Here is a 57,671-nt window from a genome sequence, read left to right on the forward strand (position 1 = left end):
TATCCAGCACGCGCTCGGCACGCTGAACCAGACAGGTCAAAAGCGCCTGTCGCAAAAAAACCGCTCCCCTTGCCTGGGCAAAATACCAATTGTGTTCGGTACTATCCAGGCTGCAGCACAGCTCGGCGCCGCGCGCCAAGGGGTGTAAAATAATCGCGCTTTTTTTCAAAGGCGAATCGCTGGTGATATGAAATTGCTTGCCATACTGATTAAACGAATTGCCTTCCCAGGCGATGGCATTTATATACACCACGTCGGCGTCGGGCAAAACATCGTCAAGACAGTCACTGGTTTGCAGATCTATACCAGCGTCGAGCAATTGGGTTGCCTGCCCTTCATCAAACATGGTCTCCATACTTTGGTCATTAACAATGGTGACCTGCCCAAAACACTCAGGAAACAGTGCCACTAATTTTAGTAAACTGCGTACCGTACGCATTTTTGACGGTAAACCAACCACGCACAAATTAATCTTTTCACTGCCTTCTTCAGTGATAAGAGAAGGTTTCCATTTGAAGATAGTGTAAAGATCGGCCATTGCCTGAGTGGGATGTTCATCAGTGCCGTTACCGGCATTGATGATCGGGATCCTCAGCGCACTCATCATTTCCCGTACCGAATTGGCGTTAGTGTCGCGCAGCACAACACAGTCACCGTAGTTGTTGAACATTTCACCTACATCCGCCAGGCTTTCGCCTTTTGCAATCCCTGTGGTGGAACGATCAGTAATCGACATAATGTCGCCGCCCAGTCGGTGCCAGGCACTTTCGAACGATAAGCGCGTACGCGTACTGGGTTCATAAAACGCAGAGATTAAAATTTTACCCTGTAAGGACGTGCCGAAACGATCCGGATTGGCTTCATATTTAGCGGCCAGACGAAACAGTTGAAACAGCGACTCGCGTTCAAACTGATCAATTGAATAGATGTGTCGACTGCTAAGTTTACTTAAGTGATCGCCGTCTTCCTGGATTGCCCGAAGCAGGTTTTTCGGATGCGCGTTGCCGTACACATCCGGCCGCTCCCGATTGAATTTAACCACCGCTTCTAAGTCGGCTTTTACCATAACGATTTACCTTTAATATCTTGGATAAGCCAATACAAAAGCAGTACTGGACTTACGCAACTTGTGATCAAACAAGCATAAACCAGCAAAGTGAGCACCGTTTCTGATAGATACATGCGCTACTCCTTAAGACTATGCCACGTAAAATAAGACTGGCTGCGAACTATGCCAATGCGACAAACTACCAGCGACACAGCGCATGAAATAATTGCAGCAACATAAAAGCCAATCATGAAGTACCCTATTAACCCGGCAACCGTGCCTGTAACCATTGCGATGGCCGCATAACCGCCACTCAGTTTTGGCTGATAAATACCGTAAACTATAGGCCAGATAGTAGCGGCTACGAAGGCGCCGGTGAAATTTAATAATGCTCCTAAGGTAGCGAGCTTGAGCGCGGCCACGCACCAGGTGGCGATACCCAGGCCGATAATAATGAGGCGATTCACCCGTAACAGTTTGTCAGAAGAGGCTTTTGGCATGAATACGCGTTTAGCGATATCCTGGGTAAGCAGGTCTGAGGTCGCTGCCAGTAACGAGTCCATGCTTGAGGCCAGCGCTGAGAAAACCACGATGAAAATAAATACCGCACCAATTTTGCCTAACAGCACCGCGGCTACCATTGGGCCGACCATGTCAGCGCTGGGTGGCGACAAATTTAAACTGCCTGCAGCCAGTGCAATAAAACCCGTTACGATGGGAATGGGCAACCATAAAAGGCCGGCAGTCAGGTAGGACTTTTTACCCACCGACGGTGCAAAGGCAAACGCCCTTGACCACCACACATTGGAATGAAAAATTTCGCCAATACCAAAAAACACATTATTAAAGAAAAACATAATGGCGGCTGGGAACAGCAGGTTTAATAATTCAGGCTGGCTTGTTGTCAGGTTAGTGTGAATAGTGCTAAAGCCTACTTCATCGATACACACCCAGGCGATGAACACCACCCCGCCGATGATGACAATAGACTGCACAAAATCGGTTGCGATAACCGCTTTGAGGCCGCCTAGTAAGGTGTATACCACACAGATCACTAAGATCGCCGTCATACCGGTGTAATAGTCAAGATCACTGAGTGACGATAGCAATAAACCGCCCGCCATGCCCAGGCTGACCAACCAGCCCAGTGCGTAACATAACGAGATCACCATAAACGCCATCCACGCTGCTTTGCCATAGCGCTGGTAGATAAAGTCGCCACTGGTGAAACCATTGGGAAGTAGTTGTTTTATTTTTGCCGCCAGCGGTGCGAACAGAATGAGGCCTAACGCCGCCATGCTGTACCCCAGCATGCCCCACACGCCAAACTGATAGGTAAGTTGCGGCGCAACCAGCGTTGTATTGCTGGTGATCCAGGTCGCCATGGCAGTGGCCGTCGCCATAGCAAAACCGACGTTTCTGCCAGCTAATGCATAATCATCGATGGTCCGATTATTTCTACCCAGGTACCAGCCCCACAAGATCCAGGCAATCCCAAATACGATTAAGATTGCCAGCGCGTTAGACGATGCCAGTGTAAAGTCAGTCATGGGACGAGGTGCTTCTCTGGTGTTTAAGTAAGGTAAAAATCAGATAGGCAAACATTAGTGCGCCAATGGCAAACAAAGTAAACGCACTTTGTAGCGAATAATGCTCAACCCTGATATTGCCAATCAGGCGCTCACTGTTTGCAGAAGATAACACAACGTCGTAGTTCCCGTTGGGCAAGCCACTGACTACCCAGCCCTGACCTGCGATCACGGGATAGGTTGACTGTTTGCTGCCTGTGGCATCAAGAATATGAAAGTGATTATAGGTGGCGTAGTCAGATTGCCAGGGAACGGTGATCACACCGTCATTACTTGAGTAGGCTTGCGAACGCTCAGCCGCGTGCGCGACCGTTGAAGACATAAGTATCCCAACAAGAAGAATAAAAACGTTGCGAGTAAGGCACAGATTGTCTGACTGCATTCGTATCCTTTTCCAATACTTTAAATTAGCCTACTAATTATTTGCACTGGAATCAAAGTCAATCTACCTTCAAAGGTATCCGATTATCGTTAATTTTTCCTGACGCGTGTTTTTGTTACTCTGAAATCTTCTATAGGATCAATATGTCATTACCTGCTATTAACCTTGAAAGACTTCGTTCGGACCTGCTCTCTTTATTTGAAATTGGCTATGACCCGCAAACAAAAGGCGTTACCCGTTTAGGTTTCACTCCTGCCGATAATGAGGCCAAACAATGGCTGATTAATCGATTTGAAAACGAAGGGTTCTGCGCACATGTCGACCATGCAGGTAATGTACGTGGTCGCCTGTCTGACGAACCTGTCAGACAGGTGGTGGCAACCGGTTCGCATATTGATACGGTAATTTCTGGCGGTATGTTTGACGGCACCCTGGGCGTGATTGCAGGTCTGGAAGTGCTGCGGGTGGTAAAGGAAAACAACATTCAATTACAAACGCCGCTAGAGGTTTTCGCTTTTGCCGAAGAAGAAGGCCGCTTTGGGGGTATGATGGGTGTGCAGGCACTGATTGGTGAACTCACACCTGAATGGATTTTAAAAGCCCATGACGTTAATGGTGTGATGCTGGAAGATGAGCTTAAAAACTCCGGGCTGGACCCATTAAGCGTGCTGGATGCCCGGGTCGACACGAACTATTTCAAAAGTTTTGTTGAGTTGCACATTGAACAGGGGCCCGTCCTGGATACGGTAAAAAAACCGATAGGGGTCGTTACTTCCATTTCAGGCGTTTACAAATGGATTGTTCGACTAATAGGTAAATCTAATCACGCTGGTACCGCTCCTATGAATATGCGCAGTGATGCGTTTATGGGCCTGGCTAATTTCGCCAATGAAATTCTCCGAATAATTGATGAAGAGGGCTCTGACAAAAGCCGTTTAACCGTAGGCAAGGTAGATTTAAAACCGGGCCACGCGCATACCGTACCCGGCGAAGTCGAATTCACTCTGGTGGGGCGTGATGTTGATGCCGATGTGATGCAGGCGTTAGCGGATAGTTGTCGTAAGGTGCTTTCTGCTATCGCCCGAAAACATAAACTGATGTTTGAATTTGAACAAATGAGCTGGCTGGACCCTCAACCGATGTCTGACAACATCATCAATTTGATTCAGGCAGAAGCCAAAGGGCTAGACTTACCTTTTGAGGTAATGCCCAGCGGGGCGGGTCATGATGCACAGCATATGGCAAAAGTGACCGATACGGGTATGATCTTTGTGCCTTCCATTGCCGGGGTAAGCCATGCCCCTGATGAATGGACACACTGGCAGGATATTGAAAAAGGTGCCAACCTGCTGTTGCGTACGCTATTAAAATTGGCCAGTTAATTTTTTTAGCCTATTAATGCTCTCCGTGTTTGGACACGGGTTTGGTTTCCTCTTCCACCTCGGCCAGATGACTGGCTGGCATGAAGGATTCTGCGCTGGCTTCTTTAACGTGAATGGCAAACGATTTGGGCACATTATCGCCAAGCAGGCTGCCTTTTCGGATAAGTGGAAAAATTTCGTCATAGCGTTTCACTGTGGATTGGTCAATCCGGCGGAAGATATGCGTACGATTAAGCTGATCAACTGACGGATGGCCGGTAGAAGAGAGAATATCCATGAGCGCATGCATTGTGCGTTGGTGAAATTGGTATACGCGCTCAAATTTATCTTCCACGTTTAACCCCTGCGCCAGCAGCGGATCCTGCGTGGCAACTCCGGAGGGGCAACGGTTAGTGTTGCACGATAATGAATGAATGCACCCCAGTGCCAACATCATGCCGCGAGCACTATTACAGAGATCAGCACCCAGGCTTAAATTTTTTACTATATCAAATGCGGTAATTATTTTACCCGATGCGATAAGTTTTATATCGTTGCGTAAGTTACATCCCACCAGGCAGTCCTCAACAAACGCCAGTGCTTCACGCAGCGGAAAGCCAATCGAATTGGTGTATTCCAGTGGCGCCGCCCCGGTTCCCCCTTCACCCCCGTCTACAGTAATAAAGTCGGGTTTAATGCCGGATTTATGCATGGCTTTGCAAATTGCAATGAACTCACTTTTACGCCCTAACGCGAGTTTAATTCCTATAGGCTTGCCGCCTGACAGTTGGCGTAACTTTTTAATAAAGTCTAACAGCTCTAGCGGCGTGGTGAATGCCGAATGGCGCGCGGGTGAATCTACCTGGGTAAAAGGCTGCACCCCTCTGATTCTGGCGATTTCCGGCGTGTTTTTGTTGGCGGGCAAAATGCCGCCATGACCCGGCTTAGCGCCTTGTGAAAGCTTTATTTCAATCATTTTGACAGCGGGTAGCCCGGCTTTTTCAGCGAACTGCTCTGCGCAAAACGTACCGTTGTCTTTTCGGCAGCCAAAATAGCCGGTACCTATCTGCCAGACTAAATCGCCCCCACCGCTTAAATGATAAGGTGATATGCCTCCTTCTCCGGTATTGTGAAAAAAGTTTCCTTTTTTGGCACCGCGATTTAGCGCCGAAATGGCATTTCTACTTAAACTGCCAAAGCTCATGGCTGAAATATTTAAGATGCTGGCACTGTAGGGTTGTGAGCATTCTGGCCCCCCTATGGTGACACGAGGATCTTTGTCCATTTCTTCCAACCCCATTGCTGAGAGAGAATGACCAATCCACTCATAACCATCACGATACGTGTCCATCTGTGTGCCGAAGGGGACAGTTTCCCGATCCTCCTTAGCGCGCTGGTAGACAATCGAGCGCATCATTCTGCTAATCGGTTTTCCAGAGGTATTATCTTCAATTAAATATTGCTGAACGTATGGTCGTAGTCCCTCAATTGTCCACCTTACCCGACCGATGAGAGGAAAGTTTCTTAAAACCGTGTGCTCTTTCTGAAAGCTATCAAAGGTGGCGGTAAGCAACAGGAACCCGGTCAGAAACAATAACATCCAGGCGGGTGGCCATAAGTAGCCAGCACCAATATTGACTACGACAAGTAAAATAAGAAAAGTGAGAATTCGTAATCGCACAGTTCATTCCCGTTAAACATTTTCAATCAGTATGGTACTAATTTCAGGTAAGATCAGCGCAATGCTGCCTGTCGTCACGCCAAATTTTCACCCTGCTTCCTCTGCACTGGCGCCCTTTCTCGTTACGCGTAACCTTTAAACGCACTGATATTTCAGCTTTTTGCGCGTTGTGGCGTACTTTTTAACCGAATAACGCTTAGTTTGAAAAAAGTAGTCTAAAGTGGTTTTACATTGGCCGCTAGTTGTCGCATTCTTGGTCCTTTATACTGACTCTTTTGATTACGGAACCTCATCATCCATGGAATATTCCTTTTTATTGTTTGCATTTGTTTGTGGTCTGACAGTAAAACTTATAGGTATTCCCCCCCTTGTTGGTTATCTGGCCGCCGGCTTTCTCTTAAATTTCGCTGGATACTCATTAACAGAGCCCCTTACGGCGATTGCCAATCTGGGCATTACTATTATGCTGTTTACCATTGGCCTGAAGCTCAATATCCGCGACCTGAGCCGCCGGGAAGTATGGGCAACCAGTGCAGCGCATACCTTATTGTGGTCCGCAATAATTGGCGTAATGCTCTTTTTCGTTAGTATTTTACTCACCGCCTATATTGGCGCCGTTGATTGGCAAAGTGCGGCTTTAATTGCATTTGCGCTGAGCTTTAGCAGCACCGTATGTGTTATTAAAGTGCTTGAAGAAAGCGGAGAAATGAAAACCCGACATGGCCGCCTGGCCGTTGGCGTATTGGTAATGCAGGATGTTTTTGCGGTAGTCTTTTTAGTGGTCGCCACCGGAAAAATTCCCTCGTTGTGGGCGCTGGCGTTATTAGCTGTGATCCCGGCTCTTCCCCTTTTGAGTAAAATTATTAATAAATCAGGCCATGGTGAATTACTTCCCCTGACGGGTTTCGTATTGGCTTTAGGGGGCTACCAGCTGTTCGAACTGGTTAACATTAAAGGCGACCTGGGCGCACTGATTGCGGGTTTGCTTATTGCTCAACATCCAAAAGCCACGGAGATGGCAAAATCATTATTAAGCTTTAAAGATTTATTTTTAATCGGCTTCTTTTTAACTATTGGCCTGACCGCATTACCTGACATGCCGATGTTGTTACTGGCCATTGGACTGTGTGTACTCATTCCGGTAAAAGCAGGGTTGTTTTTCTGGCTTTTCACCATCTTGAAACTACGCGCTAGAACAAGTTATCTGACCACACTCGTGCTGAGCAATTTCAGTGAGTTCGGTTTAATTGTCGGAGCTATGGCGGTATCGCTGAATATGTTGGCCGCTGAATGGCTGGTCATCATTGCGATCGCCGTCTCCATCTCCTTTGTTTTTACCAGCATCATGTATCGCTCCTCTCATTCGCAATACCACAGGTATAAAGAGTGGATAAAACGCTTTGAAAAAGATGAGCGGCTGGCAGCGGATATTTACCCGGTGATAGATGATGCGCGGTTTCTGGTAGTGGGTATGGGGCGCGTCGGCTCGGGTGCGTTTCAGTCGTTAGATAAACTCGTGCATGCCAATGTGGTAGGCATGGATTCTGATCGTGCCAAAGTAAACAAACTGCGCGAAGAGGGGATGAATGTCATCTGCGGCGACGGTGAAGATGTAGACTTGTGGGACAACCTGGATATCAGATCGGTTCGGTTAGTGTTACTCGCCCTGCCCTCAATAGAAGATGTAATTAATATTACGAAGCAGCTCAACAACGCCGGCTATAAGGGCAAAATTGCGGCTATCGCCCGCTACGAGGATGAAGTTGAATATCTCCTTGATCACGGCGTTGACAAAGTGTTTAACTTTTTCACCGAGGCCGGATTAGGTTTTGCTGAAGAAAGCCTTGCGTATATCGGTGAAGATGCCCGAGCGACGGCATAAAGCATGTTCGAAAACCGAATAGGAACAAAGGCTTGATTGATAACCATTTATGTTTGTATGTATATGTTTTTTAACAGTATTTTTGACATAGCAGCTTCCAGCTACTATACTCACGCTATTTTCACCAAATAGGATTATTATGAAAGGCGACAAAAAAGTGGTAGCCAGGCTCAACGAAGTGCTTACCAGTGAATTAACGTCTATAAACCAATATTTTCTGCACGCCCGCATGTTTAAAAGATGGGGCTTGGATGTGCTTAATGAAAAGAACTATAAAAAGTCGATTAAAGACATGAAACAGGCGGATGATTTGATCGAGCGTATATTGTTTCTTGAAGGCTTACCCAATTTGCAAGCATTGGGCAAGTTATATATCGGTGAAGAAACAGAAGAAATGCTTAAATGTGATGTTAAATTTCAATTGGAGCAGATCCCACAATTGAAAGAGGCCATCGCGCTGTGCGAGCAACAACAGGATTACGTTAGCCGCGACCTGCTCGAAGATATTCTCGAATATGAAGAAGCACATTTAGACTGGTTAGAAACGCAGGAATATCAAATCGAAAACATGGGGATCGAAAATTATCTGCATGCACAAGTATCAGGAGACGAATAATGAAAGGTAATAACAACATCATCAAAGCGTTAAATGAGTTGCTTGCGTATGAACTGGCAGCAATGGACCAGTACTTCATCCATTCGGAAATGTATGAAGACTGGGGGCTGAACAAACTCTATGAACGCATTAACCATGAATTTGATGACGAGCGTGAGCATGCAACCAAATTGATACGACGTATACTGTTTCTGGAAGGGACGCCAGACCTGCAGAACCGCACTGGCTTCAAAGTGGGCAAAGATGTGCCTGAGATGCTGGAAAGCGACTTACGGGTTGAGTATGAAGTAGACAAAAAGCTACGTGAAGTGATTGCGGTCTGTGAAACAGAAAACGATTATGTTACCCGCGATATGTTGGTGACCTTGCTGGATGACACTGAAATGGATCATGCTTACTGGCTGGAAAAACAGCTGGGTTTAATCAAACGAATTGGATTACCCAATTATCTGCAATCGCAAATTTAAAACGTTGTGGTAAACAGCAGTTGGGCTGGTTGAGGCTGGCCCTTAAATTTGATTGTCATTCGCCACTGCATCGTTGGCTCGCTGCACGCGCCCAGCATAAACCATCCACGCCACGTCATTTCTGCAACTGCCTCTTCCACCACGGGCAGTGTTCCCATATACATATTAACCCCCTCAATTACGGCTTGTTCAAGTTCGAAGGGGTTTTCTGAACTAATTACAACATCTATACGTTCTTCAATGGTAGGCGCGCGCGATAATGAGAAATTAATGGACTGACCATCAAGCTCTATCGCGCATTCTAAATTGACAAAATGGCAGTGATTTCCTAAACCGTTAGAGAGCGAATTATTTAACCCGGTTTGTTGTCGCTCCGACTGAATAAAAACGGTCAGGTTCACCGCGGCAAAAATGAGTACCACTATACTCGCTATTTGTAAGCGTTTTGTTAACTTAAGGTGTTTCATTGGGCTTTTTCGTAAATGGCTCGTTACACTTTACTTTTTAGAGTATCCACATGACTTTTAAGGTTTCTTTTTAGGGGCAAAAACTTTATCATCCGCGTTCCGATAAGTCCGTTAACGATGCTCTTTTTTTGGCCTGCGCATCAGGTTTTTGAGCGTTGATTTACTTTACACCAAACAACGTGACTTTACATTCGGAAACCATCTTATTGCTGAAGTGGAAGATTCATAAAAATGAGTGAAATTAGCCAAGCACAGCCAAACTACAATTATAAAGTGGTTAGGCAATTTACCATCATGACCATTGTATGGGGCATTGTTGGTATGAGCATTGGAGTGTTTATTGCTGCGCAATTATTTGCCCCTGTGCTTAACTTCGATACTCCATGGCTGACGTTTTCGCGTCTGCGTCCATTACACACAAACTCTGTGATTTTTGCGTTTGGTGGATGTGCCCTGTTTGCCACGTCTTACTATATCGTTCAACGTACCTGTCAGGTGCGGTTATTCAGTGACAAGCTGGCGGCGTTTACATTCTGGGGCTGGCAGGCGGTTATCGTATTAGCGATCTGCACACTTCCCTTCGGCATGACCTCATCAAAAGAATATGCTGAGCTTGAATGGCCTATTGATATTCTAATTGCCCTGGTCTGGCTGGCTTATGTAATTAACTTCTTCGGCACCTTAATTATTCGGAAAGTCTCGCACATCTACGTTGCTAATTGGTTCCTTGGTGCATTTATGCTTACCGTATTGGTGCTGCACATTGGTAACAGTATGGCGATTCCGGTATCGTTCACCAAATCCTATTCGTTGTACGCAGGTGCGGTAGATGCCATGATGCAATGGTGGTACGGGCACAATGCGGTTGGCTTTTTCTTAACCGCGGGCTTTCTGGGAATGATGTATTACTTTGTTCCTAAACAAGCCGGACGCCCGGTGTATTCTTACCGCTTATCAATCGTGCATTTCTGGGCACTGATCTCGTTATATATCTGGGCTGGCCCGCACCACTTACATTACACCGCCCTGCCCGACTGGACGCAGTCACTGGGTATGGTGATGTCTATCATTCTGTTTGTGCCCTCGTGGGGTGGCATGATTAACGGTATCATGACGCTCTCAGGTGCATGGCACAAATTGCGCACCGATCCTGTATTGCGTTTCCTGATTGTTTCACTGTCATTCTACGGCATGTCTACGTTCGAAGGCCCGATGATGGCGATCAAGACGGTTAATGCGCTTTCACATTACACAGACTGGACCATTGGTCACGTTCACTCTGGTGCACTGGGTTGGGTCGCGATGATTTCTATTGGTTCGGTTTACCACCTTATTCCCATTTTGTTTGGTCAACCCGGTATGTACAGCACCCGTCTGGTGAACGTGCACTTCTGGTTGGCAACCATCGGTGTAGTGCTCTATATCGTGGCTATGTGGATGTCAGGGGTTTTACAAGGTCTGATGTGGCGCGCCGTGAATGCTGATGGCACGCTGACCTACAGCTTTGTAGAGTCGCTTGAAGCGTCAATTCCATTCTACATTGTGCGCTTTATTGGTGGATGTTTTGTAGTAGCTGGCATGCTGGTCATGGCTTACAACACCTACAAAACAGTGCGTGCCCCTAAAGGTACGTTAGCCGCTGATCCTGCAACTCAAGCAGCATAAGGAGTCAGGACATGAAAAATACACACGAATTAATCGAAAAAAACGTAGGCCTGTTAACGGTATTGATTTTCGTTGCTATCAGTCTGGGCGCTATGGTGCAAATTACGCCACTGATGTTCCAGCAACAAACGATGGAGCCGGTGAAGGACCTGCGCCCTTACACGCCATTAGAGCTTGAAGGTCGCGACATTTACATTCGCGAAGGGTGTGTCGGTTGTCATAGCCAGATGATTCGTCCTTTCCGTGCAGAGACAGAGCGTTATGGCCACTACAGCGTGGCTGGTGAGTCTGTGTGGGAACACCCTTTCCTTTGGGGTTCTAAACGCACGGGCCCGGATTTAGCCCGCGTAGGCGGCCGCTACAGCGACCAATGGCATATTGTGCATTTACGTAATCCACGTGATGTGGTGCCAGAGTCAAACATGCCTGGCTTCCCGTGGTTAGAAGAGAATGAGCTTACCGGTGAACTGACTGCCAAGAAGATGGAAGTATTCAGAGGCTTTGGCGTACCGTACACCGACGAAGACATTGCCGGAGCCAAAGAAGCCGTTAAAGGTAAAACCGAGATGCAAGCTTTAGTTGCTTACTTACAGTCACTTGGGACGCATTTAAAATAATATGGATCAAGGTACTGTAGGCACAATTTTTACGTTGGTAGTTTTTGTTTGCTTTATTGGGGTAGTGCTATGGGCGTTCAGTAGTCGTAACAAGAAGAAGTACGATGAAGCCGCTAACCTGCCCTTTGCAGATGAAGAACAAGATAAGATAAAAAAAGATAATCGGGAGTCGTGAGCTCATGACCATGTTTTGGACAATCTGGATTTCAGTCATCACACTGGGTTCCATTATTGGTTGCTATGTATTACTGCGCTGGTGTTTAAAAAATAACGCCGGGGTACCAGAAGGCGAATCGATGGGCCATGAATTTGATGGTATCGAAGAGCTCAATAACCCGCTGCCAAAGTGGTGGACGTACTTGTTTTACGTTTGTATTGTGTGGAGTTTTTTCTACCTGGCATTATTCCCAGGTCTGGGTTCTTTCGGTAATCTACTCGGATGGAAAAGTTCTAACCAGAACATTCAGTCATTAGAAGAGTCGCGTCAGATGAGTGCGCAGGCCAAAGAAACAGGTGCGCTGGTTAAGTATGATCGCGAGATGCAATTCGCAGAAGAAAAATACAGCCCTATCTTCGAGGCCTATGCCAAAGTACCGGTAGAAGAATTAGCCAAAGATCCTAATGCGTTGAAAGTGGGTCAGCGTCTGTTCGCGCAGAATTGTTCTCAGTGCCACGGTTCTGACGCACGCGGCCAAAATGGCGGTTTCCCCAACCTGACAGATGACGATTGGTTGTATGGCGGTTCAGGTGAAAAAATTAAAGAGACTTTACTAAATGGACGTAAAGCGGCCATGCCAGCCTGGCTTGCTGCCATGGGCGAACAAGGTATTAAAGAGACAGTAGCATACGTACTGAGCTTGAGCGGCAGAGACACCAATATGGAGCTTCGTAAAGCGGGTAAAGCGCGCTATGCGGCCTGTGCTGCCTGTCATGGTCAGGATGGTAAAGGGAACCAGTTGCTGGGTGCACCTAACCTGACTGACAACATCTGGCTGTACGGTGGCAGTGAGCGTGCGGTAACGGAAACTTTAACCTATGGCAGAAATGGCGTTATGCCAGCGTTTAAAGACACCTTAGGCGAACACAAAATTCACGTGGTCGCCACCTACGTCTATAGCTTGTCTAATTAAACGAAATAGAATTTGTAAAAAGTAAAAAGTAAAAAGTAAAAAGTAAAAAGTAAAAAGTAAAAAGCCTCGTTACGGGGCTTTTTTTATATACAATATTGACGTGAGTTATTCTGGATAATTAGCATGCAAACCCCTTGGTATAAACAATTCTGGCCCTGGTTTTTGATCACCATTCCATTGGCGTCATTTGCAATGGGGTTTTTAATTTTACACCTGGCGACCAACACCACCGATAGCCTGGTGGTCGACGATTATTACAAAGAAGGTAAGGCAATCAATGCCCGTCTGGATAAAATTGAAGAAGCGCGCCGACAAAAAATCAGTACGAAACTGGTTATCCGTGACGGTTCAATTGCGTTGTCTTTTTTATCAGGCATGCCAAGAAGTGGTGAGGCGTTAAAACTTACTTTCTATCACGTCACCCTTAAAGCAAAAGACGTGTCGCTGTTATTAAGTCAGGATGCCAATGGCGTCTACCGGGGCTTTAGTGAATCCTCGTTAGACGGCAAGTGGAAAATAACACTGATGCCCATGGACGAAAGCTGGAAAATTCAGCAAACTATTACACTTCCCCATTCAGGCGAATTGACGTTTAACCCATAGGCCACTATGTCTTCAACCTGTTATCATTGCGGCCAGGCCAATCCGGCTGACACGCCCTTTACGATCACGCTGCTAGGCGAAACCCGGGAACTCTGTTGCCCTGGTTGCGAAGCCGTGGCCACAGCCATCAAGCAAAACGGGCTGGAAGACTACTACCAATTTCGTACTGAAAAAGCAGCCAAAGGTGATGAGCAAATTCTGCAGACTTTGGATGCACTTAGCGTATACGACGAGCCAGCCTTACAAGAAGATTTTGTTTATCAGACTGACAACAGCAAGCAAATTCAACTGACCGTTGAAGGTATCACGTGCGCAGCCTGTGGCTGGTTGATTGAAAAGCAACTTTCCCGTGTCGCTGGAATCAATCAAGTCGCGGTCAATATCGCTGAGCGCAGAGCATTGGTCAGCTGGAATGCGAGCACCATCACACTGAGTCAGATCTTAAAAACACTGCAAAAAATTGGTTACCGAGCACTGCCGTTTCAGCCTGATGAGCATGAAAAGTCATTTAAAGCGGAAAATAATCGATTCCTCAAGCGTCTTGGTTTAGCCGGCCTTATGACCATGCAGGTGATGATGCTGATGGCAGCCCTTTACTTTGACTGGTTTGGCAATATTGATCAGGAAACCAAACAGTATTTTTATTGGGTTTCGCTGGTACTGACCACACCAGTGGTGTTTTACTCTGGCAGCGTTTTTTATATCGGTGCACTTAAAGCACTGTCAGTACGCAGCGTTAATATGGACGTTCCCATTTCCATTGCGGTACTCGCTACATTTTTCGCCGGGCTCAAATCGACTCTTCTTGCAGAGGGTGAAGCGTACTTTGAATCAATATGTATGTTCATTTTTCTGCTGTTACTCAGTCGTTTCTTAGAGCACCGCAGCCGACACCGTGCCGCTACCATTTCGGCTAACATGCAACAATTTGTTCCGGTGACTGCAAACATTCTCGACGACGGTGATAAACCGACTCAAGGCCTGGCAAAATCACTCAAGGCGGGGCAACGGGTACTGGTGAAATCGGGTGAAACTATCCCCATTGACGGCACCATTTTAGAAGGCAGCGCCGATATTGATGAATCGATGCTAACCGGCGAATTTGAGCCAGTTCATAAGCAGGTTGGCGATCAGGTGTTTGGCGGATCCGTCAACCGGGTTGGCAGTATTGTGATACAGGTGGAGAAAGCACTCAAAGAAGCCTTGGTCAATCAAATTATCCGTATCCAAGATGCGGCGATGGCGGTTAAACCCAAAGCAGCCCAGATGGCTGATGTCTTCTCTCAATACTTCGTTGTCGCAGTATTACTTATCGCGTTAGGCAGTTATCTGTATTGGTCAGTTCAGGGCAGCGAACAAGCCTTTTGGATCGCCATCGCGGTGCTGGTGGCAACCTGCCCTTGCGCCCTTGGACTGGCTACACCTTCTGCACTAACGTGTGCGATGGCAAGATTGAACAAAAATGGAATTTTGCTGAAACGCGCAGAGGCGCTTGAACAGGTTAATGAGATAGATTTAATCGCGTTGGATAAAACCGGCACGCTGACTGAGGGAAAATTCAGTTTGCGTCATACCTGGGTGAGCAAAGGTGAAAATACAGATCAGGTGTTAGCCATCGCCGCTACGTTGGAATCACGTTCAGAACATCCTCTCGCTAACGCGTTTGCCGCTGATAATTTACTGCATTTGAGTGATTTTAAGGTAGTACCGGGCTACGGCGTCAGCGGGCACATAGCAGGGGCCGATTACAAAATGGGTTCAGTGGTGTTCACAGCCGCAGACAGCGCTGATTTTCCTGCACAGGCAAATGTATTTTTAAGCCGCAATGACAGCTGCATCGCTGCGTTTGAAGTTACCGATAAGCTCAAATCCAATGTTATCGAAACACTAAGGTTATTTGATCAGCAGCTGATCATTTTAAGTGGCGATCAGCAGCGCCAGGTTGAACAGGTAGCGCAGCGAGTTGGTATTACAACATATTACGGCGGGCACACACCCGAGCAAAAATACCAGCTTGTGCAGACGTTCCAGCAACAGGGGCGTAAGGTAATGATGCTGGGCGATGGCATCAACGATACTCCCGTACTAGCTAGCGCTGATGTGTCAGTGGCTGTGGGTAACGCGACTGATATCGCAAAATCAACTGCTGACGTGATCTTGCTTAAAGACAAAATTGACATATTACCTACCCTGTTTAATGTTTCCTTACAGACTAAGCGAATTATCCGGCAAAATATTATGTGGGCGGTAGGCTATAATTTTTGTATCTTACCCTTTGCGGTAGGCGGATTATTAAGCCCATGGATGGCGGTAATTGGCATGTCCTTAAGCAGTATAATTGTGGTAACCAACTCAACCCGAATATTAAAATAAGCCTGATTTATGAGCATTATTTACGTATTGATCCCGCTGGCTGTATTGATAATTGCAATTGCGATTGCAGTGTTCTTCTGGGCGGTGAAATCAAAGCAGTTTGAGGATCTTGATCGCCAGGGATACAACATTTTGTTTGATGACGATTTGTCACCAGAGGAGAAAAAACTGGCTGACGAAAGAAAACGACGGAATGAATGAACTAAGTCTGACCTCAGCATTTCTGATAGGTTTGGCTGGTGGTGTTCATTGTCTGGGAATGTGTGGTGGTATCGTCGGTGCATTTAAAATGATGACACCCACTTCAGCCAGCACTACCTGGTATTCGCTGGCCTACAATATAGGCAGGATAAGCAGCTATACACTGGCAGGTGTAATCGCTGGAGCCATGAGTAGCTTGTCGGTAGCCGTGATCCCCGGCTCCAAGCTTATTCTTTTTGTGTTAAGCGCATTTATGTTACTTGCCATGGCGTGCTATCTCGGCCAATGGTGGAACGGGTTAGTCGCGGTAGAAAAAATGGGCAGCAAAATATGGCGGATGGTGCAGCCCTGGTCGAAACGCTTTTTGCCGTTTAAAACCCCCTTACATGCCTTACCCTATGGCTTTATCTGGGGGTGGCTACCGTGTGGGCTGGTCTATTCCACGCTGACATGGTCATTGGCGTCTGGTAACGCATTATCCGGTGGTATGATCATGTTGTTCTTTGGTTTGGGCACGCTACCAACCATGCTCGCTGCAGCCATAGGTGTTGAGTGGCTGATGAAGGGCTTTCGACATCCCTTACTGAAGCAAATAATTGCCATAAGCCTGGCAGCATTTGCGCTATTTCAGTTATACCAGGCAAGTCTACAAATTTAAGCAAATTTCTTCTGCGCTATTGGAGCACGGCGGGGATTTAGTATAATGCCCGTCAAATTTTTATAAGGTTCGCCGTTGATATGTCTACTGTCGTTGCAACTCAATCAGCAGCATCACAAAGTAAAGCCAAATACAGCTTTAACAAACTGCAAAAACGCCTGCGTAGAAACGTAGGGAAAGCCATCGATCAATTCAATATGATTGAAGACGGTGACAAGGTAATGGTGTGTCTGTCTGGTGGCAAGGATAGCTATACGCTGCTGGATATATTGCTATATATGCAGCGGATTGCCCCCATTCGCTTCAGTATTGTTGCGGTTAACCTGGACCAGAAACAGCCCGGTTTTCCCGCACACATACTGCCTGACTATCTATCCACGCTTGGGGTGGATTACAAAATTGTCGAAGAAGACACTTACTCTATCGTTAAAGAAAAGATCCCTGAAGGAAAAACCACCTGTTCGCTGTGCTCACGGTTACGACGTGGTATTTTATATCGCACGGCGACGGAACTGGGTGCGACCAAAATTGCCCTGGGGCACCACCGTGATGACATGCTGGAAACCCTGTTTTTAAACATGTTCCATGGTGGCAAATTAAAAGCAATGCCGCCCAAACTGGTAACTGATGACGGAAAACATATCGTTATCAGGCCGTTAGCATTGTGCAGTGAAAAAGATATTACGCGTTATTCACGCGCTGCTGAATTTCCTATTATTCCCTGTAACTTATGTGGCTCGCAGGAAAATCTTCAACGCCAAAATATAAAGCAGATGCTACAGGATTGGGATAAGCGCTTTCCTGGCCGCATCGAGTCGATGTTCAGAGCCATGCAGAACGTCACGCCATCACATTTAGTGGATGGTAACTTATTTGACTTCAAAGGCATTACCACTTCAGATGAACCCGTTGCAGATGGTGATATTGGATTTGACGCGCCAACTATGCCAACCTTTAATGCATCAGATGATGACAATATTGTACAGATCGTTAATTTAACGGATTGAAGAATGAAAATAGGTTTAGCGCTTGGCGCTGGTGCAGCACGGGGTTGGACACACATCGGCGTCATTGAAGCGCTGGAAAAGATAGGTGTTCCCATAGATGTGGTTTCAGGTTGTTCTATTGGTGCCTATGTCGGTGCAGCGTATACCAGTGGTCGTTTGCAGGAACTGAAGGAATGGTCATGCTCACTCACCGAGTGGCAGGTGCTTTCGTTGATGGGTGTGGGTTGGGGCCGTGGCGGCCTGGCAACCGGTGATAAAGTGTTCAAAAAACTGAGCGAAGAATTCTGCGCCCCCACGTTTGAAGAAATGAACAAACCTTTGGCGGTGGTCGCTACAGACCTGTACTCAGGGCGTGAAGTGGTTTTCAAGCGGGGTGATGTCGGCACATCAATTCAGGCATCATGCGCTATACCGGGGTTATTCAGTCCGGTTCCGTATGATGATCGCTGGCTGGTGGACGGTGCTGTGGTAAACCCAGTGCCGGTTAATCTGTGTCGGCAAATGGGTGCGGATTTCGTGATTGCAGTAAATCTGGACTCAGATTTTCGTCCGCAACGCCTGAAAAAACAGGTTGAGGAACACGAAGAAGCACAGCGTAAAACGGATACATTCTTAGTGAAAAGTCACAATGCGGTGCGCCAATGGTTCTCGCCTGATCCCAAGGCAGACAAACTGCTGCCACCGAGTATTTTTAGCGTTATCAGCAGTTCACTGGAGATACTGCAGGCCAGGGTTACACGGTCAAGGCTGGCTGGTGAGCCACCGGACATTCTGATTGAACCACGCTTAAACGACGTGGGTTTAATGGAATTTCACCGCGCCGCAGAGATGTGTGAAAAAGGTGAACGCACCATCGAACGATTGGCCGCGCAGATACGCTTTCAGCTAATGCTTGAATAGTTAAACCTATTTACCCTGCTGTATATTTACTTAGCAGATAAATTGGAATTCATTATTTTGACGCTATCGCGGTAATACGCAAGGGCTTTTCTGGCAATGTGAGCCCTTTGCTTTGACTTAACCACTGTTTGTCTAACCGCAGCATGCCGTTTTGAATATGCGCCCCTTCCTTAACAATGTGGTCCAGCGATGGGTCATCAAACTGAATAGTCAGTCCTTGCACTGATGGCATCATGAACGATAAAAAGCTTCCCATCTCGTTAAAAAAAGCGGTGTATTGATCCAACAAAAAGGTAAGCTCTTCACTGGTATAGGTTTGTTTCAAAAATTCTGGCTTGGTCTCTAATTGCACTGACATATCACACACGTTAGCTGGCTCTACCAATGCAATTTCTACCACCGCATCAGCCAGCTTCAATGCTTTTTCGGTTTGGACAGTAAAGCGGTTCTCTTCTGTTACTACAAGGGGCATGACCTGTTTAGGGGTAACAATCTTGGCATCCGTGATATCGCATAAGCGGTTTTCACCCACGCGTACAAAACCGAACGCGAACTGTAAGGCATTGGTATCTTCAGAATTGAGCTTGCGCACGTGGCTGTAAAACCGGCTGTATTCAACCTGGAGTGTTTCCGCAAACGTTGGAAACGCCAGACAGGCCATCAGCATAACTAGACTCAATTTCATTTGCTCATATACTCCTGATTATACTTAATCATGGATTGCAACTCTTCAACATAGGCAGCCCCGCGCTCCGAATAATTCAACAGACCCTCGGCAAGTGCAAAACCAGTAATTGTCATTTGGTTTTTACGAAGTGTAGCGCGTATTTGTCGCAATTCTTTATAGGCGTAATGCCGATTCAAATTGCGCATGTAGGTGTACGTGGCTCTGGACAGATTGGGGAACTTGGCCACCTCGTGTGCGGCACCGTCATTTCTTGCTGCCGGCACAAAACCACAGCCTCGTTTAAAGCACCACAGACCGAAAAAGTTGTAACCCTGCTGCGCAAACCGTGATGTACCCCATGCAGATTCATTTGCCGCTTGTGCCATCACCAAATCAACAGGCAAAATATCGATTTTTAATAACAGTGCATCAAGCTGCTGTGGCAGTGCCAGGCCCTTGGTAATACGATATTCTTTGGCTAACCAGGCAACGCGCTCAAGGTCTTTTTCCGTCAGCGTGTTGCCGCTGCTTACTTGTCTCTGCAGTGTTTGAATAAAATGCCGGAGGGTCAGCAAATACTCGTTTTGCTTTTCCACCTCAGGCTTTAAGTATGCATAAAAAGCATCTTTGCGTTTATCGACATTTTCAAATGATGCAAAATCGGGGACGGGTTGCTCAGCCTGCTCAGTTTCCGGCACATCAAGCAAATCAGGTTCTTTATCCGTAAATAACCATGCATTAAACACAACAATGACCAACACACCAATTGCGATCAAGATAATTTTGAGCGTTTCCCACTTATGCATTAAAACGTGCCTCATTGTCATTATTGATATCGACGTGCTCATTGGTGGGTGAACCGAACAAGTCATTGTATAACAAAGCCAGTGTTACATAGTAAAACGGCATCACCAATACCAGCGCAATACCAAACGTAAGCAGACTCAAGAAGAACAGCACGGTAAACAGACCGTAAACGGCTAAAAAGCCCGTTAGATATTGATTGACCATCTTACACGATAAAATCAGTGCATCAGCAATACGCATCTTTCTGTCGACCATAAGAGGCAGCGTAAAAGAACTGGCTATAAACAGGTAGATACCAGGCAGGATAAACAGTGCCAGGCCTACCTGAACGAGTGTAGAAATGACAAGCTGAGCCAGCCCAAGCGCTAAACCTAGCGAATAGAAGCTGACTATCTGAGAGGGTTGCGCAGTTTGTCCGCGCACACAGCGGATGCAAATCATCCACAATCCTGCTATTAATGGCGAAAGAATGAAAATGCCGACCACGTCCAGAACAGATTGTTGCAACGGGGTAAGGTTTTGCACAGCTTCAATGCCAACAAAATTCAACAGGATGAAAACCAACGAGGCGATAACCGCAACCAAGATCAAACACGCCCTGAATACCGTCGGGAAACGTGCTTTACACGTTGCAGCAGAACGTTTGATCAGGTTTGTAAAATCAAACTCATACTGTCCCCTGAGCGCTCGACCGGTATGATCATCAGGATCAGGTTGTTGATTATTTTGTGGGTTGCTTGCAGACACCAAAACCTCGTTACTACATAAAATCGCGCGCAGTATACCTTATCTGACCGACAAAGCGGAAATGATCCCGGTAATCCAAGGCGTGTTAATCAAATCCACACCAGTTTAGCCGCCAACCCGATAAGTAACACACCCATCACCCGATCCAGCCAGTATCCTTTGGTGCCGATCAAATTCGCAACTTTACTGGTACTGAGTAAATAGGACAGGAAACAGAACCACACCCCTGTGGCAAAAGCCAGATAAACACCGTAAAACGTTTTTACAGAAAGCGGGGTATCAACACTAATTATTGCGGTAAACAGCGAAAGAAAAAATAATGTGGCCTTAGGATTGAGTCCATTGGTTAGAAATCCAATCCACAGCGCCTTCTTAGTGCTGATTTGGGCACGCTGAATATTACCATCGGCTGCGCTTTGGTTTAGCGGATTTGGCCCGCCCGGCCCACTGCGCAAAGCACCGTAGGCTAAATATAACAAATAGGCTGCAGCCAGGTAACTGATAGCAGCATATAACCAGGGCGTTGTTTTAATGACCACGCTCAGCCCAACCAGTGAATAAGCCACGTGCAACAAGATCCCCAGACCAATACCGATGCTGGTCCAGATGGCAATACGACGACCAAAGGCTACACTGTTACGGACCACTATCGCAAAATCCGGTCCGGGGCTGGCTACCGCCACCAGATGAACCAGTGCGATAGTAATAAATTCATCTAACCATGGCATGGGCTACTTATCCTTCCAAGACTGTAACAGCGCGGCAACAAATTCAGGCACCACTTTAGATGCATGGCCGTGTATCGATTGATTAAAGCTGGTATGTTGGTCGCCAGGCTCCAGGTTCAGTTCTACCGTGTCGGCACCAAATTCATTGGCAATCTGAACAAAGCCCGCCGCAGGATAAACCTGTCCGGAGGTACCCACCGAGATAAACAAGTCTGCCTGACTTAGCTTGTAATATATTTCATCCATTTGCATTGGCATTTCACCAAACCAGACGATATCTGGTCGTAATGGGCTTTGTGGCGCACAGCAGGAACAGCGGTCAGCAGCACTAAAGTCATCGTCCCAGGGAATTGCTTTGCCACTTGACAGGCACCTCGCCGAACGCAACTGTCCATGCATATGAATAACCCGTTCACTGCCTGCCCGTTCGTGTAAATCATCAACGTTCTGGGTGATCAGTATAAATTTATCGCCCAGTTGCGTTTCCAGCTCTGCCAGCGCGTAATGCGCTGCATTTGGTTGTACTGCCGCTTCCTGTAGCTGTTTACGTCGCATATTGTAGAAATGATAAACCAAGTCCGGATTGGTCATGAACGCCTCAGGCGTAGCTACATCTTCAATGCGAAAGTTTTCCCACAGGCCACCACTGTCACGAAACGTTTTCAGCCCCGATTCAGCCGAAACACCTGCGCCGGTTAATATCACCACGTTTGGCAAATCAGTCACCCAGGGTCTCCACCGGGCAATCTTCACAACTACCCCACTCGGTCCACGAGCCATCATATATGCTGACCTGCTTAGCACCGCACATCAGTGCAGCCATGCCGACAATACAGGCCGTGACTCCAGAGCCACATAGCACAATGATAGGCTGATTGATGTTGATGCCAAACCGGGTAAAGGTTGCGGCCAATTGATCAACGGGTTTAAATTTGTCGTTTTCCAGTAATTGCGTAAAAGGTAAATTAATGGAATCTGGCACATGACCACTGACCACCCCTGCCCTAGGTTCTTTGGCTTTGCCAGCAAACCGCTCACGACTTCTCGCATCAACGATTTGTACCGGCGAAGACATTGCCTGTATAACCGTTGCTTTATCCACAAACCAGGTGGATTGAAATTTCGCTTCGTACAAGCGGTTGCGTCCAGGCGAGGCCGGCTCGGCATTCAACGTCAAGCCATTTTGTTTCCAGGCAGGCAGTCCGCCGTTTAATACCGTGACTGACTCGTGTCCCAGAGATTTGAGCATCCACCATACACGTGGCGCACTGAAAATGCCTTTGTCATCATAAACGACCACCGGGGTTGAGATTGCAATACCGAGCGAGCCTAAATAATGGCTTAGAATCTCGGTAGACGGTGACATGTGCGGTAGCGCTGATGTTTTATCACTCCCTTGCCCTTCCAAATCAAAGTTTCTGGCTTGAGGCAGGTAATCATGATTAGTGGGCGCACCTTTTTCAGCAAATGGATCTTTCATCACTGCACGCAGCAGAACAACACGGGTTGTATACAGCTCATCGTTTAGCTGTTTCGGTTCAATAAGGTATGAATCCATTTGCATACTCAGACTTAGTGATTAAAGTGACATCATACCGTTGGGATTACACTGCTGTACAGTGCTCAGGTCGCGTTCAATTGATTGGATATATCAAAAATAATGGGTTTTATGCCGGCAATGATAAACTCTATCGCAATGACCATAATGATCAGCCCCATCAATCGCATCATTACTTTGATACCCGTATCACCGAGCAGCTTTATCAGCGCGCTGGCAAAATACAGTACCCAATAAGTAATAAATAAAACCAGAAAAACAATTGAGAACAACACGATCTGATGTTGGAAATTAAACGCGTCATCCATCAGTACAATGGCGTTGGTTAAGGCCCCGGGACCGCAAATCATGGGAATAGCAAGTGGTGTAACCGAAATATCCTCTACGTAGCTTTTCACGTCGTCCTTGCCCACTTTGACCCGGGAAAGTCTGGCCTGCAGCATATCCATACCCATGATCAGAAAGATAATGCCACCTACAATACGAAAACTGTCAACAGAAATATGAAAAAAAGCAAACAGCAGCTGGCCACCTAGTGCGAAACAGGAAATAGTGATAAATGAAACGACCAGTGCTTTTCTTGCGGTTTTTATTCTTTGTTGAGCGCTTAATTCCGATGTCAGTGTCATGAATATCGGCATCACACCTAAGGGGTTAATCAATGTGAAAAAGGAGGTAAAACACAGCAGTGCATAAGGCAACAAGTCTTGCATAACAACGCCTGTTGTAACAGAGTCTAAAATTTAGGTGAAAGTGTACCAGCTATGATAAGTCGCTGAAATAATTATTGTAGTTGGGCACTCAAATTGCCTTTGTAGACAACTTCTGGGATCTGCAAATACAAACGAGGTGACCAGTTGGTGCGCTCCTGTTTAGATGAAAACGCACCTTTGGGAACAACCCGTGGAGGCTGTTGCGGAACTATACTCAAGCGCCCTTCGTTATTGCGCTGCAACATAAACTTGTTGACTTGGATTGCATCATTGCGAGTGTCATTAAGCGCCACATATACCGCTATCAACTTGCCTTCCTGCGTTACGCAGGTGACTTCAGGTGAATCAGATTCGTTGTCATAAAAGGGAAACACATACAAAGATTTATACAGATAATGTTTTTGAACATAGCTGCTGTCCACAAACTTGATAAGCTGTTCATTCAATTCACTCACGCGTTTTTCATTTAACGCACCTTGTTCATGGTAGGTGGCTTCAGAAAAACGACTGACAAAATTGATGGCGTCATTCGAGGACGCATTTAACGGGCATGAATATTTGTCTTTTACGCTTGGCTCCAGATTGACGACCTCGGGTAACTCACGCGACTCGGTGGGCGGTTCGCTCACAATATCTTCTGCAGGTACGTTTGCTTCAGGCATGGCCCACTCTTTAAACTCGGTCATCGAGCAAGAACATAAATACAATGCTGTCAGTAAAACAAAAAACCTCATTTACATGCCTTTGACATTACTTGCTACTTATCACTTTTCACGTATAACTTTTTTAATTTGTAATCTTTCAATTTAACTTAACGTTACGCTAACTTGCCCTTTTGTCAATATTGGAGGGTGATTTGGGGTATGTGTACGCATAAGTGACTGCTTGTGATCGCATTAATCTGAATCAGCATGAAAGTAGCTTTTATCAGCAGTTACCCATACGGATGAAACAACAATTATGCACACTTTAATTATTGGATTATGTTTTGGTACTTAAAAAAGAAGCTTTATGAAAACGATTTCGGCTCGGCTCAATTTCCCGTCAAGATGTAAGCTTAAGGAATATTGAGCTTTCTGACGGCTTTCACTCAATTGAAAGTTCGTTTTAGTAGATAACGGGAAGTGTGATCAAAAAAGTAATTATTGTCTTTCCCATAGATTTCAAATTCGTGAGTACGGTAAAGTTTTAGTGCGGCTGCGTTTTGTGGTGCAACCGTCAACACCAATTCTTTTGCCGCCGTGGGCTTGTATTCATCGATTAAATGTTGAACAAGCTGATTGCCGATACGCCGGCCCCGATGAACCTGTTTCACCGCTAGCGATAAAATCCACGCCTGTCCGTTCACACTGATGTCACTACCGTAAATGTAGCCAGCAGCTTGCTCATCAACTGTTGCGATAAAAAAAAAGCGTGATGATAAATCATAGAATTGGCGAAAGACGAACAAAGGATAACCATTTTCGTTAAAGCAATCTGTTTCTACTCGATGGATATCGTGTAAATCATCAAGGGTGACGCGACGAATTATAATTGCCACTTATTTTCTTACTCTTATCAGTTGCACTGTTACTCATGAAAACACACCAATCTTATTAGCACAAAATCGGCTAGATCTTTAATCTGGCAAAGTACTCCCGCAGCACACGAGCATGATTCTTTTCTTTATTTTTTGATCCATACAAAAGAACGATAGTTGAACTGCTCACGTCATTTAACTGCGACTTGATTTGATTCTTTTGTTTGCTAAGTTGGTGTAAATATTTTTTTCGGAAGGCTGCCCACTTGGCGGGTTCGTGATCAAACCATTCTCGTAATTCATCATCGGGTGCAAAGTTCTTCCACCAATCATCAAGTTTGGCCTGGCTTTTAGATATACCGCGAGGCCACAATTTATCTACTAGAATCCGATAGCCCGACGGACAGTCATCTTCATAGATTCGATGAATTTTGTAGTTCACTTCAGATGCCCTCTTGTTTACAGTTTCCTCTCCCAAAAGCCGGTCTTTTTAACCACTTCGAATTTTGCCCAACTACGGAACTCATCCACCGTACATTGCTCGCTCTTTTTAAGCGTGTTACCGGCAACGGTTTGGTAAGTAAGCCTGTGTTTCCTGCTTTTTCCTGATGAAACATCGGTTACATATCGTATAGACCAGTTTTTACCTAATTGCCCGTTACTGTAAAATCGCCCTATCGCAATCGATTCTGGATGATCAGTCCCTTTTTCGGCATTTTGTTTTGCCAGTTCAAATAATTCAACCCAACTTTCTTCTGTAATATCAATAAACGAGTCATGCTGATTGACAGCGGTGATAAAGTCCTCAAGCGTTATTTCCGACTTACGCATACTAGGCGCTATGCGAGGTAATTCATTTCGTAAGTGAAACAGATGGGCAGGATAAAGCCGCCATCGAAACGGATAGTTCAGTGCTATCGCCAGTACCACCATGAGCACTCCACTAAACAGCACCGGAAACAATGCATAGTAATACCCCAGACTTTGTATTGTATCTCCGCCTAACACTGCGCTAAGCGCTGTTGCACCGCCCGGAGGATGCACACAACGCAAATAATTCATTAATAAAATAGCTCCTCCGACTGCAAAACTGGCTGCAATTACAGAAGAGTCGATATATTGACTACAAAAAACGCCCACTAGCGCGCTGAAAAAGTTTCCGCCGATTACCGGCCAGGGTTGTGATAAGGCACCGTGCGGTACGCTAAACAAGAGTACGGCAGTCGCAGCAATAGGAATCAGCATAAAATAATCAATGTAGGACATTGAAAATGTGTAGACCACTGTTTGGCTAACCACATAGCAAGCAAGATATAACAGGCCTATTCCTAATGCTCCTGTCAGGCCAGACACCACTTTTTCTTTTAGTGATGTTGTACCGCGAGGAATGCCAGCATAGAGTCTAAGCTCGGCAATGAAAGCTTGAAGCATTTGCAAGAGTATACTTTCCAAATAAAGACGGATTTAACTTTAGCTAAATACTATCAAAACTATAAAAGATGAGATAATTAAAGTTGATCAGGGATAATATCAATGTGTCTGATATTACTAGTAAAATTTAAGCGTGTCGATGGTCGCTGCAGTTCGTTCGATTCGCTTCCTCAGTACTTCAAAGTCAATGCACTACGTGCGCCTGGAAACATAACTCGTTCAATGTTGGAAAAATCTGGCAATTGGGGAAATGATATAGGATAGTCAGAACTAAAAATGGTGCCCGGGGCCGGACTTGAACCGGCACACTCTAACGAGCGAGGGATTTTAAATCCCTTGTGTCTACCAATTTCACCACCCGGGCATGGGCTTGTCTAACGACAATGAGGTGTGGCTTGGATGCCTGTCTGCGAAGCAGATTAATGGAGGCGGAACCCGGAGTCGAACCGAGATCCACGGATTTGCAATCCGCTGCATAGCCATTCTGCCATTCCGCCGAATTGGAGCGGGAAACGAGACTCGAACTCGCGACCCCAACCTTGGCAAGGTTGTGCTCTACCAACTGAGCTATTCCCGCACTCTTTTTGTGACTGTAACAGCGGCTGAAGTGATAAACCTGCGCAACCTGCCAAGCACCTTGGCAATCGCTATCGCGACGAGGTATGTGCACTACCAACTGAGCTATTCCCGCACTCTTTTTGTGACTGTAACAGCGGTTGAAGTGATAAACCTGCGCAACCTGCCAAGCACCTTGGCAATCGCTGTCGCGACGAGGTATGTGCACTACCAACTGAGCTATTCCCGCACTCTTTTTCGTTCGTAGCAGCGGTTTAAGTGTTTACACTTTCTAACCAAACTAGTTCCGAACATTGAGTAACTTACGTTACAACATTTGAGCTAATTAACAATTCGGTAACCCGCTTCAAATGTGGGGTGCATTCTACCGTTAACACCTAAACTGTCAATACAAAAAACCGATTAATTTTGTCTTTGCGAACTGTTTGCTAATTTTTTATTCAGTTTGATTGAAGAAACAACAGTTTTAAGACGCGCCGCCTGATTTGAGGTGTTTACCTGCTGCGGCTGAATACACCACCATTGACCACAATGATAACACGGCAGCAATATACAGCAAGATGTGCCCCAGTGTTACCCAATAAATCGGAATCCCCATGAAGGTTTCCAATTCAGATAGTAACCCAATCAAGGCTAACATTTGAGCCATTGTCTTCGCTTTGCCGATGAAAGAAACTTTAACCTGTGCACTCATTCCTATCTGCCCCATCCACTCCCGCAATGCAGAGATATAGACTTCTCTTACCATCAGGATAATGGCTGGAATAGTGATCCACAACGATTGATATGAATGCGTGATCATCAGCAACGCAGCAGCGACAATCAGTTTGTCGGCCACCGGATCTAAAAATGCGCCAAACGGGGTACTCTGCTGTAATTTACGTGCCAGATAACCGTCTATCCAGTCAGTTATTGCTGCTAACCAGAATATAAACGCACCAGCCTGTTTTGCCCATTGCCAGTCAAGAAAATACACGACCACAAATACGGGGATAAGAATGACGCGAAATAGGGTGATGATATTGGGTACTGTCCACATAGTTACATCTTTGTCAGCGTACACGGCTGTCCTTCTTTTTGTTCGGCTATCAGATTAACGCAATTTCGATTGCATCAATAGTGCTTTATAAGTGCAAATGATCATAAATCGTTTCTGCCAGTTCTTTACTGATACCCGGCACATTCGCAATTTCATCTTTACTGGCCTTTTTAAGCCCTTGTAAGCCACCCATGAATTTTAGCAATACCTGGCGGCGCTTGGCACCAATACCCGGAATGCCTTCGAGGCTGGACGTGGTTTTAACTTTTTGGCGACGGTTGCGATGGCCACTGATCGCAAATCGGTGTGATTCGTCTCTGATATGTTGAATTAAGTGTAGCCCGGGAGAATGGGAATCAAGCGCCAGGGTTTCATGCGAACCCGCCAGGATCAGCGTCTCCAGGCCGGGTTTGCGGGTGGTACCTTTGGCTACACCAATCAGAAGAGGCTTTGCCTCTTCTGGCCAATCGTCGAAGAAATTTTCTGCTTGCGCTAACTGCCCTTTACCGCCATCGATAAACAAGATGTCAGGAATTTTGCTGACTTCTTTCACATTTTTGTATCGACGTTTTAATGCCTGCGCCATCGCCGCATAATCATCACCAGGGGTGATGCCCTCAATATTGAACCGGCGATAATCGCTTTTGAGCGGCCCCTCGCGGTTGAATACGACACAAGATGCCACGGTTTGTTGCCCGGCGGTGTGGCTGATATCAAAACATTCCATGCGTTGAATGGGTAAATCACGCTCCAGCGCTGACTCTAAATTTATAAACCGAGCGAGTATAGATTGCTGTTTGCCAAACTGGGCTTCTAACGCCGATTCGGCGTTTTTTTGCGCCAATTGCAGGTAGCGGCGTTTTTCTTCCCGCGCACCACGAAACAGTTTTACCTTGTGTTTTGCCTCGTGAGAAAGCAAATCGATGATGGCGGCTTCATCTGAAAGAGGCGAATTGAGCACAATTTGCTTGGGAATGATTTTGTTACCTGCCAGATAAAACTGCAAAAAGAAGGATTCAAAAATTTCTTCGTGTTCGGTATTCGCAGGAATTTTGGGGAAATAGGCTTTACTGCCCAACAACTGGTTATCGCGAATAAACAGCACCTGAATACACGCCATCCCGCCCTTTACCGCAAAGCCAAACACGTCCATTTCGTCCAGTGTTCCGGAAACCCACTGACGCTCCTGCACTTTTCTTAGCACATTGATCTGATCACGGTAACGTGCGGCAGCTTCAAAATTCAATGACTCACTTGCCCGCTCCATCCTTTCAACCATGGTGGCAATTACCTGCTGGTTTTTCCCCTGTAAAAACAAACGCGCCAACGAGACTTGTTCCTGGTAGTCTTCATCACTCACATACCCCTTTACGCAGGGAGCAGAACAACGCTGCATTTGATACTGCAGACAGGGACGGCTACGCGCTCTGTAGTAACTATCCTCGCACTGTCTTACTGGAAAAATACGTTGCATGGAACGTAAACTTTCTCGCACTGACCACGCGCTGGGATAAGGGCCAAAATACTCACCTTTCTTTTTCTGCGGGCCACGGTGAAATGACAATCGGGGATGCTCATGCGCCGATAAAAAAATGAAAGGATAGGATTTATCGTCTCTCAACAGGACATTATAACGAGGCTTGTATTTTTTAATGAAATTGTTTTCGAGCAAGAAAGCTTCGGTTTCGCTGTTAACCACCGTCACATCCATATTGGCAATTTGGCTGACCAGCGCCCGAGTCTTGGCATTGTCTACCTTCATTCTGAAGTAGCTGGATACCCTGTTCTTTAAATTTTTTGCCTTTCCAACATAGATAACGTCACCATCCTGGTTATACATTCGATAGACACCAGGCTGGTTTGAGAGATGCTTTAAAAATTCGTTTGCGTCAAATTCTGACATGCAGCTTATAACTGTTTACAGTAAGTTTGGATCGATGAGTTTATGGCGTAACGCCAGATGCGTAAGCTCGACATCAGTGGAAATTCCCAGTTTTTCAAACATGCGGTAACGGTAGGTATTCACGGTTTTAGAGTTAATACTTAATTCAACCGCAATTTCTGGCACTTTCTGTCCCCGGGTAATTCGCATGGCAATATTAAGCTCACGCGTTGAAAGACCATCGAACGGGTTATCAGAATCTGGGGCAATTCGACTGATTGCAATGCTTTGCGCGATATCTTGCGGCAGATATTTTTGGCCCGCCGCGACTTTATAGATAGCCCGAATCACTTCATCGGGTTCAGCATCTTTGGTAATAAACCCATAAGCGCCTTGTTGCATAACCTGAGCCGGAATGGGGTTTTCTTTGTGCATAGATAAGCATATAACGCGTGTATTTTCAGACATACGCACTACTTTTTTAGTCGCTTCCAAGCCTCCCATGCCTGGCATGTTTACATCCATGAGCACCACATCAGGTGCGTTTCGACGGCACAACTGGACAGCTTCTTCACCGTTTCTAGCCTCGCCTATAACGGTAAAATCCACTACGTCTTCAAGAATTCTGCGAATTCCGTTGCGTACCAAGTCATGATCGTCTGCTAGGAGTATTTTGATCACGTTTTATGCTCACTATTTTGATAGTGTTTAAACTTCGTTTTTCATCATAGCACGTTCGTTCAAACTGTGAAGCGTTCAATGTTAGACTTTTGTCTATCATAGTGAACGTTGCCGGGGAATACATAGTAATAAGAAATTTACCCAAAGGACACCCGTGTATGCCTTACAAAACCAAACAGGAATTACCCGACGCGGTCAAAGATAACTTACCCTCACATGCGCAGGACATTTTTAAAGAGGCGTTTAATAGTGCCTGGGATGAATACAAAGACAAAGATGACAGACGCGGCAATGACAGCCGCGAAGAAGTCGCCTTCAAGGTTGCCTGGGCCGCCGTGAAAGAAAAGTACCATAAAAACGCCGATGGAAAATGGGTGAAATCCTGAGAACACATTCAGTATTCTGAAAACAAAAAAACCGCACAAAGGTGCGGTTTTTTAGAATGTGGCGGAGAGTGAGGGATTCGAACCCCCGGAAGGTTTGACCCTTCGCCTGATTTCAAGTCAGGTGCATTCAACCGGACTCTGCCAACTCTCCGTGAAGTGCTGCGTATCTTAATGAAATTTTTCAGCCTGTAAAGGGTTAATTTTAAAAAAAAGAACTAACTGCCTGAGAATTAACCATTACGATTATTTTTACAGCTTGTTACACAAATATTTAGCTTATTGACGCCGCGGTTTGTCGAAAACACTTGAAAAAAGTAACCAAAAGCCATACAAATGCTGTAATAATAGTTATGACCGTTGTGGTCGTTTTAGTGTGTCCAGTTGGAGAATATAATGGATCAACGTTCGATGTATGCAAGTGCATCTCAGACATCTGTACTGCAGACTAACAAAGTTTTGCGCAACACCTACATGTTACTTGCCATGACACTGGCATTCAGTGCTGTGTGTGCAGGTATCGCTATGGCGGTTGGCATTACTCCTATGATGTCTCTGGTTATGACAATTGGTGCATTTATCACCTTATTTGTCGTTCACAAAAAAGCTGATTCAGCATCAGGTATTTATTGGGTATTCCTGTTTACTGGGTTGATGGGCGCCTCACTAGGCTACACGCTTAATTTCTACATCGGCGTGGCGGGCCCAGGCCTGATCATGGAAGCTCTGGGTGCAACAGCGTTAGTTTTTTTCGCGCTGTCTGGCTATGTGCTAACCACGAAGAAAGATTTTTCTTTCCTGGGTGGCTTCCTGATGGTCGGTTTAGTGGTTGCCATTATTGCTGGTATCGCTAACATCTTTTTTGCGATTCCTGCGGTAAGCCTGGCGTTAAGTGCGGCGATCGTGTTCATCATGTCTGGTTTAATTTTATTCGATACCAGCCGTATCATTCACGGTGGTGAAACCAACTACATCAGAGCAACAGTTTCACTTTACCTGAACATCTACAACCTGTTTGTGTCAATGCTTCACTTACTTGGCGCATTCGGCGGCGATGATTAATATAATCAGAATACCTGATTTGGAGAAACACCCCTTTTAGGGGTGTTTTTTATTTGTATGCTAACTTACTCAATGTTGATAACCAGCGCACCTTATGACGGTGATCGTATTCGCAATGCACAACAATTTGCGCATGCGTTGGTGGATAACCCTGAAGCAAACCTGCTGAATATATTTTTTTATCAGCGAGGCGTGTTGAACGCGAACTGCCTTGGCATCCCCCCCTCAGGTCGATTCAATGTCTACAAGGGGTGGTGTGAGATTGCAACCAGAGGTGTTATATCGTTGCAAGTTTGCATTACTGCCGCTGGCAAGCGCGGCATAATCAGTCAGCAGGAACAGGACGAAAACGACCTGCCCGGTCATACATTACAAGCTCCCTTTCAACAAACGGGATTAGCGGACTTTTTTACGCAGTTACACGATGCGGATAGATTGGTGCAATTCTAATGGCTACTATTCTTATTCGGATGGTTAACGCGCCTTACGGCTCCAGTGATGCAGAGGAAGGCTTGGATTTTGCCATTTCTGCCACCAATTTCGGCCATGAGGTGCTGATGTTATTTGAAGGCAATGGGCTTTATCAATTGTTAAAGGAACAGCAGCCTGATGATATGACAAATCAGGTAAAACGTTTATCCGCATTGCCTTTCTTTGATATTGAGGATTGCTTTGTGTGTGAGGAAAGCTCAAGTTCGTTAAGTGTATCGCTCAGCGACTTAGCCGATTTCGTTTCACCGGTGTCGGGTGACGAGAAAATCGCACTATTTAGCCAGGCTAATCACGTGGTCACCTTCTGATGCTGTACGTAATCAGATGTTCCTCACTTGCAGTGTGGCAGCAGCAAGCACTTAAGAAGCTCACCGCTAATGACAGTGTGGTTTTTTCTGAGGATGGCGTTTATCTATTACGAAATGGAATTAGCACTAACAGCGCCACCCTTTATGCAGTCAAACAAGACTGCACAGCACGAGGCGTCAAGTTCGCACAGGCAGAACTTATCAACTACGAACAGTGGGTTGAGCTGAGCACCCACCATCAACATTGGTTAAACTGGTAATGCAGCAAGCGTATTTTTTTATCTGGCAGGAACAGCAAATAGAAGTGGATAAGGCCGGTTATTTACTTAATTACAAAGATTGGCGCGAGGAGATGGTTCCCGCACTTGCCGAGCAGGAAAATATCACCCTTACCGACGCTCACTGGGAAGTAGTGCACTTTGTCAGAGCCTTTTATCTTGAGTTTGAAACCAGCCCTGCGATTCGGGCACTGGTTAAAGCAATGGCAGCAAAGCTGGGCCCTGAGAAAGGCAATAGCCGGTATTTACAGCGGTTATTTCCTAAAGGACCAGCAAAACAGGCAACAAAACTGGCAGGTTTACCTAAACCTGCCAAATGTCTTTAGCTGTTGGCCATGTTCGTATGAGTGTCAGGGCACTCAACGCCCTGGCTTATTTAGCGGTTGCGCGAAGCTCGCTGATCCCGCCCATATAAGGCAGTAACACTTCAGGTACCTTCACCGAACCATCCGCTTGCTGATAATTTTCCAGTACTGCAACTAACGTTCTACCCACGGCTAAACCAGAACCGTTCAGAGTATGCAGCAATTCAGGCTTTTTACTTTCTGGGTTGCGATAACGCCCTTGCATCCGACGCGCCTGAAAATCCAGCATGTTTGAACACGACGAAATTTCTCGATAGGTGTTCTGAGCTGGTAACCAGACCTCAAGATCGTAGGTTTTGCATGCGCCAAAGCCCATATCACCCGTGCACAGTAACATCTTACGATATGGCAGGTTCAGCTTTTGTAAAATAACTTCGGCATGATTAGTTAACTCTTCCAGCGCCTCAAAGCTTTTGCTCGGCTCAACTAATTGAACCAATTCGACTTTGTCGAATTGATGCATTCTGATCAAACCACGGGTATCACGCCCGTAGGAGCCCGCTTCACTGCGGAAACATGGCGTATGTGCGGTCATTTTCACCGGCAAATGTTTTGCCTCGAAGATATGGTCGCGCGCTACATTAGTAAGCGGAACTTCAGCGGTCGGAATAAGTGATAGGCGCTGACCTTCTTCCGTCGCTGGCTCAGTATGGAATAAGTCTTCACCAAATTTAGGTAATTGCCCTGTACCCAGCAAACTGTCGGCATTGACCAGATAGGGCACGTAGGCTTCTTCATAGCCATGCTCTTGTGTATGCACGTCGAGCATAAATTGTGATAACGCACGATGCAGTCTGGCAACCTGCCCGCGCATAAACACAAAACGACTGCCAGACAACTTGACTCCCGTCTCGAAGTCAGCCCCCTGATCCAGATCATGGGCAATATCTACGTGATCTTTGACTTCAAAGTCAAAGGTGCCAGGCTCTCCCCAGCGGGACACTTCCTGGTTTTCTTCTTCGTCTTTACCCGCAGGAACGGATGCGTCGGGCAAATTGGGAATACCCAATGCAATCTCCTGAACCTGTTCAAGAATCTCAGACAATTCTTTCTTTGCACTGTCCAACTCATCACCTAACTTACCTACTTCGGCAAGAAGAGGCGCAATATCCTGTCCCTGTGCTTTGGCCTTACCAATTGACTTACTGCGTACATTGCGTTCGTTTTGTAGGTCCTGCGTTTTTATCTGTAAGCCTTTACGCTTTTCTTCCAGCGTTTTTAAATGCTCAACGTCTAAGGTAAAACCCCGGCTTTTCAGTCGCATTGCCGTGTTTTCAATGTCTTCTCGTAAACACTTAGGATCTAACATGTATCTTCTTTTATCCTTTAACTAATAAGATTGCCGTCCAGCCAGCTAACAGGCAGGCGAATACATTCAACAGTATATTTATCATTGCCTTTTCCCATAAACCATTTTCAAGTAATGTCAGCGTTTCCAGGGAAAAAGTTGAAAAAGTGGTGAACGCACCAAGCAGGCCCACACCGACAAACGCTCGATGCGGAAATTCTGCCCAGCTGCCATGCTCTATTAAACCGTACACGATAGCCAGTAAAAACGAGCCCACTACATTTACCGTGAGTGTACCAAATGGAAATTGTTTTCCAAAACAGGAATCCACTGTATTGGTAACAAAATAACGTAAACAAGCTCCTGCGGCGCCGCCAAAAGCGATATACACATACAAAATCAGGGTCGAATTCACGCTAACACCGCTTATTGGTGCTGCCGCGGTTGAGCTCATCCAGAAAATCACGTTTTGCCTTCAAGGCTTTTTCAAGGCCACGCTCGTTTGGTTGATAAAATCGCGTTTGCACTAATTCCGGCGGTAGATAACATTCTCCTGCTGCAAAAGCATTCGGTTCATCGTGTGCATAACGATAGCCTTTTCCAAACCCCTGCTCTTTCATCAAACTGGTAGGGGCGTTACGCAGATGGTTGGGCACAGGATAATCAGGCGCTTTGGCTACCATCGCTTTGGCCTCATTGAATGCTTTGTAAACCGCGTTACTCTTAGCCGCAAGAGCACAATACACTGCAGCCTGGGCTATGGCACGTTCGCCTTCCGCAGGACCCACGCGATGAAAAGTATCCCACGCATTCAGACTGAGCTGCATCGCCCTCGGATCTGCATTACCTATGTCTTCAGAAGCAATTGCCAGTAGCCGGCGTGCCACATACAGCGCATCGCCTCCCCCGTTGAGAATCCGTGCATACCAATAAAGTGCAGCATCAGGGTCAGAACCTCGTACGGATTTATGAAATGCCGAGATGAGGTCGTAAAAGGCATCACCTTGTTTGTCATAGGCGGCAATTTTCTGGCCTACGGCCGATTCCACATCACTTAAGCTTATTACATTGTTTTCTGCAAAATCGGCCGCTAGCTCTAAATAAAACAGCAGACGTCTTGCGTCACCTGCGCAGGCAACCAGCAATGCAGCTTGAGCGTCTTCCTGCAAAGAAAGGGTTAATTCACCCAATCCTTTTTCCGTGTCGCTCAGAGCACGATTGAGTAAACCAGCTAACGCCTGCTCGCTAAGTGATTGTAGAATGTAAACTCTGACTCGCGAAAGTAACGCTTTGTTGAGTTCAAACGATGGGTTCTCGGTGGTCGCACCGATTAACGTCACCGTACCGTCTTCTACAAACGGCAAAAAAGCATCTTGCTGACTTTTGTTAAAGCGGTGAATTTCATCGATAAATAAAATCGTACGTTGCTGATAGCGGGCATCCTGGGTGGCTTTATCCATGGCCGCACGCACCTCTTTTACCCCGGACGTTACCGCTGAAAGCTGAATTACATTGGCGTCGCTATACTGGGCAATGAGTTGCGCGAGCGTTGTCTTGCCGGTGCCTGGCGGGCCCCATAGCACCATGGAGTGGCACTGTCCGGCAAGCAGCATTTTCCGTAACGGTTTACCCTCGCCAAGAATGTGTTCCTGACCTACGTACTCGTCAACGCTTTGTGGCCGCATTCTGGCGGCCAGTGGTGTATAAGGCAGGGAGGACGGCTGACTCACCGCTGGTCATCAACCGTGAAAGAATCTGGATAGTTGGGCTTAAACATATCATCTACTACAGAAAATCGTGTCTCAATGTTCGCAAACTTTAATTCACTGGTTTGTTCCTGCGCATCGATCATGGTCAAACCAACCAGCTCATCATCTTTAAATCTCAGCGTTAAACGTTTTATCTGGCCTTTTTCCGCCTTTGGCGTAACCACAAACCTGTCTGCGTCAGGCAGCTTTTTAATGGTAAACTGTGCCCAGGCTTCATCACTGGTATTAGTCAGTAAAATAAACGGGTTATCGGCGACGATCTGGCTTTGGTTCATAATCGTAACCTGCTCGACGAATTGGTCGATGTTCCACACACTCTCACCATCTGCAATTAACAGCACCTGGTCAGGGTCATCGGTCTGCCAGCGCAATTTATCGGGTCTGGCCATTACCAGCCGGCCTGCTGACTGATGCACTACTTCCTGATTACTGTCTTTAACTACCTGCTCGAAAGAAGCGCGATATTGCTCCATGCCCGCTAATTTTTGCTTTAGCAAGGTATCATCATTATTAGCTGAACTGGTGAAACTCAGCATTATCATGCTAAGACCTATCAATCGAAACAAATTTACCATAATCGTCCTATCTGCTTTTCCCAATTCTGAGTCTAAATTGTCTAATCTCTGGGTGCGGGAGGCGCAAGCACCTCGCGATTCCCATTATGTCCGGGTGAGCTAACCACTCCGCTCGCTTCCATTTGTTCAACCAACCGTGCTGCACGGTTATAACCGATACGAAACTTACGTTGTACGCTGGAAACACTGGCTCTTCTGGATTCGGTCACAAACGCAACCGCTTCATCATAAAACGCATCCACTTCCTGATCAGCGCCTTCAGGTTGCTCACCTGGAAGCAGGACTTCCGCACTGGCTTCGCCATTCAGGATTTCATCTATGTACTCAGGCTCGCCACGTTTTTTCCAGTCAGCCACAACGGCATGAACTTCGTGGTCATCAACAAACGCACCGTGAACCCTAGTGGGTACCGGGCTACCGGGGGGCAAATACAACATGTCGCCCATTCCCAACAACGCCTCTGCCCCTTGTTGATCGAGGATAGTGCGTGAATCAATTTTACTTGAAACCTGAAACGCGATACGAGTAGGAATATTCGCTTTAATCAAACCTGTGATCACATCAACGGAGGGACGTTGAGTGGCCAATACCAAGTGAATACCCGCCGCCCGCGCTTTTTGTGCAATACGCGCAATAAGTTCTTCAACCTTTTTGCCTACAATCATCATCATATCGGCAAATTCATCTACCACAACGACTATTGCCGGTAGTTTTTCAAGATCAGGCGCTTCCGCTTCCATACTGTCTTCTGAGCGCCATAAGGGGTCTTTGATAGGCGAGCCATCGGCAATCGCCTGTTTGACCTTGGCGTTATACCCTTTCAGGTTTCTCACTCCTAACGCAGACATTAGTCGATAACGACGCTCCATTTCACCTACACACCAACGCAGTGCGTTAGACGCCTCTTTCATATCGGTGACCACTTCTGCCAACAAGTGTGGAATGCCTTCGTACACCGATAACTCAAGCATTTTTGGATCAATCATGATCATTCGCACATCTTCGGGCGTCGATTTATATAACAAGCTTAAGATCATCACGTTCACACCGACCGATTTACCGGCACCCGTGGTACCCGCAACCAGTAAGTGCGGCATTTTAGCTAAATCCACCACAACCGGTTTACCGCTAATATCCGCACCCAGCACCATGGTTAACGCTGAACTGTTCGATTGGAAGGTTTCACAGCTGATGACTTCACTTAGCCGCACCATTTCCCGTTTTTTGTTGGGCAGCTCTAACCCGATGACTGATTTCCCGGGTATCACTTCGACTACACGAACAGAAATGGCCGACATCGCACGTGCCAGATCTTTAGATAAACTGGTAATTTTGCTGACTTTGACTCCTGGCGCCAGATCCAACTCGAAACGGGTAATTACGGGACCAGGGAACACACCAACCACTTTCGCTTCAATATTAAAGTCGGCCAGCTTTTCTTCAACCAGGCGAGAAACAATGTCGAGCTCTTCCTTTGAAATGGGGTTTTCATGCTTATCGGCACGTTCTAACAAGTCAAACGATGGCATCGGGCCTTCGGGTGACGCGGGTTGTACGTTACTAACATCGTTGGCGGACTGCCCTGCCCCATCGTCCGCTTTTTCATTTACACCGGGTGTTGCAGGCTTAGCTTTACTCTTAAACGGATTACTGAATTTTTTACTGGCGGCTTTCGGAGCCTCGTCTTCATCAACCGAAAATGGCGGTAACTCGTCCTCGTCATCAAACACTTCGTCAGGGATATCGAATTTTGGTTCTTCCCTTTGATAAACTGATTTAGTCGGCTGGTTAAAGGCAGGCGGCTCAGCGCGCATGCTGGTAATATCTATTTCTGTACGCGCATCATTTTCTTGCGAGCCTGAGCGGTTAGGCAACGCAAGCGTGGGGAACTCTATGCCCATTAACTGTTGCGGCATTGCCATCGCTTTTTTACCAGACCACATTACGCCAGAGCCGATGCCATCAATGATGGATAGCCAACTGATGCCGGTCAGTAAGGTGAAGCCAGTGCAAAAGAAACACAGAAGTAGCAGAATGGTCCCGGGTATATTGAAGTAGGGAACCAGCGCTGAGCTGATCACATCTCCCACAAAGCCGCCAGCAGAGAAGTTAAATAGATCGTTGAAATTAAGGCTGGCAATTCCACAAGCGCCTAACGCCATCAGCACGCCACCGATGATGCGTAAACCTATTGTCAGATAATCAAATTCTTCCAGCGTTTTGATATGTTGAAATAAAAACCACCCCAAAAACGCACTGCAAAAAGGTAACGTGTAGGCTAAATAGCCAACGCTGAAAAGCAATAAGTCCGCTATCCATGCACCAGTTGCTCCAACCCAGTTGTGAACGTCCAGTTGCAGTCCCGCCTGACTCCAGCCAGGATCGCCCGGATGGAATGAGGCCAGTGCTAATAATAAGAAAAATGCAAACACGCAAGCTATTATCATGCCTGCTTCCAGCAATCGCTGAATACCTGAAAGTCGCGCCATACCCAAAAATTATCAATCCAAAAACCGTGTGAACCTGTCAGCCGAAAATGAAAAACATAACAAACCAAAGGTAATCTGTGACAATATCGTCAACTCTTACTGTTCTTCACTTAACCAACGCTGAACCAGACGTGTTGTTATTCTATTTGTTATAAAAATGATATCCAGAAAGCCTACCACATCCCTTTTGGCACACCTACTTTTTACTTATTAGTTTTTACTTTTGTGAAATATTGTAGCGGATTATTTTACCTGAATGCGCAATGCGGAGGTACTTTTTACCTCTTCCATTACCACATAAGTTCGCGATTCACTTACACCAGGTAACCGTAATAGCGTATCACCGAGCAATCGCCGATAACTGGACATGTCAGCAACCCGTGCTTTTAACAAGAAATCAAAGTTACCGGAAACGAGGTGGCATTCCTGAATATCATCATGCTTTTGCACCGCCGCAGAAAATTCGGCGAAAATATCAACGGACGTTTTTGTTAGCGTAATTTCTACAAAAACCAACATGGCCGCGCCTAATTTAACCGGGTCAACGGCCGCATGATAGCCTTTGATATAGCCCTGAGATTCCAGCCGTTTCACTCTTTCCAAACAAGGGCTGGCGCTTAATCCAACCTGTTTTGCCAGTTCCACATTGGAAATACGCCCATCTTTTTGCAACACCACCAGGATGTTTCGGTCAATTCGATCCAAATGTTTAGGAGTTTTTACTAACATTACAATACTCTTCAAATTCGCTATCTAGCAGTATTTTATACCGCTTTTATTTAACATTCAGCATACAACGCTTTTTTTATTTGAGTATACTGCGCACCAAATTCGTTCCCTACAATTGAAGGAAGCCGTTATGCTAATAGGTGTACCAAAAGAAATAAAAAATCACGAGTATCGCGTTGGCCTCACACCTGCTGCCGTTAAAGAATTTGTGACGCATGGCCACAAGGTTGCGGTTCAAGCCACTGCGGGTGAAGCGATCGGCTTCTCCGATGCTATGTATGTCGAAGCAGGCGCACAAATTATTGACAGCGCTGAAAAAATCTTTGCTGAAGCGGAAATGATAGTAAAAGTAAAAGAGCCGCAGCCTAATGAGTGCAAGCAGCTCAGCAAAGGCCAGACGTTATACACTTACCTGCACCTGGCACCTGATCCGATCCAAACAGAATTACTGGTTGCATCAGGCGCAACCTGTATTGCTTATGAAACCGTGACGGATGATCGCGGCGGTCTTCCCCTGCTGGCACCTATGAGTGAGGTAGCTGGCCGTATGTCTGTTCAGGCGGGCGCGCATTATTTAGAAAAAGCGCACGGCGGTAGCGGTACACTGCTAGGTGGCGTACCCGGGGTAGCATCGGGTAAAGTGGTTGTGATTGGTGGTGGTGTTGTTGGTATTAATGCAGCGAAAATGGCGTTAGGTCTGGGTGCAGATGTCACCATTCTTGATCGTTCACTACCCCGTTTACGTCAATTAGACGACATTTTTAATGGTCAGGTTAAAACCGTATTTTCTACTGTTGACGCGCTGGAGTACTATTCCTCTAAAGCGGATCTGGTTGTAGGCGCGGTACTTATTCCTGGCGCAGCCGCACCGAAATTATTAAATCGCGATCATATAGCAGCGATGAAACCCGGAAGTGTGGTCGTGGACGTTGCGATTGACCAGGGTGGTTGTTTTGCTACGTCAAAAGCCACTACGCACCAGGATCCAGTTTACATCGTGGATGATGTTGTGCATTACTGCGTGGCCAACATGCCAGGCGGGGTTGCCAGAACCTCAACCATGGCGCTGAATAACGCGACCTTGCCATTTGGTTTGGCATTGGCAAATAAAGGCCCGAAACAGGCTATGCTGGCTGATCAACACTTACTCAATGGCTTGAATGTTCACGAAGGTAAAGTGACTTACAAAGCCGTGGTAGATGCTCTAGGTGATCAACTCAATCTGACTTACGTCGATGCCAGAGAAGCCTTAAAATAAGATATAGTCAGAATAAACATAACGCGTAAAGGCCAGCGGCAATTAACTAACAAGTTAATGTTTGTTGTGAAAATGACGAAATCCGATGTACGTAAGTTCATCGGATTTTTTTGTACACCTCTTGCAAGCCGTCAATCAAGTGATTAATCCAAATCACTTACACGATTCTGATCTCTTGAATCTGAGATTATCGAGCGCGCGCTAACACACCATTCTCTTGTCGGTAAGCCACCGCCTTATTGTATTTGGCCATTTAATTTGTCAGCATTTTCGCAAGCTGTATCAAGCAGTTTGATAATTTATGTAATTAAAATTCAGTATTCTCTCAACACGCAAAGATCATTAATCATACTGGCATTTTTACCTTGTCTTTTTTACGCAATAATACTGATAATCCGATCGCCCAAAGGGAAATAAACAATAAAATAACCCGTTGCCACAGACCAGCCAAATCACGATTGACATCGAGCACACCGAGAAACAGCGCAATGGAACCAAACATCCCTAAACACATAAGCAAACTAAATAGATAAACCCCTCGCTCAGTGTTGCGTGTAAATGTGCGTAGTCCCAATAACATTGCTGCAAGAGGTATAAGTTGAAATCCAATACCTGCACCGAGCGCGTGAAGTTGTCCACTAAGTTGTTCCGACTGACGACAGCCCACATCACACTGCATTGCACCAGCCAACATAAATCCCAGCGCTCCTAAGAGGATTAGAATTCCTGAAATCCATTTGATAAAGCCAGGATGTAAATCGCGCGCAACAATATAACCTGTCGCTAATAGCGCGAGTGCAAAAGGAACAATACCTACCCAATTGACAATCCAAGGGTACGGAGAATTTGTTGCACCGAGCTCACTTACTGCCTGATTAAAATGCGAATAACCAGGTGTGAACGCTGCAGAAACAAAAACAGCGAGCCAGAAAAAAATCACTCCTGCTAAAACTAAATAGCGTGCACTAGTATGTATTTTGTCCATAAAATTGTCTCGCTTAAAAATGTAGATTAAAAGCTTATTGATTATTTTTAATACAAAAACAGCGAAATCACCAACAGAAATTCAATTGACTAAACGCAAGTTGAGCGCTATTCAAATTGTTATTATAAGAAGGCCACCCATTTACTTCCCGATAAAGACTTAATTGGAATACATCTACAGGGAGAAAGTAGAATGTTCCTACTATCACCTTGAGTTCGCCAAGCACAATAACAAGGATTTTTACGGCTGGTAAAGCAAACGTGAAGATAATTACGACCAACAAAAATGTCAGACTGATCATGAGATTTCGACCAGCCCCTCCGGTTATAGCGGTTCGGGTTCATTTTCTTTTGAAGATGCATTTATCGGCAACGATAACCTCATTAATAAACTTGGTCTATTTTCCTTTGAATTCAGTTTTTATGACCCAAGCGATACACTCTTAAAATCGTATGGTTATTCGGGTGCCCAGTCATTTGAATTTGAAACCGATACAGAATTCGTGAGAGTGGGACCGGATATTCTCACTTTGTATATTGGTCTAGTTCGTGAAACCGATTATGCACTGGTAGGTGCAAACGGCTGCTCGGGAGATACCTTAGTTCTTTATCAGGGGTAATGGCTCTAGTTGCGATCCAGAAACCTTTTTAGACGTTAATGGCGTTATCAACGTAACTAGAACTTCACAAGTTCCAGAACCAGCTAGTGTTGCTATTTTGGGTTTAGGGTTAGCTGGTCTAAGTTTTTTATGTAAGCGAGAAAAAGCCTGACACTTGCATTAACGCGGCGGACTTGAAACGGGACTGTTTCCCAATGCCAGTCAATAAAGTTGACTGGCATTTTTCCATTAAGCGATACTTTTGTTTACCTGTTTAAGTGTTGCTAGTGGATCGTCAGCTTGTGTAATCGGACGCCCCATAACCAGATAACTTACACCATCCTGCATTGCCATTTCTGGCGTCATCACCCGTTTTTGATCACCCTGCTCGGTACCAGCAGGCCGAATTCCAGGCGTAACCAGTAAAAACTCAGGCGAAAAATGTTTCCGCAACAATTTCGCTTCTTGTGCTGAGCACACTACTCCATCCAAGCCAGCTTGCTGGGTTAATGCAGCAAGTTTAGTGACTTGTTCAGCAGGGCTCACACCAGTAACTACCTGTGCGAGTTGTTCGGCGTTCATACTGGTTAACACAGTGACGGCAATCAGTTTGGTGCCAGGATTTACACTTTGTGCAATCGCTTGCTTGGCTTTTTGCATCATTTCCAGACCACCTGATGCATGTACGTTTACCATCCATACACCTAATTCCGCAGCAGCCTTACACGCTTTAGCCACCGTATTGGGTATATCATGAAATTTTAAATCCAGAAAAACGTCAAAGCCTTTCGCTACCAACGCTTTTACAAATTCAGGGCCAAACAAGGTAAACATTTCCTTGCCAACCTTGAGCTTGCATTCAGCAGGATCTAACTGCTCAATCAAGCGCATTGCAGCATCTTTAGTGTCAAAATCAAGGGCAATGATAACTTTAGGATCCTGATTCAACGATTATTCTCCATCCAGACCTTTTATAGGCTTAACAGTATTCCACTTTTTACATGAGGGGCATAACCAGTAAAGTTTTCGCCCGGAAAACCCGCAACTTTGACAGCGATACTTTGGTCTTTGCGAAATTTGATCGGCGACCAGCTCCTTAAGCATTTTGAGACTGTCCGTTGAGGCCGTATCGCCGAGATTGTCTATATACAGGCCCATCAGGGTTTTGAAGCCTTTCATGGTCGGCCTGTCACGTAATTGATTCAATAAGTATTCTGCCGCCTGCTCCGCGTTACCTTTGGAAACTAACACATCAACCATGGCGAGATAAGACGTAGCACACTGTTGCCAATGGGCTTGCAACTGCTTTTCGAATGTATCCCAGTCCCCTGTTTCTTCAGCAATGGCTTCAAGCTTTGGTACCGCTTCGCTAAACCAGCTAATGTCACGCTCTGCAACCTGTAGCAAATAAGTCTGTGCTTCTTCGTAACGCTTTTGTTTTAGAGCAAGGTCACCTAGCATCAACCAGGGTCGTACTGCATGTTCATCAGCATTCACGGCTTTTTGTAATAACGACAACGCTTCACCCTGATTATCGCTATTAATTTCGCTTTGAGCCTGTTCACAATAGAAATGGGCCAGACGCTCACTAACGTCATCATTATCGCCATGACACTCTACCATGCGCTCAGCCAGTTCAATGGCGCGATCCCATTCTTTAGTTGTTTGATAAATACTAAAGAGCTGCTGTTGAGCAATCAGATAATGTTTGTCGCTGTTCAACAATTGCAAAAACGCGTTTTCTGCACGTTCGAGAAAACCCGCTTGAGTATAATCTTTGCCTAGTTCTTTGAGCGCATTTTCGCGCTGACCAGGTTGCAGTTCATCGCGGCTGACCAAATTCTGATGAACCAAAATGGCGCGATCAATCTCGCCGCGATGGCGGAAAAAATTGCCCATGGCAATATGCGTCTCAACCGTATCGCTGTTTAAATTGATCATTTTAATAAGGGTATCAACCGCTTTGTCGGGTTGATCAGACAGCAGAAAATTCAGCCCCTTATAGTAATGACGGGACAAAATACTGGATTGTTTTCGCTGAGCCTGGCGAACACTGTTCCGTCCCATCACCCATCCGTAACCGGCAGCTACTGGCAACAAAAGAAACAGCAACTCAAGCATATTAGACTTCTTTAGTTAATTTACGAATCTTCGCGCGCGCTGTCATCAATTGCACCCGCAGTGCCAACCAGCTGACTATCATCAACAGCAATCCAATCACGACTCCCACGGCAATAGAAATAGCGATCAATGTTGATACACGCATATCAGATTGTGCAATTAGATAGTTCACCGCAATTACTGCTTCGTTTTGTGAACCTACAGCAAACGCAAGGGCCAATAAAACGAGAATCAATATAAGAGAAATTATTCCTTTCAATACAATAGTCTTAGTCGTGTTGCATTGAATCAAGCATAGCAAATTGAATACTAAACTAACATGCAAAAATAGCGATTTGCCATAAATTGTGGATATTGCAAATGTTAGGCAGTTAACTTGCCTGTTTAGTGATGCCTTTTTTGGCGGTTGCGGATGGGTTTGCGTCGGTTCTAACGGGGCGCAATGGACGTAATTTCGCCTTCAGTAATTCGTTATGTAACGTAGACTCATTTGTAAGGTATATCACATGGGTATATGCAGATTGCATGTTGACCAGTTTCTCATACATCGTTTTATCAATTTTCGACAATTGCGCTAATCGTTTTTTAGTTAAAGGCGTGGAAGACGATTGGCAACGAACCGGCTCAACCTGAGTTACGCATAACTCGACCTTATCCTGTTGTAGGTGATTAGCAATGTTTTGTCGCATGGTGCCGTACAAAAAATGATTTTCTGAGATATAAACGAGCTTGTTGTCATCCTTACGCACACAATGGACCACCGTTGCATTACGTTTTTTACCCACCAGGAGTTTTTCCAACAATTCAGATTTTGGGCGCATCGTTTGTCTGTCTGCGAAAAAGCCGTGTAATGGAATGATATTTTGTACACGCGAGAAAGGATATAAATCATCCGACTTTTCACTTTGATATACGGTTTTCAAGCGGTCCAGTATGTGGCGGTTGGTCACACACAGCACGCTAACAGAAGGATGATGCCGCATCGCAAGCTCCCAGATAAACCTGTGGGTACTTCGTTGTGCGCGGGCGATGTCCCGTTGCCTGAAAAAGGCCAGATTTTGTTCTAACAACGAATCAACTGAGCCTTTTTTATTAAGCTCTGGTAACTTAAGTCGCAGAATGCCCAGCGCTTCATCATAATGTACAATCATGTACTTTTCGCTACGCATTTTGAACTCTGGCACAGAGATTTTAATTGAATCGGTAAAATTGGACGCAGCCACTTTCTCTGACAACTCGACCTGCATACCGTTTGCAGATATATCTTTAATTTTGGCTTGAAATGATGTCAGAAATCCCGTTTTCACCGACGCGTCTTTTTCTATTATATATCGATGCTCACTGCGACGGTCTAGATCTTCCTCCATGACATACGAAATAGACCACTTGCCAGTATCTGCAATCAGCGACTTGGGAATAGCAGGAAACTGACATTTCTCTCCAATGGTCAGGTCTTTAAGTGAAGGAGTAATATCCTTGCAAAACATAACCGATGTCATGGCGGCCAAATCAGGAAAATCGGTTTTTGACAGATCATGAATTGCAAAGGCTTTGCTTTTTTCGCCCTCGTTAATCGTGTCCATGCGACAGTGGGTACACGTTAGCGTGCCCGATTTCATCATCAAATAAATCAGAGGACTCATTTGTTTGCTTTCGACCAGATCTCGATGAGTTGCGCAAATTTCTACTATACCTTTTTTGGTATTGATGCTGCCGTTAAATAAAAACGCCTCACCATAACGCCTAAGCTCAAGATAGAGCCGGTTGAATTCACTTTTGCCCGACAGTTTAGTTAAAAACTGATACGCATTGTTGTGCTCAACATTCTTTTTCGTAAAAAGTGCAATTATCGGAATCGCTTGTTTTTTATTTGCTTTTACAAATACCGGCATCCAGGGACTATTTTCGAGAATACGGTCCCTTTCCAGATCCTGCATCGCTCTTTCAATCTCTAATTCTCTTTTTAATGGCTGATGAAAAGCGGCAGTATCGATAAAGCGTTTCAACTGTTCTAATAAACGCTCATCGGTTTCATCGCTAAAATTAAACTGTAATTCGTAGTTTGAGGTGTGCTTGTTAAATTTTATCGAGTCCAGTTTACAGTCTATTTTTGTTTCTTTTGTTGTCAGGCCCTGCACTTCTGGAAAGGTAAAGGTGACCTCTTCGCCTTGACTCATTTTGGGCGGTCTGCGCATCTCTACCGCCATGGTTTTATAACCCAGTGATGCCAAATTGCAATTTCGACCGTTGTGTAAATCGGGTGACGAAACAGCAAAGTTGGGTGTTATCGAAATATCATCTCCAAAATCAATGTCGTTTTGAGACTGCGATTCAATCGCAAACGCATCAACGATCTTTTTGTATTGTTCTTTTTTGATTTGTGTCTGATAAAATTCGGAGCTGGTGATGGACTCGAATACACCGACAGTGTAGCGATTTTGATAAAGCCCTGATTCCTTCTTAAGTATCTGTGTACCTATTTTATCAAGGCACATATCTACACCAAAGTGTTTGAACTTAATGACAGGAAATTGGGCGAAGGCGGAATTATCTGCAGGCGCATCGGTAAGAGAGGTTAACCTGATGACCTCTTCTTTTATTATTTTCCTAACATTCGTTGGCAGGCGTTTTGAGAATTTATTTAATCCTTCAAGTAACCTGTTTTCCTGCTCATAGGGAATGAGCGCTCGAATCAAATGTTGGAACTGTTTAATGACTTGCTTTTCATCACCGGCAGACATAAAACCACACCAGCCTTAAGGCAATACTCGTATTTAAGGCATTTACTAAAGCAAAAGTGCTTACCAATAGAAGTAGAGACAATCACCCATTGCTACAACAAAGTATCAAAGATATAAAAGAATTATTAACAAGATGTTAGTTTCTGTTCAACCTTTGCACAACCAGTGGGAATAGTGCCTAATTATTTTATGAAAGGCAATAAAAAAGCCGTAGAAACTACGGCTTAATTTGATGATGCGTCAACACGCTCTCTCAATTCTCTTTTCCGGGTTTGAAATGTGGAACGTATTTTCCGTCCAATTTCACGGTTTCACCCGTTTTCGGATTTCGACCTACCCTGGGTGCCCGGTAATGCAGAGAAAAACTTCCAAAGCCACGAATTTCTATCCGTTCACCTTTTTGCAGCGTTTGTGCCATCTGCTCAAGCAACTCTTTGATAGAAGATTCCAACTCTTTCGCAGGAACATGGCGTGCCGAATCGGCTAGCCGCTCAATTAGTTCAGACTTAGTCATAGTATTCCCTATGTCAAAATTTAATCCAAACAGCTACCGAAGACAGGTGTGCTCGAAAAGAGCACACCTGACCGTATTACTCGCCTTTAGCAGCTTTGAAAGCTTCTGCCATTGCGTTAGCAAATCCACCATCGTCTTGTTGGTTCACTTTATCAATAGCTTCTTTCTCGTCTGCTTGATCTTTCGCTTTAACAGAAAGATTTACAGTACGGTTTTTACGGTCAACACCCATGAACTTAGCTTCAATGCTGTCGCCAACATTTACTTCTTCAGAAGCATCTTCTACACGGTCACGTGATAAATCACCAACACGGATATAGCCGTCAACTTCTTCTGCCAAGTTTACAGTAACGCCTTTCGCGTCAACTGCGGTAACTGTACCATTAACAATAGCACCTTTCTTGTTGTCTGTCAGATACTTATTGAACGGGTCTTCTTCAATTTGCTTAACGCCTAAAGAGATACGTTCACGCTCTGGGTCGACTTGTAGAACAACCGCTGAGATTTCGTCGCCTTTCTTATATTCGCGAACGGCATCTTCACCTGTTTTGTTCCAGCTGATGTCAGATAAGTGAACCAGACCATCAATACCGCCATCCAGACCGATGAAGATACCGAAGTCAGTGATCGACTTGATCTTACCAGATACTTTGTCACCTTTTTCGTGTGACTTAGCAAACTCTTCCCATGGGTTAGCAATGCACTGCTTAAGACCCAATGAAATACGACGACGTTCTTCGTCGATTTCAAGTACCATAACTTCAACAGTGTCACCAAGATTAACCACTTTAGATGGGTGGATATTCTTGTTAGTCCAATCCATTTCAGAAACGTGAACCAGACCTTCGACGCCGTCTTCGATTTCAACGAAACAACCGTAGTCGGTAAGGTTAGTAACCTGACCAGAAATCTTAGTACCTTCAGGATAACGCTGTGCAATTTCTTGCCACGGATCGTTGCCCATTTGCTTCATACCAAGAGAAACACGTTGCTTGTCTTTATCAAACTTCAACACTTTTACGTTGATTTCGTCACCAACGTTCACAATTTCGCTTGGATGCTTAACACGCTTCCACGCCATATCAGTGATGTGCAATAAGCCGTCAACGCCGCCCAAATCTACGAATGCACCGTAATCAGTAAGGTTTTTAACGATACCTTTGATTTCATGACCTTCTTCAAGGTTTGCCAACAATGATTCGCGCTCAGCACTGCTTTCTGCTTCAATAACTGCACGACGAGATACGACAACATTGTTACGCTTGGCATCCAGCTTGATTACTTTAAATTCAAGCTCTTTACCTTCAAGGTGAGTAGTGTCACGAACAGGGCGTACATCTACTAATGAACCTGGTAAGAATGCACGTACACTGTTAACTTCAACAGTGAAACCGCCTTTAACCTTACCATTAATAACACCTTTGATGGTCTCTTTCTCTTCGTATGCTTTTTCAAGCTCAACCCACGCTTCATGGCGCTTGGCTTTTTCACGAGAAAGAATAGTTTCACCGAAGCCATCTTCAACTGCGTCAAGCGCTACATCAACTTGATCGCCAATTTCAATTTCCAGCTCGCCTTCGGCATTTTTAAATTGATCCACAGGGATCGCACTTTCTGATTTCAGGCCCGCATCAACAAGAACGATGTCTTTGTCGATTGAAACTACCGTACCTTTAACAATTGAACCTGGACGGGTTTCTAGTTCTAAAAGGCTTTCTTCAAAAAGTTGTGCAAAATTTTCAGTCATAAGGTTTTAATTTAATATAAAGTTGAGATCCATATGTCAATCCAGAGCACATGGGGTTATTAACAATTGTCGCAACGTCCACTTGTCGCAACTTAAATCAATACAAATTAGAAGCTTCTAATTACAAACGAGAAGTAATAATTTCCATTGCGTTATCAAACACTTGCTCAATACTCAAGTGCGTTGAATCTATTACTACTGCATCCTCAGCCGGTATCAAAGGGGCAACAGAACGGTTTGAATCTCGCTCATCACGCGCTTTAATATCGGTTAAAAGGCGCGCAATATTAACATCCATCCCCTTTGCTTTCAACTGGCCATATCGCCTTTCAGCCCTGGCCTCGGCGCTAGCTGTGAGGAATAACTTTACCGGTGCATCAGGAAACACGACGGTTCCCATATCACGACCGTCTGCTACCAGCCCAGGTGCTTGCTGAAACGCGCGCTGTCTGCGTAACAAAGCTTCTCGAACCCGCGGTAACGCGGCAATCTGCGACGCCACGCTGCCTACCTGTTCAGTACGAATGTCATCGGTGACGTCTTCGCCTTCTAAAATGATACGGCTGGATTCGCCATCCGTTTCGAAACTCACGTCTAAACCTGTTGCCAATGGAACAATGGATTCTTCGTCATCACAAGGTAAATCATGGTGAAGTGTCGCCACTGCCAGTACGCGGTAAATCGCGCCGCTGTCCAGGAAGTGCCAGCCTAGTTGCTTTGCCAACAGACTGCTTAAGGTCCCCTTGCCTGCTCCGCTAGGGCCGTCAACCGTGACTATAGGTGTTGGATGCATACCTGCTCCAGTTTTGAATAGTTAAAAACGCGCGCAATTATACGCACAGATCTCCGTATATACCATGCATGTTTAAAAATGGTTGCCTTTTAATAATGCGTTAATGTTTACAAATTGTTGCCAGACGCGTAAAGAAATCTGGAAACGTTTTCGCCGTACAGCCGGGATCATTAATAGTTACGGGCTGTTCATTAAGCGCTAATAATGAAAAACACATAGCAATACGATGGTCATTATAGGTGTCGATAGGCGTATGTTTGAAATCAGACAAGGGCCAGACCTTGATATAGTCCTCGCCTTCTTCAACTTCAGCACCCACCTTTTTTAGCTCGGTGGCCATCGCATGAAGCCGATCGGTTTCTTTTACCCGCCAGTTATAAACATTTCGAATAGTGGTGGGTGATTGAGCAAATAAAGCCGTGGTAGCAATGGTCATAGCAGCGTCGGGAATATGATTCATGTCCATATCAACGCCGTTAAGGGCGCCTTTGGTGACACTGACCGACTCTTCTTGCCACTCGACCTGCGCCCCCATTTGTTCAAGCACATCAGCAAATCGAATATCTCCCTGAATGCTGTTACTGCCAATTCCGGTTACAGTAACTTTGCCGCCTTTGATGGCCGCGGCAGCTAGGAAATAAGAAGCTGACGAGGCATCGCCCTCGACCATGAATCGCCCGGGTGAAGTGTAGCGTTGACCCGCGTTTATTGTAAACTTCTGATAGTTATTGTTTGTTACCACGACCCCGAATTGCTGCATAATGTGTAAGGTAATATCAATATAAGGTTTTGAGACAAGTTGTCCTTTAATATTGATAACGACGTCTTTTTTGCACAGTGGTGCAGCCATCAATAAGGCGGTGAGAAACTGACTGGAAACGCTGCCATCTACCGACACTTCACCACCTGTCAGCGTTTTACCGTTAATACGTAGTGGTGGATAGCCTGTCGTTTTAAGATATTCGATATTTCCGCCGGCTTCGTGCAACGCATCGACTAAATCACCAATTGGCCTTTCTTCCATTCTTGGTTCGCCGGTCAACTCAACTTTGACATTGCTCGCGGCTAAAGCTGCGCAAAGGGGGCGCATTGCAGTACCTGCATTACCTAAAAACAGCGCCTCAGAGGGTGTTTGGGTAAAAGCGCCTGCCAGTCCCTCCACGACGCATTCGGTTTTATCAGGACTCAGCTGGTATTTGACACCCAGTAATTTAAGCGCATTTAACATATGCGCAATGTCGTCACTGTCCAACAGATTGGTAACTGTGGTAGTTCCTTCAGCAAGTGCAGCCAGCAGTAACGCGCGATTGGACAGACTTTTCGAGCCTGGTACATTAACCAAGCCTGCTACTTTTTTTACCGGTTGTAAGGTTAACGCATCCTGAGTCATCAACCTTGCCTCCGCTCAAAGTCAGCCATGAACTCAACCAGGCTCTGCACGCCTTCCAGCGACATCGCATTGTAGATACTTGCTCGCATGCCGCCCACAAAGCGATGTCCTTTAAGCGCAACTAAACCTTTGTCTGCCGCTTGCGCAAGAAAAAGCGCATCCAGAGCAGGATCGGCTAGCTGGAACGGGACGTTCATAATTGAGCGACACTCCGGATGAACCCGGCTGCGATAAAAGTCAGACCGATCAATAGCATTGTAAAGGCAGGCAGCTTTAGCTTGATTAAGTTTGGCGATAGCTTCAACGCCGCCTTGACTGAGCAGCCACTTAAATACCAGCCCCGCCAGATACCAGGAAAACGTAGGTGGCGTATTGTACATCGACCCCGTGGTCGCCAGTTCTTTATAATCGAAAATAGACGGCGTATATTTTTGTGCATGCCCCACTAAGTCATCCCTGACAATCACCACACTCAATCCAGACGGACCGATATTTTTTTGTGCGCCGGCGTAGATTACTCCATACCGGCTTACGTCAATCGGCTTGGATAAAATACAAGAAGACATGTCTGCAACTAACGGGACTTTGCCTGAATCTGGTAGCCAATCAAACGCTACACCATCTACCGTTTCATTCGGACAGAAATGCAAGTAAGCAGCGTTTTGATCAATCTCGTCTGCAGCCGGTTGCTGCATGAAGTCCAGCCCCTCTTTTTGAGTTAGTTCGCCGATTACCTTCGGCTGATTAAATTTACTGGCTTCAGCCACTGCACCTTTTGACCAGGAGCCCGAAACAAGATGCAATGAGGTATCATCTGGTGTAGATAGGTTCATCGGTACCGCGGCGAAATGCGCCCGCCCACCGCCGTGAGTAAATAATACGTGGTAATTATCAGGTACATGCATTAATTGGCGTAAATCTGCTTCGGCCTGTGCTGCTATCGCCATGAATTCCTCACCCCGATGGCTGACTTCCATTACCGAGCTGCCACTACCCTGCCAATTGACGAGCTCTTGCTGGGCTTGATGTAATACTGCTGGCGGTAGCATGGCTGGGCCCGCACTAAAATTAAATACTTGCGTCATTTAAACCTTAACCTCAAAAACAAAACAAGCGGCTAAAAGCCGCTTGTTCAAGACACGATTACAGTCATCAGTCAGGCTGATTTACTGCGTTACTCTTCTGTCGCGGGCTTGTCACTTGCTTCTGTAGAAGCTTCTTCAGCATTCTCATCGATAACGTCTTCGCTACCTTCGATGCTTTCTAATAACTCTTCATCCATTTCTTCAATGCGCTGAAGGCCAACAACATGCTCGTTTTCGCTAGTTCTAATCAAACGTACACCTTGTGTATTTCTGCCCACGATTGACACTTCACTAACCCGTGTACGAACTAATGTACCCTGATCGCTTATGAGCATCATTTCGTTAGTTTCATCAACCTGCACCGCACCGATCACTTTGCCGTTTCGTTCAGATACCTTGATTGAAACAACGCCCTGAGTGGCGCGGCTCTTAGCAGGATAATCCGCTAACGGGGTACGTTTTCCATAACCATTTTCAGTTGCAGTCAGAATATCACCATCCCCCTGAGGAACAATCAGTGACACCACTTTTTGCCCCTCCTGCATTCTGATACCGCGGACCCCCGTGGCCGTTCTGCCCATTGGGCGCAGTGCCAGAACTTCTTCGCCCGTTTCTGGATCAAGCTTGACTTCGCCAGTTTCAGCGTCACGGGCTTTTTCATTAAAGCGAACCACTTTACCGGCATCTGAGAACAACATAATGTCATCACTACCCGTAGTGATTGCAACGCCAATCAATTCATCACCATCGTTCAGATTTACCGCGATAATACCGTTAGAACGTGGGCGTGAATAGGAACTCAGGTCTGTTTTCTTCACGGTACCGTTGGCAGTTGCCATTAATACATATTTGCCTTCTTCGAATTCCTTAATAGGAAGAATGGCGGTAATACGCTCATTCGCTTCCAAGGGCAGAATATTTACAATCGGTCTGCCACGCGCGTTACGCGATGCAAATGGAAGTTGGTAAACTTTCAACCAGTATAATCTGCCCCGCGTTGAGAAGCACAAGATATGATCATGCGTGTTGGCAACCAGTAGACGTTCGATTATATCTTCATCTTTCATTTTGGTTGCTGACTTACCTTTACCACCACGACGCTGAGCTTCATAGTCTGACAGCTTTTGATACTTAACATAACCTTCACGGGAAAGCGTTACTACAACGTCTTCCTGTTCAATTAAATCTTCAATATCTATATCATGGGTAGCAGCAGTTATTTCAGTGCGACGTGCATCACCATACTCATCACGAACGGCTTCTAATTCTTCGCGGATAACTTCCATCAAACGCTCTGGTGAACGCAGGATGTGTAATAGCTCAGCAATCTGCTCAAGCAATACCTTGTACTCATCAAGGATTTTCTCATGCTCGAGGCCTGTTAGTTTATGCAGGCGAAGATCCAAAATTGCCTGAGCCTGCTGTTCAGTCAGATGATATTTACCATCGCGAATACCGAATTCAGGCAGCAGCCAGTCAGGACGTGCTGCATCATTGCCGGCACGTTCAAGCATGTCGGCTACATCACCTAGCTGCCAGCCTTGTGCAACTAACGCCTGCTTAGCTTCTGCTGGACTGGGCGACGCTTTGATAAGATCGATAATCGGATCGATGTTAGCCAGCGCAATTGCCAGACCTTCAAGAATGTGAGCACGGTCGCGTGCTTTACGCAGCTCATATACGGTCCGCCTGGTGACGACTTCACGGCGATGAAGAATGAATGCTTCGAGCGTCTCTTTAAGATTAATGACTTTTGGTTGGCCATTATCCAGGGCCACCATATTTATACCAAATACTGTTTGCAGCTGCGTATTGGCATATAGATGGTTCAACAGCACTTCTGCTGATTCTGAACGTTTCACTTCAATAACGATGCGCATACCGTCTTTGTCGGACTCGTCACGCAGCGCGGAGATGCCTTCAATACGTTTTTCTTTAACCAGTTCAGCGATTTTTTCGATCAGACGTGCTTTGTTGACTTGATATGGAATTTCGTTAACAACGATAGTTTCTTTACCGTTGGTGTCCGTTTCAATCTCAGCCTTGGCTCTTAGATAAATTTTGCCACGTCCAGTGCGATACGCATCGTCGATGCCTTTGCGACCGCTTATCGTCGCCGCAGTGGGGAAATCCGGCCCCGGGATATGCTCCATCAGGCCCTCTATTGCAAGGTCTGGATCATCGATTAGTGCCACACAACCGTTAATGACTTCAGTCAGATTGTGTGGTGGGATATTGGTCGCCATACCCACCGCGATACCCGATGAACCGTTTACCAACAGGTTGGGAACCCGGGTAGGCAATACCTCAGGGATCTGTTCAGTGCCATCGTAGTTCGGTACAAAATCAACCGTTTCTTTGTCTAAGTCGGCAAGCAGTTCATGGGCAATTTTTGCCATGCGCACTTCGGTGTAACGCATTGCTGCAGCTGAGTCACCATCTACTGAACCAAAGTTGCCCTGTCCATCAACCAGCATGTAGCGCAAAGAGAAAGGCTGCGCCATACGGACAATGGTGTCGTAAACTGCAGAGTCACCGTGAGGGTGATATTTACCGATCACGTCCCCAACAACACGGGCTGATTTTTTATACGGCTTGTTGAAATCGTTTTTAAGTTCATTCATCGCGAATAAAACACGGCGGTGAACAGGTTTCAAACCATCTCTGACATCAGGCAAGGCGCGCCCAACGATTACGCTCATGGCGTAATCAAGGTAAGAGTTTTTTAACTCTTCCTCTATATTAATGGGAAGGATTTCTTTCGCGTCATCACTCATAAACTGCGTTATCCCTTTTTTCTAAACACATGTGGCGCTATACGTATCGTCTGATGTAAACAACATTGGCGGGAGCGCACACTATTATTATTGGGTTGTAAAACAATCGTTGAGTGTACCACTGACAAAACCAATTATGTAGCAGTTAATCTATATCTGGGGTGAATTTCCTCTAAATTACTTTTGCGACTGGCAAAGTTGGTTACTAATTCAGCTAACGCAGAAAATATTGCGTAAAGCGACTCGTTTTCTGTTTTAATTGAGGTAAGGTTGAGTGCTCAAATCGAAATCAGGTAACGTTGAAAATGGCAAATGTAGACAGTCAGGAAATCAATAAATTTGCTGAACTTGCTTCTCGATGGTGGGATCCGGAGGGAGAATTTAAGCCCCTGCACGCGATTAACCCGCTGCGATTAGAATTTATCGAAACTCACGCAAAAGGCCTGCATGGCAAGAAGGTCGTCGATATTGGCTGTGGTGGCGGCATTCTTGCTGAGGCAATGGCAAAATGTGGTGCAGAGGTCTGCGGTATCGATATGGCAGAAGCATCACTGGAAGTGGCGCGACTGCATGGTTTAGAAAGTCAGGTAAAAGTAGACTATAAGTGTACTACCGCAGAAGATTTCGCCGCCCAATACGAAAAAACGTTCGATGTTGTAACCTGCATGGAGATGCTTGAGCATGTTCCCGAACCCGCTTCGGTTGTTAATGCCTGCGCCAGATTGGTTAAACCCGGTGGCCACGTGTTCTTTTCCACCCTGAACAGAAACGTGAAATCCTATTTGATGGGCATTATTGGCGCTGAATACATTTTAAATTTAGTACCAAAAGGAACGCACCAGTACAGCCGCTTCATTAAGCCGTCTGAATTAATGACAATGACAGATAATGCGGGCCTGGTTAATCAGTATGTTACGGGACTGCACATG

The 57,671-nt window shown here is 45.8% G+C and carries 58 protein-coding genes, 4 tRNA genes and 1 pseudogene (2 of these 63 cut by a window edge); 23 read left to right on the forward strand and 40 right to left on the reverse strand.

Going from position 1 to position 57,671, the window contains the following annotated elements; all coding sequences use genetic code 11:
* From HCJ96_RS13390 to HCJ96_RS13400, 3 genes are all read right to left on the reverse strand, one after another.
* Positions 1-1,066 carry the 5' portion of an aspartate/ornithine carbamoyltransferase family protein gene (locus tag HCJ96_RS13390; RefSeq protein ID WP_169211585.1) on the reverse strand. 8 nt of this gene lie to the left of the window's left edge, so only the first 1,066 of its 1,074 coding nucleotides appear in the window; the start codon lies at positions 1,064-1,066; the stop codon falls past the left edge of the window.
* 119 nt (positions 1,067-1,185) lie between these two features.
* Entirely contained in the window at positions 1,186-2,598 is a 1,413-nt protein-coding gene (locus HCJ96_RS13395; RefSeq protein ID WP_169211586.1) for a sodium:solute symporter family transporter, read from the reverse strand.
* Complete coding sequence (locus HCJ96_RS13400; RefSeq protein ID WP_169211587.1) at positions 2,591-2,959, reverse strand: hypothetical protein; 369 nt, start codon at positions 2,957-2,959, stop codon at positions 2,591-2,593. Before HCJ96_RS13400 ends, HCJ96_RS13395 begins: the two co-directional genes overlap by 8 nt.
* Positions 2,960-3,162: 203 nt before the next feature.
* Here HCJ96_RS13400 and HCJ96_RS13405 point away from each other — a divergent pair, with 203 nt between their 5' ends.
* Positions 3,163-4,401 carry a Zn-dependent hydrolase gene (locus tag HCJ96_RS13405; protein ID WP_169211588.1) on the forward strand — a complete coding sequence of 413 codons (1,239 nt, stop codon included), beginning with the start codon at positions 3,163-3,165 and terminating at the stop codon, positions 4,399-4,401.
* 13 nt (positions 4,402-4,414) lie between these two features.
* Here HCJ96_RS13405 and HCJ96_RS13410 read toward each other — a convergent pair whose 3' ends face one another.
* Positions 4,415-6,061: an FMN-binding glutamate synthase family protein gene (locus HCJ96_RS13410; RefSeq protein ID WP_343034721.1), complete on the reverse strand. Its 1,647-nt coding sequence runs from the start codon at positions 6,059-6,061 to the stop codon at positions 4,415-4,417.
* Positions 6,062-6,359: 298 nt separating this feature from the next.
* On the opposite strand from HCJ96_RS13410, the gene HCJ96_RS13415 reads away from it, so the two are divergent.
* The 3 genes from HCJ96_RS13415 to bfr (HCJ96_RS13425) all read left to right on the forward strand — a co-directional run bounded on the left by HCJ96_RS13415 (position 6,360) and on the right by bfr (HCJ96_RS13425) (position 9,026).
* Positions 6,360-7,943, forward strand: a complete 1,584-nt coding sequence (locus HCJ96_RS13415) for a cation:proton antiporter family protein (protein ID WP_169211589.1) — start codon at positions 6,360-6,362, stop codon at positions 7,941-7,943.
* Positions 7,944-8,082: 139 nt separating this feature from the next.
* On the forward strand, positions 8,083-8,559 hold the full coding sequence (gene bfr, locus HCJ96_RS13420; protein WP_169211590.1) for a bacterioferritin: 477 nt from the start codon (positions 8,083-8,085) through the stop codon (positions 8,557-8,559).
* Complete coding sequence (bfr, locus tag HCJ96_RS13425; RefSeq protein WP_169211591.1) at positions 8,559-9,026, forward strand: bacterioferritin; 468 nt, start codon at positions 8,559-8,561, stop codon at positions 9,024-9,026. The genes bfr (HCJ96_RS13420) and bfr (HCJ96_RS13425) overlap by 1 nt, the downstream gene beginning before the upstream one ends.
* On the opposite strand, the gene HCJ96_RS13430 is transcribed toward bfr (HCJ96_RS13425), so the two are convergent.
* Entirely contained in the window at positions 9,023-9,493 is a 471-nt protein-coding gene (locus tag HCJ96_RS13430) for a hypothetical protein (RefSeq protein ID WP_169211592.1), read from the reverse strand. The two genes, bfr (HCJ96_RS13425) and HCJ96_RS13430, sit on opposite strands and share 4 nt — an antisense overlap.
* A 231-nt stretch (positions 9,494-9,724) precedes the next feature.
* Between HCJ96_RS13430 and ccoN the strand changes: the two genes are divergently transcribed.
* From ccoN to rssA, 10 genes are all read left to right on the forward strand, one after another.
* A complete protein-coding gene (ccoN, locus tag HCJ96_RS13435) occupies positions 9,725-11,158 on the forward strand; it encodes a cytochrome-c oxidase, cbb3-type subunit I (RefSeq protein ID WP_169211593.1) in 1,434 nt (477 codons plus the stop codon).
* An 11-nt stretch (positions 11,159-11,169) separates the two neighbouring features.
* Positions 11,170-11,775 carry a cytochrome-c oxidase, cbb3-type subunit II gene (ccoO, locus tag HCJ96_RS13440; RefSeq protein WP_169211594.1) on the forward strand — a complete coding sequence of 202 codons (606 nt, stop codon included), beginning with the start codon at positions 11,170-11,172 and terminating at the stop codon, positions 11,773-11,775.
* Between the two features lies 1 nt (position 11,776).
* Entirely contained in the window at positions 11,777-11,950 is a 174-nt protein-coding gene (locus HCJ96_RS13445; RefSeq protein WP_169211595.1) for a cbb3-type cytochrome oxidase subunit 3, read from the forward strand.
* A 4-nt stretch (positions 11,951-11,954) separates the two neighbouring features.
* A complete protein-coding gene (gene ccoP, locus HCJ96_RS13450; RefSeq protein WP_169211596.1) occupies positions 11,955-12,905 on the forward strand; it encodes a cytochrome-c oxidase, cbb3-type subunit III in 951 nt (316 codons plus the stop codon).
* A gap of 123 nt (positions 12,906-13,028) precedes the next feature.
* Positions 13,029-13,508 carry a FixH family protein gene (locus HCJ96_RS13455; protein WP_169211597.1) on the forward strand — a complete coding sequence of 160 codons (480 nt, stop codon included), beginning with the start codon at positions 13,029-13,031 and terminating at the stop codon, positions 13,506-13,508.
* Between the two features lie 6 nt (positions 13,509-13,514).
* Complete coding sequence (locus HCJ96_RS13460; RefSeq protein ID WP_169211598.1) at positions 13,515-15,881, forward strand: heavy metal translocating P-type ATPase; 2,367 nt, start codon at positions 13,515-13,517, stop codon at positions 15,879-15,881.
* Positions 15,882-15,890: 9 nt separating this feature from the next.
* A complete protein-coding gene (ccoS, locus tag HCJ96_RS13465) occupies positions 15,891-16,082 on the forward strand; it encodes a cbb3-type cytochrome oxidase assembly protein CcoS (protein WP_169211599.1) in 192 nt (63 codons plus the stop codon).
* On the forward strand, positions 16,075-16,740 hold the full coding sequence (locus tag HCJ96_RS13470; RefSeq protein WP_169211600.1) for a sulfite exporter TauE/SafE family protein: 666 nt from the start codon (positions 16,075-16,077) through the stop codon (positions 16,738-16,740). The genes ccoS and HCJ96_RS13470 overlap by 8 nt, the downstream gene beginning before the upstream one ends.
* An 80-nt stretch (positions 16,741-16,820) precedes the next feature.
* Positions 16,821-17,747, forward strand: coding sequence for a tRNA 2-thiocytidine(32) synthetase TtcA (ttcA, locus tag HCJ96_RS13475; RefSeq protein ID WP_169211601.1), 927 nt, complete (start codon positions 16,821-16,823; stop codon positions 17,745-17,747).
* Positions 17,748-17,750: 3 nt separating this feature from the next.
* Positions 17,751-18,647 carry a patatin-like phospholipase RssA gene (gene rssA, locus HCJ96_RS13480; protein WP_169211602.1) on the forward strand — a complete coding sequence of 299 codons (897 nt, stop codon included), beginning with the start codon at positions 17,751-17,753 and terminating at the stop codon, positions 18,645-18,647.
* Between the two features lie 52 nt (positions 18,648-18,699).
* On the opposite strand, the gene HCJ96_RS13485 is transcribed toward rssA, so the two are convergent.
* The 17 genes from HCJ96_RS13485 to uvrY form a co-directional block, all read right to left on the reverse strand.
* Positions 18,700-19,332 carry a DUF2987 domain-containing protein gene (locus HCJ96_RS13485; protein ID WP_169211603.1) on the reverse strand — a complete coding sequence of 211 codons (633 nt, stop codon included), beginning with the start codon at positions 19,330-19,332 and terminating at the stop codon, positions 18,700-18,702.
* Positions 19,329-20,120 (reverse strand): glucosaminidase domain-containing protein, encoded by a 792-nt coding sequence (locus tag HCJ96_RS13490; protein ID WP_169211604.1) that lies wholly within the window; start codon positions 20,118-20,120, stop codon positions 19,329-19,331. The genes HCJ96_RS13485 and HCJ96_RS13490 overlap by 4 nt, the downstream gene beginning before the upstream one ends.
* Positions 20,113-20,868, reverse strand: a complete 756-nt coding sequence (locus HCJ96_RS13495) for a YciC family protein (RefSeq protein ID WP_169211605.1) — start codon at positions 20,866-20,868, stop codon at positions 20,113-20,115. Before HCJ96_RS13495 ends, HCJ96_RS13490 begins: the two co-directional genes overlap by 8 nt.
* Before the next feature lie 89 nt (positions 20,869-20,957).
* Positions 20,958-21,596, reverse strand: a complete 639-nt coding sequence (locus HCJ96_RS13500; protein ID WP_169211606.1) for a LysE family translocator — start codon at positions 21,594-21,596, stop codon at positions 20,958-20,960.
* A 3-nt stretch (positions 21,597-21,599) separates the two neighbouring features.
* Positions 21,600-22,322, reverse strand: a complete 723-nt coding sequence (cobB, locus tag HCJ96_RS13505; protein ID WP_343034722.1) for a Sir2 family NAD+-dependent deacetylase — start codon at positions 22,320-22,322, stop codon at positions 21,600-21,602.
* Complete coding sequence (locus HCJ96_RS13510) at positions 22,315-23,154, reverse strand: sulfurtransferase (RefSeq protein WP_169211608.1); 840 nt, start codon at positions 23,152-23,154, stop codon at positions 22,315-22,317. The genes cobB and HCJ96_RS13510 overlap by 8 nt, the downstream gene beginning before the upstream one ends.
* Positions 23,155-23,219: 65 nt before the next feature.
* Entirely contained in the window at positions 23,220-23,867 is a 648-nt protein-coding gene (locus tag HCJ96_RS13515; RefSeq protein ID WP_169211609.1) for a MarC family protein, read from the reverse strand.
* Positions 23,868-23,938: 71 nt separating this feature from the next.
* Positions 23,939-24,601, reverse strand: coding sequence for a hypothetical protein (locus HCJ96_RS13520; RefSeq protein WP_169211610.1), 663 nt, complete (start codon positions 24,599-24,601; stop codon positions 23,939-23,941).
* Positions 24,602-24,957: 356 nt separating this feature from the next.
* Entirely contained in the window at positions 24,958-25,407 is a 450-nt protein-coding gene (locus HCJ96_RS13525; protein ID WP_169211611.1) for a GNAT family N-acetyltransferase, read from the reverse strand.
* Between the two features lie 70 nt (positions 25,408-25,477).
* A complete protein-coding gene (locus HCJ96_RS13530) occupies positions 25,478-25,828 on the reverse strand; it encodes a DUF488 family protein, N3 subclade (RefSeq protein ID WP_169211612.1) in 351 nt (116 codons plus the stop codon).
* A 17-nt stretch (positions 25,829-25,845) separates the two neighbouring features.
* Positions 25,846-26,817: an HPP family protein gene (locus HCJ96_RS13535; RefSeq protein WP_169211613.1), complete on the reverse strand. Its 972-nt coding sequence runs from the start codon at positions 26,815-26,817 to the stop codon at positions 25,846-25,848.
* A gap of 277 nt (positions 26,818-27,094) precedes the next feature.
* Positions 27,095-27,181 (reverse strand) — tRNA-Leu (locus HCJ96_RS13540).
* 59 nt (positions 27,182-27,240) lie between these two features.
* Positions 27,241-27,314 (reverse strand) — tRNA-Cys (locus HCJ96_RS13545).
* A 4-nt stretch (positions 27,315-27,318) separates the two neighbouring features.
* Positions 27,319-27,394 (reverse strand) — tRNA-Gly (locus HCJ96_RS13550).
* Positions 27,395-27,859: 465 nt separating this feature from the next.
* On the reverse strand, positions 27,860-28,432 hold the full coding sequence (gene pgsA, locus HCJ96_RS13555; RefSeq protein WP_169211808.1) for a CDP-diacylglycerol--glycerol-3-phosphate 3-phosphatidyltransferase: 573 nt from the start codon (positions 28,430-28,432) through the stop codon (positions 27,860-27,862).
* 85 nt (positions 28,433-28,517) lie between these two features.
* Entirely contained in the window at positions 28,518-30,335 is a 1,818-nt protein-coding gene (uvrC, locus tag HCJ96_RS13560; RefSeq protein WP_211162831.1) for an excinuclease ABC subunit UvrC, read from the reverse strand.
* Positions 30,336-30,350: 15 nt separating this feature from the next.
* Positions 30,351-30,995 carry a UvrY/SirA/GacA family response regulator transcription factor gene (gene uvrY, locus HCJ96_RS13565; RefSeq protein ID WP_169211614.1) on the reverse strand — a complete coding sequence of 215 codons (645 nt, stop codon included), beginning with the start codon at positions 30,993-30,995 and terminating at the stop codon, positions 30,351-30,353.
* 158 nt (positions 30,996-31,153) lie between these two features.
* On the opposite strand from uvrY, the gene chaB reads away from it, so the two are divergent.
* On the forward strand, positions 31,154-31,381 hold the full coding sequence (gene chaB, locus HCJ96_RS13570) for a putative cation transport regulator ChaB (RefSeq protein ID WP_169211615.1): 228 nt from the start codon (positions 31,154-31,156) through the stop codon (positions 31,379-31,381).
* A gap of 59 nt (positions 31,382-31,440) precedes the next feature.
* On the opposite strand, the gene HCJ96_RS13575 is transcribed toward chaB, so the two are convergent.
* Positions 31,441-31,532 (reverse strand) — tRNA-Ser (locus HCJ96_RS13575).
* Positions 31,533-31,774: 242 nt separating this feature from the next.
* On the opposite strand from HCJ96_RS13575, the gene HCJ96_RS13580 reads away from it, so the two are divergent.
* From HCJ96_RS13580 to HCJ96_RS13600, 5 genes are read left to right on the forward strand one after another with little or no spacing between them, the layout of a single operon-like run.
* Positions 31,775-32,440, forward strand: a complete 666-nt coding sequence (locus HCJ96_RS13580) for a Bax inhibitor-1/YccA family protein (RefSeq protein WP_169211616.1) — start codon at positions 31,775-31,777, stop codon at positions 32,438-32,440.
* A gap of 57 nt (positions 32,441-32,497) precedes the next feature.
* Positions 32,498-32,890 (forward strand): sulfurtransferase complex subunit TusD, encoded by a 393-nt coding sequence (gene tusD / locus HCJ96_RS13585; protein WP_169211617.1) that lies wholly within the window; start codon positions 32,498-32,500, stop codon positions 32,888-32,890.
* Positions 32,890-33,240 carry a DsrE family protein gene (locus tag HCJ96_RS13590; RefSeq protein ID WP_169211618.1) on the forward strand — a complete coding sequence of 117 codons (351 nt, stop codon included), beginning with the start codon at positions 32,890-32,892 and terminating at the stop codon, positions 33,238-33,240. Before tusD ends, HCJ96_RS13590 begins: the two co-directional genes overlap by 1 nt.
* Positions 33,240-33,500, forward strand: a complete 261-nt coding sequence (gene tusB, locus HCJ96_RS13595; protein WP_169211619.1) for a sulfurtransferase complex subunit TusB — start codon at positions 33,240-33,242, stop codon at positions 33,498-33,500. Before HCJ96_RS13590 ends, tusB begins: the two co-directional genes overlap by 1 nt.
* Positions 33,500-33,844: a TusE/DsrC/DsvC family sulfur relay protein gene (locus tag HCJ96_RS13600; RefSeq protein ID WP_169211620.1), complete on the forward strand. Its 345-nt coding sequence runs from the start codon at positions 33,500-33,502 to the stop codon at positions 33,842-33,844. Before tusB ends, HCJ96_RS13600 begins: the two co-directional genes overlap by 1 nt.
* A gap of 46 nt (positions 33,845-33,890) precedes the next feature.
* Here HCJ96_RS13600 and serS read toward each other — a convergent pair whose 3' ends face one another.
* The 6 genes from serS to lrp form a co-directional block, all read right to left on the reverse strand.
* Positions 33,891-35,192, reverse strand: coding sequence for a serine--tRNA ligase (gene serS, locus HCJ96_RS13605; RefSeq protein ID WP_169211621.1), 1,302 nt, complete (start codon positions 35,190-35,192; stop codon positions 33,891-33,893).
* A gap of 10 nt (positions 35,193-35,202) precedes the next feature.
* A complete protein-coding gene (gene crcB, locus HCJ96_RS13610; RefSeq protein ID WP_343034723.1) occupies positions 35,203-35,586 on the reverse strand; it encodes a fluoride efflux transporter CrcB in 384 nt (127 codons plus the stop codon).
* A 1-nt stretch (position 35,587) separates the two neighbouring features.
* Entirely contained in the window at positions 35,588-36,856 is a 1,269-nt protein-coding gene (locus HCJ96_RS13615) for a replication-associated recombination protein A (protein WP_169211810.1), read from the reverse strand.
* A gap of 41 nt (positions 36,857-36,897) precedes the next feature.
* Positions 36,898-37,482, reverse strand: a complete 585-nt coding sequence (lolA, locus tag HCJ96_RS13620) for an outer membrane lipoprotein periplasmic chaperone LolA (RefSeq protein WP_169211623.1) — start codon at positions 37,480-37,482, stop codon at positions 36,898-36,900.
* Between the two features lie 74 nt (positions 37,483-37,556).
* Positions 37,557-40,004: a DNA translocase FtsK gene (locus HCJ96_RS13625; RefSeq protein ID WP_169211624.1), complete on the reverse strand. Its 2,448-nt coding sequence runs from the start codon at positions 40,002-40,004 to the stop codon at positions 37,557-37,559.
* Positions 40,005-40,247: 243 nt separating this feature from the next.
* Positions 40,248-40,733: a leucine-responsive transcriptional regulator Lrp gene (gene lrp, locus HCJ96_RS13630; RefSeq protein WP_169211625.1), complete on the reverse strand. Its 486-nt coding sequence runs from the start codon at positions 40,731-40,733 to the stop codon at positions 40,248-40,250.
* A 130-nt stretch (positions 40,734-40,863) separates the two neighbouring features.
* Here lrp and ald point away from each other — a divergent pair, with 130 nt between their 5' ends.
* Positions 40,864-41,991, forward strand: coding sequence for an alanine dehydrogenase (gene ald, locus HCJ96_RS13635; RefSeq protein ID WP_169211626.1), 1,128 nt, complete (start codon positions 40,864-40,866; stop codon positions 41,989-41,991).
* A gap of 346 nt (positions 41,992-42,337) precedes the next feature.
* Here the strand turns inward: ald and HCJ96_RS13640 are convergent, their stop codons facing one another.
* Positions 42,338-42,976, reverse strand: coding sequence for a DUF998 domain-containing protein (locus HCJ96_RS13640; protein ID WP_169211627.1), 639 nt, complete (start codon positions 42,974-42,976; stop codon positions 42,338-42,340).
* A gap of 665 nt (positions 42,977-43,641) precedes the next feature.
* Between HCJ96_RS13640 and HCJ96_RS16565 the strand changes: the two genes are divergently transcribed.
* Entirely contained in the window at positions 43,642-43,746 is a 105-nt protein-coding gene (locus HCJ96_RS16565) for a PEP-CTERM sorting domain-containing protein (protein ID WP_425483747.1), read from the forward strand.
* A 77-nt stretch (positions 43,747-43,823) separates the two neighbouring features.
* Here HCJ96_RS16565 and pyrF read toward each other — a convergent pair whose 3' ends face one another.
* The 10 genes and pseudogenes from pyrF to gyrA all read right to left on the reverse strand — a co-directional run bounded on the left by pyrF (position 43,824) and on the right by gyrA (position 56,742).
* Entirely contained in the window at positions 43,824-44,522 is a 699-nt protein-coding gene (gene pyrF, locus HCJ96_RS13650) for an orotidine-5'-phosphate decarboxylase (RefSeq protein WP_169211628.1), read from the reverse strand.
* A 3-nt stretch (positions 44,523-44,525) separates the two neighbouring features.
* Positions 44,526-45,695, reverse strand: a complete 1,170-nt coding sequence (gene lapB, locus HCJ96_RS13655) for a lipopolysaccharide assembly protein LapB (protein WP_169211629.1) — start codon at positions 45,693-45,695, stop codon at positions 44,526-44,528.
* 1 nt (position 45,696) lies between these two features.
* Positions 45,697-45,954, reverse strand: coding sequence for a LapA family protein (locus HCJ96_RS13660; protein WP_169211630.1), 258 nt, complete (start codon positions 45,952-45,954; stop codon positions 45,697-45,699).
* A gap of 112 nt (positions 45,955-46,066) precedes the next feature.
* Positions 46,067-48,436 carry a PilZ domain-containing protein gene (locus HCJ96_RS13665; RefSeq protein WP_169211631.1) on the reverse strand — a complete coding sequence of 790 codons (2,370 nt, stop codon included), beginning with the start codon at positions 48,434-48,436 and terminating at the stop codon, positions 46,067-46,069.
* Positions 48,437-48,660: 224 nt separating this feature from the next.
* Positions 48,661-48,950 (reverse strand): annotated as a pseudogene (ihfB, locus tag HCJ96_RS13670) (integration host factor subunit beta).
* Between the two features lie 76 nt (positions 48,951-49,026).
* A complete protein-coding gene (rpsA, locus tag HCJ96_RS13675) occupies positions 49,027-50,697 on the reverse strand; it encodes a 30S ribosomal protein S1 (protein ID WP_169211633.1) in 1,671 nt (556 codons plus the stop codon).
* A 121-nt stretch (positions 50,698-50,818) separates the two neighbouring features.
* Entirely contained in the window at positions 50,819-51,490 is a 672-nt protein-coding gene (gene cmk / locus HCJ96_RS13680) for a (d)CMP kinase (protein ID WP_169211634.1), read from the reverse strand.
* A gap of 100 nt (positions 51,491-51,590) precedes the next feature.
* Entirely contained in the window at positions 51,591-52,880 is a 1,290-nt protein-coding gene (gene aroA, locus HCJ96_RS13685; RefSeq protein WP_169211635.1) for a 3-phosphoshikimate 1-carboxyvinyltransferase, read from the reverse strand.
* The gene (gene serC / locus HCJ96_RS13690) at positions 52,880-53,965 is read right to left on the reverse strand and encodes a 3-phosphoserine/phosphohydroxythreonine transaminase (RefSeq protein ID WP_169211636.1); all 1,086 of its coding nucleotides are present in this window, start codon (positions 53,963-53,965) and stop codon (positions 52,880-52,882) included. Before serC ends, aroA begins: the two co-directional genes overlap by 1 nt.
* Positions 53,966-54,054: 89 nt before the next feature.
* Positions 54,055-56,742 (reverse strand): DNA topoisomerase (ATP-hydrolyzing) subunit A, encoded by a 2,688-nt coding sequence (gyrA, locus tag HCJ96_RS13695; RefSeq protein ID WP_169211637.1) that lies wholly within the window; start codon positions 56,740-56,742, stop codon positions 54,055-54,057.
* Between the two features lie 305 nt (positions 56,743-57,047).
* On the opposite strand from gyrA, the gene ubiG reads away from it, so the two are divergent.
* Positions 57,048-57,671: the 5' portion of a bifunctional 2-polyprenyl-6-hydroxyphenol methylase/3-demethylubiquinol 3-O-methyltransferase UbiG gene (gene ubiG / locus HCJ96_RS13700; protein WP_169211638.1), read on the forward strand. 75 nt of this gene lie beyond the right edge of the window; 624 of the gene's 699 nt are visible here — the first part of the coding sequence; the start codon lies at positions 57,048-57,050; its stop codon lies beyond the right edge, outside the window.

Origin of the sequence: Alteromonas ponticola (assembly GCF_012911815.1) — a bacterium.
In the GTDB taxonomy this organism is placed as follows: Bacteria; Pseudomonadota; Gammaproteobacteria; order Enterobacterales; family Alteromonadaceae; genus Alteromonas; species Alteromonas ponticola.

Bases quoted from the DNA above. Each gene is read 5' to 3' on its own strand.
- HCJ96_RS13395 (WP_169211586.1), bottom strand. From the start codon at position 2,598: ATGACTGACTTTACACTGGCATCGTCTAACGCGCTGGCAATCTTAATC.
- HCJ96_RS13400 (WP_169211587.1), bottom strand. From the start codon at position 2,959: ATGTCTTCAACGGTCGCGCACGCGGCTGAGCGTTCGCAAGCCTACTCA.
- HCJ96_RS13405 (WP_169211588.1), top strand. From the start codon at position 3,163: ATGTCATTACCTGCTATTAACCTTGAAAGACTTCGTTCGGACCTGCTC.
- HCJ96_RS13415 (WP_169211589.1), top strand. From the start codon at position 6,360: ATGGAATATTCCTTTTTATTGTTTGCATTTGTTTGTGGTCTGACAGTA.
- bfr (WP_169211590.1), top strand. From the start codon at position 8,083: ATGAAAGGCGACAAAAAAGTGGTAGCCAGGCTCAACGAAGTGCTTACC.
- bfr (WP_169211591.1), top strand. From the start codon at position 8,559: ATGAAAGGTAATAACAACATCATCAAAGCGTTAAATGAGTTGCTTGCG.
- HCJ96_RS13430 (WP_169211592.1), bottom strand. From the start codon at position 9,493: ATGAAACACCTTAAGTTAACAAAACGCTTACAAATAGCGAGTATAGTG.
- ccoN (WP_169211593.1), top strand. From the start codon at position 9,725: ATGAGTGAAATTAGCCAAGCACAGCCAAACTACAATTATAAAGTGGTT.
- ccoO (WP_169211594.1), top strand. From the start codon at position 11,170: ATGAAAAATACACACGAATTAATCGAAAAAAACGTAGGCCTGTTAACG.
- HCJ96_RS13445 (WP_169211595.1), top strand. From the start codon at position 11,777: ATGGATCAAGGTACTGTAGGCACAATTTTTACGTTGGTAGTTTTTGTT.
- ccoP (WP_169211596.1), top strand. From the start codon at position 11,955: ATGACCATGTTTTGGACAATCTGGATTTCAGTCATCACACTGGGTTCC.
- HCJ96_RS13455 (WP_169211597.1), top strand. From the start codon at position 13,029: ATGCAAACCCCTTGGTATAAACAATTCTGGCCCTGGTTTTTGATCACC.
- HCJ96_RS13460 (WP_169211598.1), top strand. From the start codon at position 13,515: ATGTCTTCAACCTGTTATCATTGCGGCCAGGCCAATCCGGCTGACACG.
- ccoS (WP_169211599.1), top strand. From the start codon at position 15,891: ATGAGCATTATTTACGTATTGATCCCGCTGGCTGTATTGATAATTGCA.
- HCJ96_RS13470 (WP_169211600.1), top strand. From the start codon at position 16,075: ATGAATGAACTAAGTCTGACCTCAGCATTTCTGATAGGTTTGGCTGGT.
- ttcA (WP_169211601.1), top strand. From the start codon at position 16,821: ATGTCTACTGTCGTTGCAACTCAATCAGCAGCATCACAAAGTAAAGCC.
- rssA (WP_169211602.1), top strand. From the start codon at position 17,751: ATGAAAATAGGTTTAGCGCTTGGCGCTGGTGCAGCACGGGGTTGGACA.
- HCJ96_RS13485 (WP_169211603.1), bottom strand. From the start codon at position 19,332: ATGAAATTGAGTCTAGTTATGCTGATGGCCTGTCTGGCGTTTCCAACG.
- HCJ96_RS13490 (WP_169211604.1), bottom strand. From the start codon at position 20,120: ATGCATAAGTGGGAAACGCTCAAAATTATCTTGATCGCAATTGGTGTG.
- HCJ96_RS13500 (WP_169211606.1), bottom strand. From the start codon at position 21,596: ATGCCATGGTTAGATGAATTTATTACTATCGCACTGGTTCATCTGGTG.
- HCJ96_RS13510 (WP_169211608.1), bottom strand. From the start codon at position 23,154: ATGGATTCATACCTTATTGAACCGAAACAGCTAAACGATGAGCTGTAT.
- HCJ96_RS13515 (WP_169211609.1), bottom strand. From the start codon at position 23,867: ATGCAAGACTTGTTGCCTTATGCACTGCTGTGTTTTACCTCCTTTTTC.
- HCJ96_RS13520 (WP_169211610.1), bottom strand. From the start codon at position 24,601: ATGAGGTTTTTTGTTTTACTGACAGCATTGTATTTATGTTCTTGCTCG.
- HCJ96_RS13535 (WP_169211613.1), bottom strand. From the start codon at position 26,817: ATGCTTCAAGCTTTCATTGCCGAGCTTAGACTCTATGCTGGCATTCCT.
- pgsA (WP_169211808.1), bottom strand. From the start codon at position 28,432: ATGTGGACAGTACCCAATATCATCACCCTATTTCGCGTCATTCTTATC.
- uvrC (WP_211162831.1), bottom strand. From the start codon at position 30,335: ATGTCAGAATTTGACGCAAACGAATTTTTAAAGCATCTCTCAAACCAG.
- chaB (WP_169211615.1), top strand. From the start codon at position 31,154: ATGCCTTACAAAACCAAACAGGAATTACCCGACGCGGTCAAAGATAAC.
- HCJ96_RS13580 (WP_169211616.1), top strand. From the start codon at position 31,775: ATGGATCAACGTTCGATGTATGCAAGTGCATCTCAGACATCTGTACTG.
- tusD (WP_169211617.1), top strand. From the start codon at position 32,498: ATGCTAACTTACTCAATGTTGATAACCAGCGCACCTTATGACGGTGAT.
- HCJ96_RS13590 (WP_169211618.1), top strand. From the start codon at position 32,890: ATGGCTACTATTCTTATTCGGATGGTTAACGCGCCTTACGGCTCCAGT.
- tusB (WP_169211619.1), top strand. From the start codon at position 33,240: ATGCTGTACGTAATCAGATGTTCCTCACTTGCAGTGTGGCAGCAGCAA.
- HCJ96_RS13600 (WP_169211620.1), top strand. From the start codon at position 33,500: ATGCAGCAAGCGTATTTTTTTATCTGGCAGGAACAGCAAATAGAAGTG.
- serS (WP_169211621.1), bottom strand. From the start codon at position 35,192: ATGTTAGATCCTAAGTGTTTACGAGAAGACATTGAAAACACGGCAATG.
- HCJ96_RS13615 (WP_169211810.1), bottom strand. From the start codon at position 36,856: ATGCGGCCACAAAGCGTTGACGAGTACGTAGGTCAGGAACACATTCTT.
- lolA (WP_169211623.1), bottom strand. From the start codon at position 37,482: ATGATAATGCTGAGTTTCACCAGTTCAGCTAATAATGATGATACCTTG.
- HCJ96_RS13625 (WP_169211624.1), bottom strand. From the start codon at position 40,004: ATGGCGCGACTTTCAGGTATTCAGCGATTGCTGGAAGCAGGCATGATA.
- lrp (WP_169211625.1), bottom strand. From the start codon at position 40,733: ATGTTAGTAAAAACTCCTAAACATTTGGATCGAATTGACCGAAACATC.
- ald (WP_169211626.1), top strand. From the start codon at position 40,864: ATGCTAATAGGTGTACCAAAAGAAATAAAAAATCACGAGTATCGCGTT.
- HCJ96_RS13640 (WP_169211627.1), bottom strand. From the start codon at position 42,976: ATGGACAAAATACATACTAGTGCACGCTATTTAGTTTTAGCAGGAGTG.
- lapB (WP_169211629.1), bottom strand. From the start codon at position 45,695: ATGCTTGAGTTGCTGTTTCTTTTGTTGCCAGTAGCTGCCGGTTACGGA.
- HCJ96_RS13665 (WP_169211631.1), bottom strand. From the start codon at position 48,436: ATGTCTGCCGGTGATGAAAAGCAAGTCATTAAACAGTTCCAACATTTG.
- rpsA (WP_169211633.1), bottom strand. From the start codon at position 50,697: ATGACTGAAAATTTTGCACAACTTTTTGAAGAAAGCCTTTTAGAACTA.
- cmk (WP_169211634.1), bottom strand. From the start codon at position 51,490: ATGCATCCAACACCTATAGTCACGGTTGACGGCCCTAGCGGAGCAGGC.
- aroA (WP_169211635.1), bottom strand. From the start codon at position 52,880: ATGACTCAGGATGCGTTAACCTTACAACCGGTAAAAAAAGTAGCAGGC.
- serC (WP_169211636.1), bottom strand. From the start codon at position 53,965: ATGACGCAAGTATTTAATTTTAGTGCGGGCCCAGCCATGCTACCGCCA.
- gyrA (WP_169211637.1), bottom strand. From the start codon at position 56,742: ATGAGTGATGACGCGAAAGAAATCCTTCCCATTAATATAGAGGAAGAG.